Source organism: Mycolicibacterium vinylchloridicum, from assembly GCF_013404075.1.
Classification (GTDB): Bacteria; Actinomycetota; Actinomycetes; order Mycobacteriales; family Mycobacteriaceae; genus Mycobacterium; species Mycobacterium vinylchloridicum.
In genome coordinates, this window is sequence record NZ_JACBJQ010000006.1 from 112,333 (window position 1) to 169,486 (window position 57,154).

At 66.1% G+C, this 57,154-nt stretch carries 53 protein-coding genes, 2 tRNA genes and 1 pseudogene (2 of these 56 running past the window's edge); 19 read left to right on the plus strand and 37 right to left on the minus strand.

Annotation, left to right across the window (positions count from 1 at the left end):
- A tRNA-Pro gene (locus HPC46_RS07640) sits at positions 1–6 on the minus strand (it extends 68 nt beyond the left edge of the window).
- A 134-nt stretch (positions 7–140) separates the two neighbouring features.
- Here HPC46_RS07640 and HPC46_RS07645 point away from each other — a divergent pair.
- The 3 genes from HPC46_RS07645 (at position 141) to HPC46_RS07655 (ending at position 3,161) form a co-directional block, all read left to right on the plus strand.
- Positions 141–211: transfer RNA gene (locus tag HPC46_RS07645), tRNA-Gly, on the plus strand.
- 134 nt (positions 212–345) lie between these two features.
- On the plus strand, positions 346–1,776 hold the full coding sequence (locus HPC46_RS07650; protein ID WP_179468425.1) for a hypothetical protein: 1,431 nt from the start codon (positions 346–348) through the stop codon (positions 1,774–1,776).
- Positions 1,777–1,997: 221 nt separating this feature from the next.
- On the plus strand, positions 1,998–3,161 hold the full coding sequence (locus HPC46_RS07655) for a TIR domain-containing protein (protein WP_179468427.1): 1,164 nt from the start codon (positions 1,998–2,000) through the stop codon (positions 3,159–3,161).
- A 207-nt stretch (positions 3,162–3,368) separates the two neighbouring features.
- On the opposite strand, the gene HPC46_RS07660 is transcribed toward HPC46_RS07655, so the two are convergent.
- Genes HPC46_RS07660 through HPC46_RS07670 form a run of 3 tightly spaced genes read right to left on the minus strand, consistent with a single transcriptional unit; the run spans position 3,369 to position 4,901 of the window.
- Positions 3,369–3,557 (minus strand): hypothetical protein, encoded by a 189-nt coding sequence (locus HPC46_RS07660; protein ID WP_179468429.1) that lies wholly within the window; start codon positions 3,555–3,557, stop codon positions 3,369–3,371.
- 14 nt (positions 3,558–3,571) lie between these two features.
- Complete coding sequence (locus HPC46_RS07665) at positions 3,572–4,177, minus strand: hypothetical protein (protein ID WP_179468431.1); 606 nt, start codon at positions 4,175–4,177, stop codon at positions 3,572–3,574.
- A gap of 19 nt (positions 4,178–4,196) precedes the next feature.
- Positions 4,197–4,901 (minus strand): hypothetical protein, encoded by a 705-nt coding sequence (locus HPC46_RS07670; protein ID WP_179468433.1) that lies wholly within the window; start codon positions 4,899–4,901, stop codon positions 4,197–4,199.
- An 85-nt stretch (positions 4,902–4,986) separates the two neighbouring features.
- On the opposite strand from HPC46_RS07670, the gene HPC46_RS07675 reads away from it, so the two are divergent.
- Positions 4,987–5,637, plus strand: a complete 651-nt coding sequence (locus HPC46_RS07675) for a hypothetical protein (protein WP_179468435.1) — start codon at positions 4,987–4,989, stop codon at positions 5,635–5,637.
- Here the strand turns inward: HPC46_RS07675 and HPC46_RS07680 are convergent.
- From HPC46_RS07680 to HPC46_RS07695, 4 genes are all read right to left on the minus strand, one after another.
- On the minus strand, positions 5,626–6,138 hold the full coding sequence (locus HPC46_RS07680) for an MBOE_33420 family protein (RefSeq protein ID WP_179468437.1): 513 nt from the start codon (positions 6,136–6,138) through the stop codon (positions 5,626–5,628). The genes HPC46_RS07675 and HPC46_RS07680 overlap by 12 nt on opposite strands.
- A 39-nt stretch (positions 6,139–6,177) precedes the next feature.
- A complete protein-coding gene (locus tag HPC46_RS07685; protein ID WP_179468439.1) occupies positions 6,178–7,488 on the minus strand; it encodes a hypothetical protein in 1,311 nt (436 codons plus the stop codon).
- A 110-nt stretch (positions 7,489–7,598) separates the two neighbouring features.
- Positions 7,599–7,946 carry a hypothetical protein gene (locus HPC46_RS07690; RefSeq protein WP_179468441.1) on the minus strand — a complete coding sequence of 116 codons (348 nt, stop codon included), beginning with the start codon at positions 7,944–7,946 and terminating at the stop codon, positions 7,599–7,601.
- Positions 7,946–9,409 carry a hypothetical protein gene (locus HPC46_RS07695; protein ID WP_179468443.1) on the minus strand — a complete coding sequence of 488 codons (1,464 nt, stop codon included), beginning with the start codon at positions 9,407–9,409 and terminating at the stop codon, positions 7,946–7,948. The genes HPC46_RS07690 and HPC46_RS07695 overlap by 1 nt, the downstream gene beginning before the upstream one ends.
- 85 nt (positions 9,410–9,494) lie before the next feature.
- On the opposite strand from HPC46_RS07695, the gene HPC46_RS07700 reads away from it, so the two are divergent.
- Both HPC46_RS07700 and HPC46_RS07705 read left to right on the plus strand, forming a co-directional pair.
- Positions 9,495–10,865, plus strand: a complete 1,371-nt coding sequence (locus HPC46_RS07700) for a flavin monoamine oxidase family protein (protein WP_179468445.1) — start codon at positions 9,495–9,497, stop codon at positions 10,863–10,865.
- A 38-nt stretch (positions 10,866–10,903) separates the two neighbouring features.
- Entirely contained in the window at positions 10,904–11,734 is an 831-nt protein-coding gene (locus HPC46_RS07705; RefSeq protein ID WP_179468447.1) for a hypothetical protein, read from the plus strand.
- Between the two features lie 3 nt (positions 11,735–11,737).
- Here the strand turns inward: HPC46_RS07705 and HPC46_RS07710 are convergent, their stop codons facing one another.
- Genes HPC46_RS07710 through HPC46_RS07725 form a run of 4 tightly spaced genes read right to left on the minus strand, consistent with a single transcriptional unit; the run spans position 11,738 to position 16,923 of the window.
- Entirely contained in the window at positions 11,738–12,475 is a 738-nt protein-coding gene (locus tag HPC46_RS07710; RefSeq protein WP_179468449.1) for a hypothetical protein, read from the minus strand.
- Positions 12,472–13,656 (minus strand): zinc ribbon domain-containing protein, encoded by a 1,185-nt coding sequence (locus tag HPC46_RS07715; protein ID WP_179468451.1) that lies wholly within the window; start codon positions 13,654–13,656, stop codon positions 12,472–12,474. Before HPC46_RS07715 ends, HPC46_RS07710 begins: the two co-directional genes overlap by 4 nt.
- Complete coding sequence (locus HPC46_RS07720; RefSeq protein WP_179468453.1) at positions 13,653–15,236, minus strand: S53 family peptidase; 1,584 nt, start codon at positions 15,234–15,236, stop codon at positions 13,653–13,655. The genes HPC46_RS07715 and HPC46_RS07720 overlap by 4 nt, the downstream gene beginning before the upstream one ends.
- Positions 15,237–15,294: 58 nt before the next feature.
- Positions 15,295–16,923 (minus strand): metallophosphoesterase, encoded by a 1,629-nt coding sequence (locus HPC46_RS07725; RefSeq protein ID WP_179468568.1) that lies wholly within the window; start codon positions 16,921–16,923, stop codon positions 15,295–15,297.
- 232 nt (positions 16,924–17,155) lie between these two features.
- On the opposite strand from HPC46_RS07725, the gene HPC46_RS07730 reads away from it, so the two are divergent.
- Both HPC46_RS07730 and HPC46_RS07735 read left to right on the plus strand, forming a co-directional pair.
- Complete coding sequence (locus tag HPC46_RS07730) at positions 17,156–18,337, plus strand: serine hydrolase domain-containing protein (RefSeq protein ID WP_179468456.1); 1,182 nt, start codon at positions 17,156–17,158, stop codon at positions 18,335–18,337.
- A gap of 54 nt (positions 18,338–18,391) precedes the next feature.
- Positions 18,392–19,201, plus strand: a complete 810-nt coding sequence (locus HPC46_RS07735) for a DUF1542 domain-containing protein (protein WP_179468458.1) — start codon at positions 18,392–18,394, stop codon at positions 19,199–19,201.
- Between the two features lie 34 nt (positions 19,202–19,235).
- On the opposite strand, the gene HPC46_RS07740 is transcribed toward HPC46_RS07735, so the two are convergent.
- From HPC46_RS07740 to HPC46_RS07750, 3 genes are all read right to left on the minus strand, one after another.
- Positions 19,236–20,927, minus strand: a complete 1,692-nt coding sequence (locus tag HPC46_RS07740; protein WP_179468460.1) for a cation:proton antiporter — start codon at positions 20,925–20,927, stop codon at positions 19,236–19,238.
- 228 nt (positions 20,928–21,155) lie between these two features.
- Positions 21,156–21,548, minus strand: a complete 393-nt coding sequence (locus HPC46_RS07745) for a VOC family protein (RefSeq protein WP_179468462.1) — start codon at positions 21,546–21,548, stop codon at positions 21,156–21,158.
- A gap of 97 nt (positions 21,549–21,645) precedes the next feature.
- Positions 21,646–22,290, minus strand: coding sequence for a TetR/AcrR family transcriptional regulator (locus HPC46_RS07750; RefSeq protein ID WP_179468464.1), 645 nt, complete (start codon positions 22,288–22,290; stop codon positions 21,646–21,648).
- A gap of 170 nt (positions 22,291–22,460) precedes the next feature.
- Here HPC46_RS07750 and HPC46_RS07755 point away from each other — a divergent pair, with 170 nt between their 5' ends.
- Positions 22,461–23,126, plus strand: coding sequence for a nitroreductase family protein (locus tag HPC46_RS07755; RefSeq protein ID WP_179468466.1), 666 nt, complete (start codon positions 22,461–22,463; stop codon positions 23,124–23,126).
- A gap of 163 nt (positions 23,127–23,289) precedes the next feature.
- On the opposite strand, the gene HPC46_RS07760 is transcribed toward HPC46_RS07755, so the two are convergent.
- From HPC46_RS07760 to HPC46_RS07785, 6 genes are read right to left on the minus strand one after another with little or no spacing between them, the layout of a single operon-like run.
- Positions 23,290–24,081: an Fpg/Nei family DNA glycosylase gene (locus HPC46_RS07760; protein WP_179468467.1), complete on the minus strand. Its 792-nt coding sequence runs from the start codon at positions 24,079–24,081 to the stop codon at positions 23,290–23,292.
- A 3-nt stretch (positions 24,082–24,084) separates the two neighbouring features.
- On the minus strand, positions 24,085–24,564 hold the full coding sequence (locus HPC46_RS07765) for a ribose-5-phosphate isomerase (protein ID WP_179468468.1): 480 nt from the start codon (positions 24,562–24,564) through the stop codon (positions 24,085–24,087).
- Positions 24,565–24,590: 26 nt separating this feature from the next.
- Positions 24,591–25,544: an isopenicillin N synthase family dioxygenase gene (locus tag HPC46_RS07770; RefSeq protein ID WP_179468469.1), complete on the minus strand. Its 954-nt coding sequence runs from the start codon at positions 25,542–25,544 to the stop codon at positions 24,591–24,593.
- The gene (locus tag HPC46_RS07775; protein ID WP_179468470.1) at positions 25,541–25,990 is read right to left on the minus strand and encodes a nucleoside deaminase; all 450 of its coding nucleotides are present in this window, start codon (positions 25,988–25,990) and stop codon (positions 25,541–25,543) included. The genes HPC46_RS07770 and HPC46_RS07775 overlap by 4 nt, the downstream gene beginning before the upstream one ends.
- Positions 25,987–27,396 (minus strand): purine-cytosine permease family protein, encoded by a 1,410-nt coding sequence (locus tag HPC46_RS07780; RefSeq protein ID WP_179468471.1) that lies wholly within the window; start codon positions 27,394–27,396, stop codon positions 25,987–25,989. The genes HPC46_RS07775 and HPC46_RS07780 overlap by 4 nt, the downstream gene beginning before the upstream one ends.
- Positions 27,397–27,445: 49 nt before the next feature.
- Complete coding sequence (locus HPC46_RS07785) at positions 27,446–28,054, minus strand: mycothiol-dependent nitroreductase Rv2466c family protein (protein ID WP_218893836.1); 609 nt, start codon at positions 28,052–28,054, stop codon at positions 27,446–27,448.
- A 199-nt stretch (positions 28,055–28,253) separates the two neighbouring features.
- On the opposite strand from HPC46_RS07785, the gene HPC46_RS07790 reads away from it, so the two are divergent.
- The 3 genes and pseudogenes from HPC46_RS07790 to HPC46_RS35490 all read left to right on the plus strand — a co-directional run.
- A complete protein-coding gene (locus tag HPC46_RS07790) occupies positions 28,254–28,589 on the plus strand; it encodes a DUF732 domain-containing protein (RefSeq protein ID WP_252990732.1) in 336 nt (111 codons plus the stop codon).
- A 25-nt stretch (positions 28,590–28,614) separates the two neighbouring features.
- Complete coding sequence (gene pepN, locus HPC46_RS07795; RefSeq protein WP_179468473.1) at positions 28,615–31,185, plus strand: aminopeptidase N; 2,571 nt, start codon at positions 28,615–28,617, stop codon at positions 31,183–31,185.
- A 23-nt stretch (positions 31,186–31,208) separates the two neighbouring features.
- Positions 31,209–31,535 (plus strand): annotated as a pseudogene (locus HPC46_RS35490) (HNH endonuclease); the annotation flags it as partial.
- Between the two features lie 5 nt (positions 31,536–31,540).
- Here HPC46_RS35490 and HPC46_RS07805 read toward each other — a convergent pair.
- Genes HPC46_RS07805 through HPC46_RS07815 form a run of 3 tightly spaced genes read right to left on the minus strand, consistent with a single transcriptional unit; the run spans position 31,541 to position 32,895 of the window.
- A complete protein-coding gene (locus HPC46_RS07805; protein ID WP_179468475.1) occupies positions 31,541–32,017 on the minus strand; it encodes a DUF5130 domain-containing protein in 477 nt (158 codons plus the stop codon).
- On the minus strand, positions 32,004–32,243 hold the full coding sequence (gene ctaJ / locus HPC46_RS07810; RefSeq protein WP_179468477.1) for an aa3-type cytochrome oxidase subunit CtaJ: 240 nt from the start codon (positions 32,241–32,243) through the stop codon (positions 32,004–32,006). Before ctaJ ends, HPC46_RS07805 begins: the two co-directional genes overlap by 14 nt.
- A 19-nt stretch (positions 32,244–32,262) precedes the next feature.
- The gene (locus tag HPC46_RS07815) at positions 32,263–32,895 is read right to left on the minus strand and encodes an HNH endonuclease (RefSeq protein ID WP_179468479.1); all 633 of its coding nucleotides are present in this window, start codon (positions 32,893–32,895) and stop codon (positions 32,263–32,265) included.
- Positions 32,896–33,025: 130 nt separating this feature from the next.
- Here HPC46_RS07815 and HPC46_RS07820 point away from each other — a divergent pair, with 130 nt between their 5' ends.
- On the plus strand, positions 33,026–33,436 hold the full coding sequence (locus HPC46_RS07820; protein WP_179468572.1) for a globin: 411 nt from the start codon (positions 33,026–33,028) through the stop codon (positions 33,434–33,436).
- A gap of 9 nt (positions 33,437–33,445) precedes the next feature.
- On the plus strand, positions 33,446–35,008 hold the full coding sequence (locus HPC46_RS07825; protein ID WP_179468481.1) for a glycoside hydrolase family 13 protein: 1,563 nt from the start codon (positions 33,446–33,448) through the stop codon (positions 35,006–35,008).
- Here HPC46_RS07825 and HPC46_RS07830 read toward each other — a convergent pair.
- From HPC46_RS07830 to HPC46_RS07880, 11 genes are all read right to left on the minus strand, one after another.
- Positions 35,005–35,679: a DUF1345 domain-containing protein gene (locus HPC46_RS07830; protein WP_005145241.1), complete on the minus strand. Its 675-nt coding sequence runs from the start codon at positions 35,677–35,679 to the stop codon at positions 35,005–35,007. The genes HPC46_RS07825 and HPC46_RS07830 overlap by 4 nt on opposite strands.
- Before the next feature lie 8 nt (positions 35,680–35,687).
- Positions 35,688–36,329, minus strand: coding sequence for a DUF8010 domain-containing protein (locus tag HPC46_RS07835; RefSeq protein WP_179468483.1), 642 nt, complete (start codon positions 36,327–36,329; stop codon positions 35,688–35,690).
- Positions 36,326–36,739, minus strand: coding sequence for an acyl-CoA thioesterase (locus HPC46_RS07840; protein ID WP_179468485.1), 414 nt, complete (start codon positions 36,737–36,739; stop codon positions 36,326–36,328). Before HPC46_RS07840 ends, HPC46_RS07835 begins: the two co-directional genes overlap by 4 nt.
- A complete protein-coding gene (locus HPC46_RS07845) occupies positions 36,732–41,549 on the minus strand; it encodes an NAD-glutamate dehydrogenase (protein WP_179468487.1) in 4,818 nt (1,605 codons plus the stop codon). Before HPC46_RS07845 ends, HPC46_RS07840 begins: the two co-directional genes overlap by 8 nt.
- A gap of 51 nt (positions 41,550–41,600) precedes the next feature.
- Positions 41,601–43,274 (minus strand): energy-dependent translational throttle protein EttA, encoded by a 1,674-nt coding sequence (gene ettA, locus HPC46_RS07850; protein WP_179468489.1) that lies wholly within the window; start codon positions 43,272–43,274, stop codon positions 41,601–41,603.
- Positions 43,275–43,389: 115 nt separating this feature from the next.
- Positions 43,390–43,839 (minus strand): single-stranded DNA-binding protein, encoded by a 450-nt coding sequence (locus tag HPC46_RS07855; protein WP_179468491.1) that lies wholly within the window; start codon positions 43,837–43,839, stop codon positions 43,390–43,392.
- 211 nt (positions 43,840–44,050) lie between these two features.
- Positions 44,051–46,048: a bifunctional copper resistance protein CopD/cytochrome c oxidase assembly protein gene (locus HPC46_RS07860; RefSeq protein WP_179468493.1), complete on the minus strand. Its 1,998-nt coding sequence runs from the start codon at positions 46,046–46,048 to the stop codon at positions 44,051–44,053.
- A 15-nt stretch (positions 46,049–46,063) separates the two neighbouring features.
- Positions 46,064–48,400, minus strand: a complete 2,337-nt coding sequence (locus tag HPC46_RS07865; protein ID WP_179468495.1) for a glycerol-3-phosphate 1-O-acyltransferase — start codon at positions 48,398–48,400, stop codon at positions 46,064–46,066.
- Complete coding sequence (locus tag HPC46_RS07870) at positions 48,397–49,992, minus strand: HAD-IB family hydrolase/lysophospholipid acyltransferase family protein (protein WP_233716291.1); 1,596 nt, start codon at positions 49,990–49,992, stop codon at positions 48,397–48,399. Before HPC46_RS07870 ends, HPC46_RS07865 begins: the two co-directional genes overlap by 4 nt.
- Positions 49,992–51,476 (minus strand): wax ester/triacylglycerol synthase family O-acyltransferase, encoded by a 1,485-nt coding sequence (locus HPC46_RS07875; RefSeq protein WP_179468497.1) that lies wholly within the window; start codon positions 51,474–51,476, stop codon positions 49,992–49,994. The genes HPC46_RS07870 and HPC46_RS07875 overlap by 1 nt, the downstream gene beginning before the upstream one ends.
- Positions 51,477–51,681: 205 nt before the next feature.
- Entirely contained in the window at positions 51,682–51,942 is a 261-nt protein-coding gene (locus tag HPC46_RS07880) for a hypothetical protein (RefSeq protein ID WP_179468499.1), read from the minus strand.
- A 108-nt stretch (positions 51,943–52,050) separates the two neighbouring features.
- On the opposite strand from HPC46_RS07880, the gene HPC46_RS07885 reads away from it, so the two are divergent.
- The gene (locus HPC46_RS07885) at positions 52,051–52,275 is read left to right on the plus strand and encodes a hypothetical protein (RefSeq protein WP_179468576.1); all 225 of its coding nucleotides are present in this window, start codon (positions 52,051–52,053) and stop codon (positions 52,273–52,275) included.
- Positions 52,272–52,574 (plus strand): hypothetical protein, encoded by a 303-nt coding sequence (locus HPC46_RS07890; protein ID WP_179468501.1) that lies wholly within the window; start codon positions 52,272–52,274, stop codon positions 52,572–52,574. Before HPC46_RS07885 ends, HPC46_RS07890 begins: the two co-directional genes overlap by 4 nt.
- Positions 52,575–52,580: 6 nt before the next feature.
- Here HPC46_RS07890 and HPC46_RS07895 read toward each other — a convergent pair whose 3' ends face one another.
- Complete coding sequence (locus HPC46_RS07895) at positions 52,581–53,186, minus strand: TetR/AcrR family transcriptional regulator (RefSeq protein WP_179468503.1); 606 nt, start codon at positions 53,184–53,186, stop codon at positions 52,581–52,583.
- A 128-nt stretch (positions 53,187–53,314) separates the two neighbouring features.
- Between HPC46_RS07895 and HPC46_RS07900 the strand changes: the two genes are divergently transcribed.
- A complete protein-coding gene (locus HPC46_RS07900) occupies positions 53,315–54,556 on the plus strand; it encodes a cytochrome P450 (protein ID WP_407665478.1) in 1,242 nt (413 codons plus the stop codon).
- A gap of 112 nt (positions 54,557–54,668) precedes the next feature.
- Entirely contained in the window at positions 54,669–55,313 is a 645-nt protein-coding gene (locus HPC46_RS07905) for an SDR family oxidoreductase (RefSeq protein WP_179468505.1), read from the plus strand.
- A 4-nt stretch (positions 55,314–55,317) separates the two neighbouring features.
- Here HPC46_RS07905 and HPC46_RS07910 read toward each other — a convergent pair whose 3' ends face one another.
- The gene (locus HPC46_RS07910) at positions 55,318–56,526 is read right to left on the minus strand and encodes an alpha/beta hydrolase (RefSeq protein WP_179468507.1); all 1,209 of its coding nucleotides are present in this window, start codon (positions 56,524–56,526) and stop codon (positions 55,318–55,320) included.
- A 271-nt stretch (positions 56,527–56,797) separates the two neighbouring features.
- On the opposite strand from HPC46_RS07910, the gene HPC46_RS07915 reads away from it, so the two are divergent.
- A protein-coding gene (locus HPC46_RS07915; protein ID WP_179468509.1) for a hypothetical protein crosses the window boundary here: on the plus strand, positions 56,798–57,154 show its 5' portion. The gene runs 12 nt beyond the window's last position; the window shows 357 of its 369 coding nt (coding positions 1–357); the start codon lies at positions 56,798–56,800; the stop codon falls past the right edge of the window.

Here is a 57,154-nt window from a genome sequence, read left to right on the forward strand (position 1 = left end):
ACCCCGGTGCTGTCTTTCTCGCGCCCGAATCCTACGGGCAGGAGCCTGTTCAGCGGCAATCGACCCTCGACGATGCGCTTTCAGGTGGGCCGATTCGGATTTGCTGACGTCGGCCGGTACATTTGGGCTCGCGTAAACACGCGGGCGTAGCTCAATGGTAGAGCCCTAGTCTTCCAAACTAGCTACGCGGGTTCGATTCCCGTCGCCCGCTCTCATGAACCGGCTGCTAGAGCGGTTTTCGCAGGTCTACCCGCTATTCGGGCGGTTCAGCCTGTATCCACTTTGTACCAACCAGACCGCGAGTCTGCGTCCTGTTCGCACGTGTGGCTCGATACTCTGCGACGCATGCCGACCAGCGCGCTCGACACCATCCGCGTACCGGACCGCTTCGAGGCGCTATCAGGCGAAGAGCAGTCCACACTTCGGAGTGTCATCGTCCCGGTCGAGTCGTCGCTGTGTGAAGTCGACGATCGGTTCGCAGAAATGTTCTCTGCCGGCCGAGGCGGTTTGTTGGTCCTCAAGGGCGTTTCGGGGGCGGGAAAATCAACGTTCGCCAAGACGGTGCCAATCTTTCGCGAGAGCGTCGTCGTTGAGTCGATCACCAGTAACGCGGACGTCCCAGCCGCGCTTGCGGCCTTGCCGCAGACCGACGGCAATCGAATACTCGTCATAGAAGGCCGGGAAGCGCTCGGGCAGGTAGCTCGCGAGGCTATCGAGGCGATTCTGCACGCCATCAATGGGTTTGTTCGGTCACCAGCGGGAGCCAAGACGCTCGTAGTGTGGCCAATTAATACCGATGAATTGGTCACGATTGTGCTGGATATCGCCTCCAAAATTGGTGCCGAATCGCTGCTAGGAATTGACCAGCAGGCATTTACATTTTCAGGCCCCGCGAAAACCGACTACGTAGGAATTGCGGAGAAAACCATTAGTGCCCTCAATGCTGGCGCGAGCCTCCATACCCTCGGCATAACTGAAGAAAGAGCCAGCCAGATCGCTTCGGAAAGTTCCACTATCGGGAATTTCATGGGCCGCATCCGATCTGAATTGCACAAAAACGTACAAGAAGTAAAGAAACTGCTACCAAAAGAGTCCCTACACGTCTGGATCGTGGTAGTTGCTCCGAACTCAGATACTGCCGTGAATGCCATTACTCGGGGCAGGTTCTCAGCGGCTGACATTGACCGAATGATGACCTCCACGGGTGCAAATATTGTCGCCGATCTGCAGAAATTTCCCGAGAGGCTCGGGCTGCTCGGCACGATCCTCGACGCACGGGTCGTCCATCTAGACGTTTGGACGGCGCTAGCCGCAGCCCGCCAGTTCGCAACGCCGAAGCTGCGCGAGTTGATGAAAGCGCAAGGCATGTCAACGAGCAGCGATCCGCAGGCTGTGGAACGGATGAAGAACAGCACGCTGGGCAGGCTACTTGCCGACAACACCCTAACCACTGGCCGCCGCGGACAGAAGGCGGGCGATAACACGTTAAAGGCATTTAACGGCCTGACCGAGATTGCAACAGCGGCAGACATCGAAGTAAACCGAACCATCGCAGAAGCCCTCAAGAAGGCTGGCATTATTGAGTCCTACGAACTCGAAGAGCCTTTTGGTAACGAGCAATCGACTTACCGCAGCGACATCTTGGCAAAACGCAACAATGGGATGGCGGTGCGCATCGAACTGATGTGGAGGAAGTCCGCCAGTCCAGCCGATGTCTCGAATTACGTCCTTCGGAAGCTGGAAATATATGGCAAGTCGGCGGGATTACTCAACTAGCCCCGCAACGACACCATGTTCGGCCCGTAGTCCGGCCTCGGCTTCCATCGCACCAGCCCCACCCATCACTCGCGCCCCAATGGGCCATCATTTTTGCAGACGGAGCCCGGCAAGCTGGGATGCTCCTCGGCGAGTCACCTTGCCTCGAACATGTGTTCTCCTACGCTAGACCGCGTTGGTTCCGTCGACCGGAAGGAGCCCGTGCACATAGGAGTATCGACATGACCGAAGAGGTGGCCGGCGCTCAGTCAGAGACCAAGTCGGTTGAATACAAGTACGACATCGCCGTGTCGTTCGCGGGCGAGCAACGTTTATACGTTGAGGAAGTCGTTCGTGCGCTGAACCTTCCTAAGGATCGCGTGTTTTATGACGCCGACTACCGAGCCGAGATGTGGGGCGAGGAGCTGACTGAGGTCTTCACACTGCTCTATCGCGACGAAGCCCGATACGTCGTCATGTTTATCTCCCGCGAATACGCCGAGAAGGAGTGGTGCATTCTCGAGCGGCGCGCGGCCTTGCGTCGCAGGATGACGACCAAAGGCGCTTACATCCTCCCGATCCGCCTTGACGGCACCAAGCTTGACGAGGTCGAAGGGCTGCTCGGGAGCATTGGCGACCTCGACGGACTCCGCGAGGGCGTTGCGGGGGTAACCGATTGCCTCCGCCAGAAACTGGCACTTGCCCTTTCAGAAGCGAAGGGCGGCAACAAAGATGGAGACGACGAGCAGAAGTTCGGGCAGATCGTTCATGATGCCGCCGGGTTGACGGCGCTGGCGGATGAGCGCCCCCATTCCTGGCAGTGGGCCCTCTTCGGATCGGTTCTGATTCAACGCCGGGAGGCTCTGGGGGTCGAACTGAAAGACCATGCCCTCGGCTTCGCGCCGCAAAGTGGCGAACGGATCACAGACCTTCCGGATCTGGTCCAGCTGGTCAAGAACTCGATGAACGATGTTCAGCAGAACAGTTTCAAGTTAGTCAAACTGGTCGAAACCCCGGCGTTCCGGGCTGCACTCGGAGAACCAAATGATGTGGCGGACGATCCAGAATCCATCCTCCACGTCGCACATCGGGTGATGGACCACTACGAAAGATTCCTGCACCTAGCGCGCCGCGTGCGCGGAGTAGCGTCGCCGTCTGATTACGTCGACACCCTCGACAGCTGCGCCCGTCTCAGCGATCTGCCGATGAAGGGCATGAACCAGTTCATCGACCAGTACGCGAGGGTGGTCGCAGAGATGCCTCAACGCTTGATTGACGCGGGCGGCGAGAACATCATCGAACAGATCGCACTCCCGCTAAACATGGACAATGATCTCCTCGAAACTGTGCTGGGCCAGCTTCAGGCGCTCATCGACGAAGCGAACAACGAAGACGAAGACTACTAACCCGCGACGGCACCAGTTCGGCCCGTAGTCCGCTTCGGGCCCCATCGCGCCCAGAGCTGTCATCGCGTCGATCCCGACGCCGCGTCGAGCTATCGAAAGTTCTTCAGCGCTCGCATGCTGCTGGGTGCTCGAGTCGGGCACACCATCGCGAACTGCACAGGTGCATGTGAGCGAGCATGCTGGGCGATGTCGCAGAGTCGGGCCTGTTCAAGCCGATGTGAGTTCGTAATCGCGATACAAACTCGTCACGGGCTCGTCGGCACCGTCGATCGTGAGGTCGACATGAATGCGATTACCGCTGACATGCGTCACGACGCCAGGAACCCACCGGCCGCCGAACTTCACCTTGATCCGGACGCCGGGCACGAGTGTGCGGTTGTCTCGTGTTGTTGCCATATCGTCGGGCCTTCCTAGTTCCACGCGGTATCACCAGTCAGGTATGTCAAGTATGCAGCGACGACTCTGTCGAAGCCAGACGCTGCAGTGTTGAGCGACCGCCGCCACTCACGAAACGTCGCTAGGGTTAGCGGCTGCGTAGCCCTGATCTGCTGCAGCTTCACGGCATCACTGTGGGCTATCGCGTTGCGTACATCGTTCAATCTGTCTAGGACCGAGTTCCATTTCGGGCCTCGTGTTGGGTAGCGCGCGTAGATATCCGGCCAAAGCGTCATGCCGAGAATCGCGAAATCGTTTCCGAGATTGCCCGGGGAGGCGTTACCGCTGTCCAACTTTCGAATTCGGACCAACGATGACTTCAGAACCGGCACGAGGTTCGGATTTTGGTTCGTCAGCGTCCGCGACAGGCTGTCCGAAATCTGAAGCGCTGCATCGTCGTGCAGGTCGCGGCAGAAGCCTTGAAATTCGGCAGCGAGGCGTACGAACAGGGCGAGGTTGAGGTGTTCGGTCGCGGTCTGTCGGCCGCGCTTCTTTTCCGTCACTTTTTCGTGAATTGCTTCCAGGCTGTCGAGAACGGAACACCGTTCGCTCCTCCACCGGGCGAGCGCATCGGACGACATGGCGTTGACAATAACCGCCCTACGTGGGCGGCTTTTGCTGGTCAACCCACCGCCGTCCGGCCGTGGCCGCCCGGGACAGCGCACCGCACTCGCCGAGGTACGAGGCCACGGCACCGACAGCCGGCAGCATTGCGATGTACCGGAACGGGGCCCGCGGGTGCGGCCGCTTCGCGAGCTCGTCGCCGATGGCGTCGAATACCCCGACCAGCTTCCACAGCGCCGAGGCGATCCCCCGCGGTGTGAATGCGATGCTCACGGGCGGATGCCCGTCGACGACGCCGGCCGACAGATCCCGCCCGCACAACACCGAGGCCAGTAGCTGGACCTGAAGCCGATGATCGGTGACACCCAATTCCCGGGCGACCGCGATCAGCACGCTGGCCTGGCTGGCGAACCCGAGCAGATCCTGGATCGGCAGTCGCCGTCCGATGACGCCCAGCACGCCGGGGAACGCCACCACGACGGTGTTCAGCGCCCCGACCCGCCACACCCACCAGCTGATCCGCTCGTCGACGGTCAGCTCGTCCCACGCGAGTGTGCCCGGGATGTCGGCGGCGTTGAGCGCCCAGGAGACGGCATTCGGCGGGGTCTGTCGCTTGAGCCCGAACAGATCTGTCCCCCACAGCACGTCCAGCAGCGGATTGATCACCGCGACGGCCCGCCCCAGCGCGTCTTCGACATCGGAGTCGGCAAGTGCGACGTCGGGTGTGGGTAGCAGTTTCACCGTCCCATGATGTCCGATTCCGGTTGCGGCCAAACCGCCGAAGTCGTATTGACGACCGCGCAAGTGATGCCATGATCGTTGCGCCATGATGCGCTCAAGGTTGCCGAAGACAGCTGCTCGTCCGTATACCGCCGCCGCCTGCGCCGGCATTCTCACGCTGGGGTTGGTGACGGCGCCACTACCCGCGCCGCCGACGGTCTCGGTCCCCCGTGTCGAAGTGCAAGCGGTGCAGCTCTTCTCCGTCACCACCGCCGACCTCACCCCGGCGCGCAAACCGGCGTCGGCGAACCAGACCGCCAATGACACCGCGCCCCCGGATTTTCTCGCATTCGCAGCGGAGATCCTCGCGTACCTGAACAGTCTCGGCCTCGGGGCCGGCCCCGGCCTTGCCGCGATCGGCCTCAGCGGCCTCGTGGTCGCGTTCGCCGCGACCGCGTACGCCTGGAACGGCTTCGCCGACACCGTCAATCCGGGGCTGAGGTTCCTGCGCATCCCGCGAGTGCCGAAATTCCCGGTCTGCTTCGCGGGCCAGCAGTGCGCCGCCAGCGCCGCGTCGGTGCGGGCGCGGGTGGCCAAGCCGGCCAGCGGCCTCGTCACGCCGACCGGCCGTGGTGTGGCGAGCTCGAAGCGGGTCGCCGCCGGCAAGAGCAACCCCGTGGCGGCAAAGGTCCGTGCCATCAAGAAGTCGACCCCATCCGCGGCACCTGGCGCAGGTAAGGGCAGATCAGCGCGCTGACGGCGGATCGATCGGGGTCAGCGCGATCGGCACCACATGGGTGCCGGGGCCTTCACCTGGGCAGCCGGCGCCCCCGACGACGAGGGTCCGCTCTCCGAAGAAGCTGCCGTCCGGGTTCGGCATCCAGAAGTCCGAACGAGAGGCCTGCACAACGCTGTTGGGGTCGTTGCGATCGCAGAAGTACGGATACTGACCGCTGGTCTCCCAGCGGTCACCGGTCCACCGGTAGTCGTAGGACATGGGTGCGGCCGGGTTGCGGGCATGGTCGTCGGAGTTGTCCATGGTTGCCACGCAGCCGTTCACATCGCAATGCGTGGTGAACGGGACCGGAAACGTGATCGGGTTCATCGGCGTGGGCATGCCGTTGAAGGTCTGCTTCGAGAAGTCGATGGACAGGTTGTAGTAGCCGTACAGCGGCGGCGGTTCGGCGCGATCCGCGCGCGCGACCGGAGCCATCGCCAGCGCGAGGGCGGCTATTGCGCCGATGAGGCTGATTCTCATCCCTACATCATTGGCACAGGATTGGCGCGTGACCGGGTTTTAGGCAGCTCCGCTGCCGGCCTTGCCGTTGTGACTGCCCGGCGTGCTGCCGACGCCGACCCCTCCCAGGCCTGCCGTTCCCGGATGGGCACCCGGGCCACCCCGCCCGGCATTGCCGCCGTCGCCGCCGATACCGGTGCCCGGGATCGACTGGGCGTTGCCACCGTCGCCGCCGGCCCCGCCTGGCCGGAAGAGCCCGTGGCTGTTGCCGCCGTTGCCACCCTTGCCGCCAGTGGCCGTACTCGTCACGACATTGCTGCCTGCGGCCCCGCCGGTCCCGCCCGTGCCGCCGGTGCCGATGATGCGCCCACCCTCGCCACCGTTCCCGCCGTCGCCGCCGAAGGCATTGCCCTTGCTGGAACCGCTTCCGCCGGTGCCACCGGATCCGCCGCTGCCCACGAGTCCGCCCTGTCCGCCCGCACCGCCGGCACCCGCCCGCGCGGTACCGGTCCCGGCGTTCGCGGTTCCGCCTTGGCCGCCGTCGCCACCGCGGCCGAATACCCCGGAGTTGCCGCCCTGCCCGCCGACGCCACCGACAGCGCCGCCGGTGTCGAGGTTCTGGCCGGTGCCGCCGGTGCCGCCCGTGCCGCCGTTGCCGATCAACAGACCGCCACGACCGCCATCGCCGCCTTGCCGTCCGAATGCGGCGATATTCGTTGTTGCGATGAAGTCGCCGCCCCTGCCGCCGGCGCCACCGTTGCCGATCAGCCCGGCATCACCACCGTCTCCGGCGGAGCCGTTGTTGATGTTCGCGACCCCGTCGCCACCACGACCGCCGTTGCCGATCAGCATTCCCCCGCGGCCACCGTTCTGGCCGGGTCCGCCGTCGAAGCCGTTGCCGATCAACAGGCCTGCGTCGGGATGCGCCGCGGTGCCGTTGCTGATGTAGACGGCGACGGCCGCGCGAATCTGCGCCACGACGGCGTCCGGCGTCGGAAGGGCCAGTTGTGTGGCGGCTTGCCGATGGCCGGTCGCGAGGACGGCCTTGCGGTGATGCATGGTCGCCGAGAGGTTCGCTTCCACCCTGGTGACGCGAGGCAGTCTCGCCGGCCTGGCAGGCATCACCGGGTAGCGAGGGGTGATGACCTGTGGTGTCAATGCCTCGATGGCTGTGGGGATTTCAAGCTTGGCGGCGACGAGTCTGTTCGGAGCCGCAAGCCCGTCCGCGTGGTTGGGCAATGCCGCCAGGACGTAACGGTTGACCTGTGCAGGCGGTGCGACCGACGGTGGATCGCTCGGGAAATACATTGCCGCCGTGGTTAGTACGGTCATCGCCGTGACAACGACGACTTTCGTCGTGGCAAGCGTCATCGCCGCGTCCCTTCGGTGGAGCCACCTTTCCTGGCGGACTCACCTCGGTTCACGACAGGCACACCCCGGATGGTTCACAGCAGGAAAGTGATCTACGTCACATCGCCGCTCTAGCCACCGATTCCGTTGTCGAGACCGAGGTGGGTGAGGAAATACCAAGGGACGCCCAACCACTGGACCGCCGCGACCACCGCTAGCGCGACCACGCAGACGATAAGGCCGATGGCGCGGCTCCTCAGGGTGATCGGCCAGACGGCGAGGAGCAGGAAGAGCAGGACGAAGCCCCACTCCCCCCACGCCAGCACCCGTTTGGGCACATCGGCCGCCTTGTCGTAGGCAGTCAGATGCGAGTCGGGGAAGCCGGCGAAGTAGAGATCGTTCCACGCGATGACGGCAAGCAGCATTGCAGCGACCGCGCAGATCGCGCAGCCGGTTCGCACGACGATCGCCCGCACCATCACATACTGCGCTGCCAGGACCGGTACACGACCCGGTCCACTGCGGCGGGATCCGGCACGGGTGCGTTCACCGACACGTCCAGTCCCGAATGATCTTCCAATGCAAGCGCTTCACGGAGATGGAATGCCACATCGCCCTCGGCGGCGCGATCGGGGTACTTGAAGTACTTGGTCTGCGGCACTCCCGGCCGCAGCCGCTCGGGCAGATTGCCGCTCACCGCGATCTCACGGACTCCCGGCCCGAACAACGGGCGCAGCACCCCGCCGAACCAATCACCGCGAATGCTGCCGCGACGCACCGGAAACCAGATGTTGGTCCAGCGAGTCACCGCGAACGGCGACTGCGCACCCAGCACACCAGCCGAGCCGTAGTTCGCCGGCCCGGACTCGACCGCGTCGACCGGCGACGCCTCCGATCGCGGTGGGCACCGGACCACCACACCCCTGCGGGTGAGCTTGTCGAACAAATCATGTCGGCGACCGTCGGCCCGGCCCAGGCCCGCGAGAATCGGCGGACGGCCGACGAAGAAGTCAGCCATCGCCATCGGCGTCCCAATCGTGACGAAATCAGTTATGCGCCAGGGGTTTCCCTGCCTCCGCAGATCCTGCCACAACTCGAACTGTGCGGTCTGGAACTCGTCGAGTGCGCCCGCCGAGTTCGGCTCGGCAACCACGCGATCCGCCGCCGCTTCAAGCCCCGCCAATGCACCCAGGCCCTCGGGCCGCTCGGGCGGTACCGCACGCAGCTCGTGGGTCTCGGCCCAGGACGTCGTCAGCGCATCGTAGGCGATGTATCCTCCAATACCGTGCCCCACCACGACAATCCGCGCATAACTGCCTTGCTGCAGCGTGTACAGCAGGTCGACGAGGCCGCCGCGGATCGCCCGGCGGACCACATACGACTCCGGCGCCAGGAGATCGAAATACCGAGCGACGTTGACGAAGCCGGTCGTCAGAAAGCTGCGAATCAACGCCCGCGGCATCGTGCGGAGCACGGCCAGCGCGATGCTCAACACCACCACGCTGGTGACCAGACCGACGATCCACCCAGCCACCCCGGTCTGCAGGAAGTAACCCCCGATGATCATGACGCCCAACAACACCGCGAGCGGGACGATCAGGACCAGCCAGGCCAACCGCCAGATGCCGAACAGCGAATCCGGCACGTGGGCGGGCCGGCGCAGGAACGTCCGCGCCAGAGACGCAATCACACCGGAATAGCGAGGACCGGTCATCAGAAATGACCAGTCGTACTCGTAGAGGTCGACTCCCGCAGACGGCACGACGTAGCGGCGCGCCTCGTAAGAGTCGGTGATCTCGAGAGGTTGGGGGTAGTACTCCCAACGGCCCTCGTGCGGGGCCAACACCGTCTTCGCGAAATCGTCGAAGATGTCCATCGGCCGTCGTTCGATCAGACCGTGCACGAAGACCACGGCGGTACGTACGGTGGCGTCGGTGGTCAATCGTCCTCCCGGGACTGTGCGTCGAGCAGGTTAATACTTTGCCGAAACGCCCACAGTATGCGCACGGCCAAGCGCACCATAAGCCATGGCTGATGTAGAGATCTGTGTGGTCGGCGCAGGCTTTGCCGGGCTGACTGCTGCACTGCGACTCAAACAAGCGGGGCGATCGGTGGCCCTTCTGGAAGCCCGCGACCGTGTCGGCGGGCGCACCTTCACCGTCGAAGGCCCCGAGGGCATTTGGATCGACCGCGGCGGAGCCTGGATCGGACCAGGTCAGGATGCCATCTACGGACTCATGAAAGAGTTCGGCGTCGGCAGCTACAAGCAGTACATCGACGGTGAAGCGATGATGGTCGTCGACGGCAAGCAGTTCCGCTACGAGGGCACGATCCCGCTGACGATGAGCCCGTGGGCAGCACTCAACATGGGTGCGGTCTTCCTGGACTTGACGCGGCTGTGCAAGAACTTTCCCGTCGAGGCGCCCTGGGAAGCCAAGAACGCCGACAAGCTGGACCGCATCTCCTACGCGGAGTGGCTGGACAAGCACACGCTGTCCAAACCGGCACACACGTTGCTGGAAGCGGCAATTGCGGGACTGTACACGTCGGCTGCCTCTGAGGTGTCGATGCTGTTCGTTCTGCGCCAGTTGGCCTCCGGCGGTGGCCCGTCCTTCGTGCTCGGGATCAAAGACGGGTCTCAGGACTCCCGCGTCGTCGGCGGTATGGGTGCGGTGTCGGGCAAGATGGCTGCCGAACTCGGCGACTCGCTTCAGCTCAACCAGCCCGTGCGGCGCATCGTCCAGAGCGACGAAGGCGTCACCGTCGAGGCCGACGGCACGACCGTGCGGGCACAACGGGTGATCGTGGCCGTGCCGATCGCCATCGCCAGCCAGATCCTGTACGAACCGATGCTCCCGGTGGACCGGTCCTTCCTGCATCAGCGCATGCCCAGCGGCGCCGTCGTGAAGATCAACATCGTCTACGACGAGCCGTTCTGGCGCCAGGACGGTTTGACCGGCCAGACGTTTGCGCCGGGTTCGCTCGCGAATCTCACCATCGACGCGTCCACCGACGCGCCCCGCCCCGGGGTGATGTGCGTGATCACCGAAGGCCCGGAGGGCCGCCGGTATTCCAAGATGGACCCCGAGGAGCGCAAGCAAGAAGTCCTGGCGGCTCTAGTCGAGCGATTCGGCCAGAAGGCGGCCAGCCCGATCGCCTACCTCGACCAGGACTGGACCGTCGAAAGGTATTCCGGCGGAGGCATGCTGAGCCATTGCCCGCCCGGCGTACTCACCGAGTTCGGACCCGCGATCACCGAGCCCTGCGGCCGTATCCACTGGGCAGGCACCGAAACATCCGGAGTCATGCACGGCTGGGTCGACGGTGCTGTCCGTTCCGGTGAACGCGCGGCCAAGGAAGTCATGCAATACCAACCCGCGACAGTTTCAGGAGCATGAAAATGAGCTGTTATACAACAGGTTTGAAGTCACGGACCGTGGGTGCGCTGCTGGCCGTGGCAGTGGCCTCGGGCGTGAGCGCCACCTCGGCAATAGGTACGGCACCCGCGGCAAACGCCACGTGCGCATCGTTTTTTGGCCTCGGCAACACAGGTGACTGCAGTAGCGGGTTCGGCAGCATCGCGATCGCGATCGGTTCCAATGCCATCGCCCGCGCAGACGGTGTATTGGGCGCTGCAATCGCGTTGGGCGATTTGAGTTACGCGACCGCAACGCCGGGCAGTGTCTTCACGCTCGCCTCAGCCATGGGCACTCGCGCGCTCGCTCAGGTCAATGGCTTTCTGGGGGCCGCCGTCAGCGCAGGCAACAGGGGCGGCAGCAATGTTGGAATCGGACCGGGCGCGCTTCAGTTCGGCAATGTCGCCATCAACCTCGGCAGCCACGTCAGTGAGCTGACCAACGAGGTTTCCGCGTCAGGATTCGGCAATCTTGCCGTCAACATGGGCGGCAACGTCGTCTTCGTCGAGGTGACCGGCTTACTGAACAACGCCACGAATCTTTTCGGGAGTACCGATATTCAGGTCGCAGGCGGTGCTCTGAGTTGGGCCTTCAACGTCTTGGGCGAGGGTAATCAGGTGACTGCTGGACCCGGCTTCCTCGCTGTCGCGGGCTCCCTCGGCCAAACCGGTGCCACCGTCAAGCAGGCGCCGTTCGGCATCAACATCAACGGTGCGGCCATCCCGCCAGCTGCGGCAGCCGCGCACCAGGCAGCACTGCGGAACAACCGGAAATCTGTTGCACCGAAACCGAATCAGTCGACATCCGCGAAAGCTCCCAAAAGGGGAACCGCAAGAAGCGCTCGGGGTTGACAGCTACCGCGGTGGATCGCCCTTCCACTGAAAGCTGTTGACGTACTTGCCCAAATCCATGGCGAGCTGCAGGTTGGCTCCGGACGGCAGGCTGGGTCCGTCGCCGGGCCGGAACGGGTGATACGGGCCGATCGCGGCCCCGATCAACGTCAAGTCGTTCTTCACCGCGGCCATCACCACGATGCGGGTGCGTCGCGCCACCCCGCTGGTGCCCTGCGGATACACGTCCAGCACGGCGCCGTAGCCGAGCTGATAGCCGACTGTCGCGTTCGGCAACACGTAGGCCACCGTCGCATCGGGCTGCTTCTCGTGCAGCAGGTCGTCGACGACCTGCTCTGCTGTGCGGCCGTTGGCGGGAACTCCGAACAGTTCCATCGCGCCGCCATCGCCCCCAGTGAACACCGCGTTGACGCCGTCAGACTCCTTGGTGATGGTGTAGGCGGACCCTTCGCCCGGATACGCCACCGACCAGGAGCCGTCGGCCGGCGAGAAACGCGGATTGGCTTGTACCGGAATGCCGGTCGGCGGCTTGCCGCAGTCCGGCGGGCAGGCGAACCGAACGGGCGGAGCAGCGGTCAGCAACGAGGCGGCCGTCATCGCACCGGCAACCACAACGAGTCCGGCCGTCAAGAGCAACAGCAGCCGCCGCAGCGGCGTATACCGCACCGGCGTCGCCGTATACGACCCCGACAACACCGAGTAGCCGGGTGCCAGTTCGCGCGACACGGCCGGCGCGCTCATCGCTGCACCAACTCGGTTCCCGGTTGCGGCCGATCCCGGCGGCGGGCCTCTCGCGAGTTGCGCGACGCGGCATGGGCGGCGACACCACATGCTGGGCAGAACGCCACATCGGGAACGACGTGTCCGCATCCCGGGCACAGAATCGGCAGCTCGGGATGCAGCGTGTCCTGGGGCTCGTGCAGCACTGCGACCTGCATACCGACCCGCAACGCCACCACAGCCGCGAATGCGAGCGCCACGTGCACCAAAAACTGGATATCCGAGGCGATCTGGAGCACCTCGACCAGCCCGACGTTGGCGTAGGCAGCAGCGGCAACCACGAGAATCAGCGCGCCCGCCGCCAGGTGCCGGATACGGGACGATCCCGGCCGCCGGTGATACCACAGCCCGATCCCGACCAGACCGCTCACCGCCGCCGCGGTCAACGGCAGCGTCAAACCCCGAACCCCGGCCTCCATCAGCAGATCGGTCACGGACTGATCGCTGAGGGTGATGCCGGCGTCGATCTCCTGAACCAGCCGCACCATCGTCACCGTCACCGCGAACACCGTGGCGCCGAGCACGCCAATGACGAATCCGTACAACGATTCCCGGGTCGGCGGTCGGGTCAGCCGGACCAGCACGGTCGGCACCTGCATGGCCAGCAGCCCACCGAACGGGAGCACCAGTGCGTCACGCACCAACGTGGCGGTGGGCACCTCGGTGCCCAGCCCCAGGCTGTAGGACTCGGCGACGATCGCGGCGGTCAGCAGTGCCCAGCCCACCCCGGTTGCGATACCCAGCACGACGGTCAAAGCCCAAACCCGCCAGGAGAAGTCGGCGATCACACCGGTCTCGGTCAGGTAGATCACGAACAGCAGCAGCGGGGCGAAGGTCGCCACCGCCACCATCGGCACGTACCAGTGCAGTACGCAGAACGTGATCAGAGCCGCCCCGACCAGCAGCAGTCCGACCCGGAAGGTGGCGTGCGACCGCCGGGGCAGGTGCGGGAACAACGAGCTGACCAGTGCGGGTTGCAGCACGTTCTCGGCCGGTGCGGCCACAAAGGCGTTGCCCCGCAGCCAGTCCGGGCCGCTGCCGCGTTCGTGCACCAGCCGTGCGCCGCACCGCCCGCAGAATCTGCCTGCCGGTACGTCGTGTCCGCACAGCCGGCACGGCATGGTCTCCAGCGGCGCGGTCATGCCACCCCCCGCTGCACGTCGAGGACGTCACGAGCCAGGTTGTCGACATTGGGGGTGCCCAGCCCGGTCACCATGTCATACCCGGGTCCTGCCACGGCGACGGCATTGGTGCCCAGGACGATGTCGTGGAACGCCGGGCGGGTGGCCCCGGCCGCGATGCGGTACAGCGTCGGATTGAACTCTCCCAGCGCCCGTCCTCCGCTGTCGATCAGGAACTGATTCATCACCGCCGCGATACCGGCCCACAGCGGCGCCGCCTGCGATGTGCCGCCGCCGACGACCAGTTTCTGACGCAGGACGATCACGGCGCCGGTGGCGGTGTCGGCGATGGCCGAGACATCGGGGGTCAGGCGGCGCAATGCGGTGTTGGGCGCCGCACTCTGCCACGGCGGCCGTTCGAACAGATTGGAGATTCCGCCACCGCTCCCCTGGGTCAGTGGCCCGTCGCTCCACCCGTGCTCGGCGAGCCACTGATAGTGCTCGTCGGTGGACAGCGATGTGCCCCCGACCGTCGTCACCTCGGGCAGCGAGGCGACCGCATCGAGTCCGACGTCGGACGGACCTGGTGGCGCCGACCAGTCATGGCCGCGTTTGCATTCCAGGCCGGCGAGGTCACCGCTGGCGTTGAACACGGTGGTGCCGCGGGATACCGCGTCGGCCACCGCTTCGCGGACCGGGGCGAGGTCGGCGGCGGTGATCATCCGGTCACACCCCCACCCGATCGACAGGCTCCACACCGCACCGGGGAACCGCCGGTCGACCTCCTGCATCATTTCGGCGATCTTGACGTAGGTGCCGCCACCCTCCACCGTCGGACGGGCGTTCACCAGGACCTTGTGCGCATCGGGTGCCACCGCGTGCGCGACTTGCAGGTCCATCGACGCCTCGTTGTTGCGCTGCTCGGGCATGCCGCCGACGACATCGGGGGTGAACTTGGGCAGCCCGTAGGTCTGGGCATACATGTCGAGGTCGGGCTGGTCGAAACCGTCGAACGCGAACACCACGATCGTGGTGTCCTTGCCCGTGTATCCGGCGTCGGCCAGCGGCCGCACGTTGTAGATGGTGCGTAGCGCATCCGGCGGCAGGCTGTGGTCGGGCACATCGGTCGGCAGCGGCCGGATCGACGGGCTGCTGGAGTAGTACGGGGTGTAGCTGAGGATACGGCCCAGCCCCGACACCGAATCACTCAGCGCTGCAGGCACCGCCGGCTGTTCGGGTGAAGCGTAGAACTGTTCGCCGGACGGGTTGCGGTAGTCGTACACCGATACCCGCAGAGCCGCGGCAACTCTGGCCGGCGGGCCCTGCAGCACTGCCCATCCGGCGCCCGGCTGCCAGTGCACCGACAGACCGTTGGCCGAAGCCCACCGCTGCAGACGATCCGGGGCCTGATTGCCACGGAGTTCGGCGGTGAGCTGCACAGCCCGTGCGCGGGAATCACCGAGGTTGACCGAGGCCTCCAGCAGTTGCGCGTATGGCCCCGTAATCGATTGCGCCGCAGTGGAATCAGGGTACGACCGCGCACCGCACCCGGCAAGCGCGAGCACGCCCACCGATAACAGGGCCAACACCGTTCGAGTCATGGGTGAACCGAACCATAGTGCACTGACGTGCGGTTTGCATGGACCTGCGCCGAAGACGCTAAGCGCGGACCTGACGGCGGTAAGTCACCTTGTCGAACTCCCTGCCGTATTCGTCGACGGCCGTGACGTCCATCTCGCTCATCAGATTTCCCGGCCGCACGTCGACCCGAATGAAGGCGTAGTTGCGGAACCGGACCCGCGACCACCCGACACCCTCGGTTTGCTTGTGGCCGTCAGCCGTCCAGACATAGCTGTTTCCCACGAAGGTGTCGGGCAACTCATGACCGCGGTAGCTCTCCTGCTCGCCGGGTTGGAAACTGTAGCGACGCCGCCCGCCGGATCCCACCGTGTAGTAGACGGTCCCGTCGGCTTCCGGGTAGACGATCGCGTTGTCCTCCGCGGCGCGGGTGGGCGCCCCGGCCCGGATCGGATCGGTCCGCTCGAAGGCATGGTTGTGACCCTGCAGCACCAGGTCGACCTGGTAGCGGTCGAACAGCGATCCCCAGGCCGCCCGCACGCCGCCGTCGCTGGCGTGGTCGGAGACGGTCGAGTACGCGCAGTGGTGGAAGAACGCGACGATGAAGTCGATGTCGGGGTTTGCCCGATGCGTCGCCAATGTCCTTTCCACCCAGGTATTTTGGGCACCGTGCGAGTAACCTTGGTTCGCGGGGATCTCGTAAGTGACGTCGTTGGCATCCAGGGAGAGCACCGCGACATTGCCGTAGGTGAACGAGTAGACCGACGGGCATCCCGTCGGTCCGTTGCCCGGGAAGTCCAGGCGCTTCAGATGCCCGCCGTAACCGTGCACCGGGTAGGCGGCTTCCATGTCATGGTTGCCGGTGGCGAACATCCACGGCGTCGTCGACGCGCTCGGTTCGATGGAGCCCAGGTACACGTCCCAGACGTAGGGATTGAACTTGTCGAAACCCTTGGGCGGATCGCCTTTTCGGACGAACTGCGGCGGCCTGCCTTCGCCGGTGGGATCGGCATAGGCAATGTCACCGGCCAGCACGTGAAAGTCGGGGCGCGAGGCGATGATCTGGTTCAGCACGTTGGCAGCATGCGGGGCCGTCGGGTCGTTGTCCCGTTTGTAGGAGTTGTCGTCGTACTCACCGGGCGCGAGACCCGGTGGGAACGACGGCGTTTCGTTGGTGCCTTGATCGCCCATCATGGTGAACCGGAACCAGCCCAGGGCATCTCGGGCGCTGGGCATCGCGGTGGTCGCCGACAGCACGTCGCTGACGAAGCCGTCCTCGGTGCGCCAGCGGTAGAAGTGCGGGGTTCGCCCGGGCAGTCCGTCCACTGGAGCGTGGACGTAGAACTGTTCGGCCGCGAGCACTCCCCCGCTGCTGTCCGGGATCTGGGTCACCAGGTTGCGGACCTCGGCCTCGACTGTCGCCCCGAGGCCGGGCGTCGGGCCGTGGTCGACGAAGACCTTGGTTGCACCCGGATTGCGCGACAGCTGGGCGGCCAGCCGTAGCTGGCTCGAGGCGTCCGCGCCGTATCCGACCCGCCGGCCGGCCACCGCCAAGGGCGCGTCTTGGGCGTACGCCCGGTGCCCGAACGGTGTGACGCCCAGGCCGGCCACCGCCGTGGCTGCCGCCGACCCGCGCAGGAAGGTGCGCCTCGACACCCGGTGGCGGCGCAGGTAGGTCTGATGCCATTCGTACTGCTCGGCCATCGTCATCCGACCTGCCAGCGCCGGCGGAATGCCCGTATCGGGAATCTCCACACTCCGATCGTGACGCACCGACCTGCGAAAGCGGGGAATCGGCAGGAAACTCCGCGTGAACAGATTTTCGGTGCGTCAGCGCTAATTACGACCTGGTTGCAATTGCGCTCCAATCGTCCTCACAACTTTGCTGGCTACCGTCACCTCCGTAGATTTTGAGCTGAATTCCCGGCGGCCAGGAGGCGCGTTGAGCGACCACATACCCATCGGCGGCACCTGCGCCGCGGGTTTTGGCGCGGTTCGCGACGCCTTCGGGAAGAACTTCACCGACGGTGACGAAGTCGGCGCCGCGGTCGCGGTGTGGGTCGACGGCGATCTGGTGGTCAACCTTTGGGGCGGCTACGCCGATGCCCGCCGCCGCCGGCAGTGGCGGCAGGACACGCTGGCCAGCATCTTCTCCGGAACCAAAGGCCTGACCAGCACCTGCGTGCACCTGCTGGCCGACCGGGGCGAGATCGACCTGCACGCCTCTGTCGCGCAGTACTGGCCAGAGTTCGCCCAGAACGGGAAAGACGACATCACCGTCGCCTCGGTGCTCGGCCACCGCTCGGGGGTGATCGGCCCGCGCACCCGCATGCATTGGACTGACACCACCGACTGGGATCGGGTGTGTGCTGACCTGGCCGCTTCCGAGCCGTGGTGGCCGCCCGGGACCGCGCAGGGCTATCACATGGTGACGTTCGGCTTCATCCTCGGCGAGGTGGTCCGGCGCGTCACCGGGCGCACCATCGGCCACTACCTGCGGACCGAGATCGCCGAGCCGATGGGTATCGACGTCCACATCGGCCTGCCTGCCGCCGAACACCATCGCTGCGCGGAGATGGTCAACAAGCCGCACATCCGCGACGTCCTGGCCCACGGTCAGGCGCCGGGCCACCCGACCTCCCTCGACGAGCATCCGATGGCAGGTCTGTCGGTGGCGATGGGCTTCGTTCCCGACGACGAGCTCGGCTCCAACGAACTCACGCGCTGGCGCACCAGTGAGTTCCCGGGCACCAACGGCCACGTCTCGGCGCTGGGAATGGCGACCTTCTACAACGGACTGGCGCAGGAGAAGCTACTCAGCCGCGATCATCTGGAATCCGTGCGCGTCTCGCAGGGCGGGTTCGACGCCGATGTCGTACTCGGCGCCCGGGTCGCCGACCACGGGTGGGGTCTGGGCTACATGCTCAACCAACGCGGGGTCGCGGGCCCGAACCTGCGCAGCTTCGGCCACGGCGGATCCGGCGGCTCGTACGGCTTTGTCGACCTCGAACACCGCATCGGCTACGCGTACGTGATGAACTATTTCGACGCCACCAAGTGCAACGCCGACCCCCGCAGCACGGCGTTGAGTGACGCGGTCTACCGCGCTCTCGGTGTGCTCTGACAAGCAAATTCTCGTTCTCCGGGGCGGTGTCACCCGATCGGTAGTGTGGACGCCATGAACGGTGTGCTGGTCGTGCTCATCCTGGTCGTCGTCATTGCGATCGTGCTGGCGGTGTGGAGCTCGTCGCGGGCCTCGGGCAACCGCAATGCAGCCTCTCTGGCCGACGCGAAGGCCGACGCGCGCCGGGTGATCGAACGCCTGGGCGGGCAGGTGCTCAACCTCACCGGCAACAACGAGGCGTCGACCCAGGCACTGGCCGATGCCTCGGAGCGGTTCACCGCCGCCTCGTCACAGATCGACCAGGCCACCACCGCCAAGCAGGCCATGCTGGCCAAGGAAAGTGCGATCGAGGGGCTGTATTACGTACGCGCCGCGCGCACCGCGATGGGCATGGACCCCGGACCGGAACTGGAGACGATGGCCGGCCAGAAGTCGGCCGGTGCGGTCACCGAGGACCGCAAGGTTGCGTTCGAGGGCCGCGAGATCGAGGCCTCCCCCGTCCCCAGCCAACGCACCCCGAACTACTTCCCCGGCGGCCAGGTCGCCGGGCGTCCGGTGCCGGCCGGCTGGTACTCCGAGCCGTGGTGGAAGACGGCGCTGGTCGCCGGCGCCTGGGGTGTGGGCTCGGTGCTGCTGTTCGACGCGTTGTTCTCCGGCATGGGCGGCGTCGACTACGGTGCCTCGGGCTTCGAGAACGGCTACGGCTCAGGGTTCGACCAAGGTTTCGACCAGGGCTACGACCAGGGTCTGGACGCTGGCCAGGACACCGGTTGGGGCGACGGCGGCGGTCTTGGTGACAGCGGCGGCTGGGGCGGCGGCGATTTCGGCGGTGGCGATTTCGGCGGCGGGTTCGGCGACTTCTAGAAATCCGGCGGGCTGGAGCGAAGCGACCCGGGAATTAGAGTCTGCTCTCCAGCCGCGAGGTCACGCCGGCCTCCTGCAGGTCGAGGCGCTCCAGCATCGCCCGCACCGCGTCGTCGTCGATGTTTCCGGCATCGCGTTCACTGATCAGCGCGGCCCGCTGGGCGGCCAGCACATCGCGATAGAGCCCGGAGAACACCTCGGCGCGTCGGGTATGCGCCTCCGGGTCGGGCATCTCGTCGGCATCCTGCGAATGCCGGGCGATGGTGTTGCGGATTTCGGCCAGCACCCTGGGATCGAGCCCTTCGGGTGGGTTGGCCCGAAAATCGGCGAGGACCTCGTCGGCGGCGTCGTGAACCACCCGCTCGGCCTTGCGCGTCTCATCGCGCTCGTAGCTCTGATCGTCCTGCTGCCCCGACAGTTCCAGGCGGCGGATCAACGGCGGCAGCGTCCATCCCTGCAGCAGTAGTGTCCCGACCGCGACCGAGAACGCGATCGCCTGGATAGTGGCCCGCTCGGGAAACGGCTCACCGTTGGCCATCGTCAACGGAATACCGGCCGCGGCCGCCAGCGTCACCACCCCGCGCATACCCGTCCACGACACCACCACGCTCTCGCGCCAACTCAGTGACCGGTGGTCGATCATGGAGCGCCACTTACCATCTGGCTTGTCCCGCTTCTTGGTGCCCAGCGCGCCGCGTCCGCCGCCGGCCGGGACGGGCACCGACAGCGTGCGGTCGACGTGGCGCAGCAGGACACCACGGCCGAACATCAAGAACACCGACAGCGGCCGGATCGCCAGCACGATGAACAGCACGATCGCCGACGCGATCGCCACCTCGGCCAGCGACTCGTGCTGCTCACGGAGATCTTCGAGCACGAATCGCAGATGCAACCCGATGTAGGCGAACACGAACGCCTCCAGCAGTACATCCAGCGCGTGCCAGACATACCGTTCCTGCAGCCGGGTCTGGTAGCCGGCGCCCAGCGTTCCACTGCCGACCACGAACCCCGCGACCACCACGGCCAGCACCCCTGAGGCGTGCAGTTCCTCGGCGGCGATGAACGCGGCGAAGGGCACCACCAGGCCCTGGATGGTTTCCAGACCGGGATTGTTCAGCCGCTTGCGGATCCACAACGTCACATAGCCCAGCGCGGCACCGACAGCGGGACCGACCATCGCGCTGTAACCGAACAGCAGCACCGGGTTCTCGATGAACGTGTGGGTCCCTGCCACCTGAGCCACGGCGACCAAGAACAGCGCCAGGGCGGCCGCGTCGTTGATCAGGCTTTCCCCGGTCAGGATGGCCATCACTCGTTTGGGCAGGCCGAGCTTGCGACCCACCGCGACGGCGGTGACAGCGTCGGGAGGTGCCACGATGGCGCCCAGCACCAGAGCCGTGGCGAAGGTCAACGGCACCACCACCAGCCAGGCCGAGACCGCCGCGACGGCGAAGGCTGTCACGAGCACCAGAGCCACTCCGAGGCCGAGGATCGGTTTGATGTTGCGGACGAACGTTGGGAACGAGAAATCCAACGCCGCCGAGTACAGCAGCGGCGGCAACACAACGGTCAGCAGGATGTGCGAATCCAGCTCGGGCGCTTCGAATCCGGGCAGAAATGATGCCGCGATTCCGACAACGACGATGATCAGCGCGGGTTCCAGACCCCGCTGATGCGCAATCGCGGTGACCACTATCGCGCCGACGACGACGAGAATCAGTTCCACCCGAAGATTGTCCCGTCCGTGCGATGACTTCGCGTGGTGTGGTGGCAAGCGGGCCCGTGGGCAAGGCGGCCCCAGTGACGGACGGCACCCGATCTTCTTATTGAAATCGACATCTTGTCTGCCACGCCACCGGTGGGGTGAAGAGTTCGCTACCGCGATGACGACAACGGTCTCCGACCGCTTGAACCGGGCCACCGGGCCACACGCGGCTATGGCCGGACGCTTGCCTCAGGTCGCGTTGCGGGCCGGCGGATTCCCGAAGACGCGGTTCATCATCTCGGTGTTCCACTGGAGGTACTCGACGACGACGCCGTCGGGATGGCGGATGTAACTTCCTTCGCCGGTTGGTGCGGGAAAGCGGTCCGTGTGCCCGCCGGCGTCGGCGAGGACTTTCTCGGTGTCATCGATGTCGTCGACGATGACGGGCCCGATGGTGTCGCGGTAGCGGTCGGTAGCCTCGGCGGTTCCCGCGACGAGCAGGAAATCACCAACCGCGGCTAATTCGGCCTCCTCGAACTGGACCCGCATGTCGGCGGGCTGCCCGACGAGGCGTTCGTAGAGGGGCAGCGATTCGTCTAGGTCAGCGACGAACATCCGGGCGTAGGTCTTCAAGATCTTCACGGGTGCACTTCCTGGATCTGGATAGCTAGGTGAGCTTTTGACCTGCGGTTGCTGGACATTGGCGCGCGGTCCGGCGGGATCGTCTGGGTGCTAGACATCAGACAGGTATTCCTGTCGTGCCAGGTGGGTGAGGTGAGTTGGGCGTGTTGACGGGTGGCCGTCCGTCCAGTGTGCTGATAGCGATGTCCACTGACCGAGTCAGGGACGCCAGGTCGGAGTCGATCTTGGATGACACCAGCAGGCCGGTCAGGCAGGCCACCAGGAATACCGCCAGGCTGCGGGGGTCGAACGCCGGGGTGATCTCGCCGCGCGCAACCGCTTCGGCCAAGGCCCGCTCCAAGGCATCCCGATTCGCGGAGGTCACCTCGAGCGCGGTCTGACGAGTCTGCGCATCGCCTGGCAGGCGTTCACAGGCGGCGTTGACAAGCATGCACCCGCGCCGCACCGAGTCCTCGGCGGCCACCACGAGCCGCCCCAGTAGAGCGTTGCGGATGGTGGTGCGCACGTCGCCGCCCTCATCGAGGGTCTGGAGCATGGCCGAGGCCATGGAGTCGAGGTAGTGCGCCAGCGCAGCCCGATACACGCCGTCCTTGCTGCCGAACGCGGCATACAGCGACCCACGGCCCACGCCGAGCGCCTCGGTCAGGTCTTGCATCGAGGTCGCTTCGTAGCCCTGCTCCCAGAACAGGTTCATTGCCTTCTCAACCGCCCGGTCGGTGTCGAACTGTCGCACTCCTGCCATGCCTGCTACGTTAGTGATGTTGGAACGAACGGTCAAACATGTACGTGCGCGGTACGGACGTAGATGCTCCCGACCGTTGCGAGAGTCAACACACGATCGATCAGTTGTTGAACTGAGCGGAGAAACTTGATGGCTCGGTTACGAAACGTCTGCTCGCGAGCGACGTCGTCATGACGGCGCCCGATCCGTCGCTGCCTCGAGTGGGTCTGTCGGCCGACGAGGTGCTGACCACCACCCGGGCCGTGCGCAAACGACTCGACCTGCAGCGCCCTGTCCCGCGGGCGTTGATCGCGGAGTGCGTCGAGATCGCTCGGCAGGCACCCAGCGGTCGCAATCGCCAGCAGTGGGATTTGATCTTCGTCGACGACCCGGTTACCCGGCGCGCGGTCAGCGAGGTCTGGCGTCGCGGGCTGCGCGCCGAGTTCGACGGCGGTTCGACAACCCGGATGCCGTTCGACTCGGATCAGTGGGCCGGCATCGCTGCCAGCCTGCGCCATCTCGACGCCCATCTGCACGACGTGCCCGTCTTGGTCATCCCGTGCCTGCGCGTCGAGGACCGTACGGTATTGAATTCCATTCGAGGACAGGCTGGCAACTGGGGATCGGTCATCCCCGCATTTTGGAGCTTCATGCTGGCTGCCCGCGAACGCGGACTCGGAACTGCTTGGACCACCTGTCATCTCAGCTACGAACGCGAGATGGCCGCTGTGCTCGATCTGCCCTTCGACACCGTGGTCCAAGCCGCGCTCAGCCCGCTGGCCTATACCATCGGCACCAACTTCCGCGCCGCCCCCCGCGCCGCTCGCGGCGACTTCATGCACTGGAACAAGTGGTGAGCGTGAGCCACTTACGACCACGAAGGCGGTGAGCAAGTTAGGAGTCTTCGCTCCTACCGGGCGACCAGTTATGCCGATAGCTGCCGCATGTCTCAGCCGCAGCTGACCTGAGGCCAGCCTTGACCCAAATGAGCGACGTGCGTTGACCGATTCTGGGGCGCGACTACACCTGACAGGTGGGACACCAGAAGACGTTGCGGCCCTCCATCTCGGCGGTCCGTACCGGGGTGCCGCACACCCGGCAGGCCTCCCCGGCGCGCCGGTAGACGTAGGTCCGCGGCCGGTTCGGTGCGTAGGACGGCGCTCCGTGATCGTGCTCGGGTGCCACCACCACGATCTTGCCCCGCCGCACACCGACCTTCATCAACGCGACCAGGTCGGTCCAGGCTTCGGCGAACTCATCGGCACCGACGTCGCGGCCCAGCCGGTACGGGTCGATGTGGTGGCGAAACAACAATTCGCTGCGGTAGACATTACCCACGCCGGCAATCACGCTCTGATCCATCAGTAACGCGCCGATAGGCTTGCGGGACTTGGAGATTCGCGCCCAGGGCAGCGAGGGGTCAGCATCCCGTCGCAGCGGGTCAGGTCCGAGCCGGGCCACAATCGCGGACACCTGCGCCTCGTCGACCACTTCACAGGCCGTCGGGCCACGCAGGTCAGTGCCGAATTCGGCGCCGACGACCCGCATCCGCACCTGGCCGACGGGCAGCGGCATCGGCACCGGCGCCTCGGTGAAGGTGCCGTACAACCCCAGGTGGATGTGCACGATCGGGCCGCCGTCGTAGTGGTGGAACAGGTGCTTGCCCCACACCGACGCGCGGGTGAACACCCGCCCGTTGAGGATCGCGGCGTCGGTGAACCGGCCCTGCGGGCTCGACACGGCCGCCGGGGCGCCGGCGAAGCGACGCTGATGCAGCCGGGCGAGCCGGTGAAGGGTGTGGCCTTCCGGCACGGGTCAGGCGGGGGCGCCGGGCACCGGTGGCGGCACGTGGGTGCGCTCGTACTCGTCGAGGATGTCGATACGCCGTTGGTGGCGTTCGGCTTTCGACCACGGGGTGGACAGGAAGGCGTCGACGAACTTCAGCGCGTCCTCGACCGGATGCATCCGGCCGCCGATGCTGACAACTTGAGCGTTGTTGTGCTCGCGCGCCAGCGACGCGGTCTCGACACTCCAGGCCAGCGCACAGCGGATACCGGGCACCTTGTTGGCGGCGATCTGCTCGCCGTTGCCCGATCCGCCGATCACGATGCCCAGGCTGTCGGGGTCGGCCAGCGTCTTGGTCGCCGCGGAGATGCAGAACGCCGGGTAGTCGTCCTCGGCGTCATAGGTGTACGCGCCGCAATCGATCGGCTCGTGACCACCGGATTTCAGGTGCTCGATGATGGCCTGCTTGAGTTCGTATCCGGCATGGTCTGAGCCGAGGTAGACACGCATGGCCGATACTCTACTTCGGCGTCGCCTCAGCCCACCGTGATGGCGTCCAGCCGTTCCTTGATGAACGCCGACGACGTCACCGGCGCCAGCCCGGCCACCCGCCCGATCGGCGGTGCCAGCGGCGTGATCAGCGCATCGTGATTGGCCTCGTAGAAGTAGATCAGCGAGACCAGATCCTCCTCCGGAGCGTGCGGCTGCGGCGGCAACACCCGGTGCCGCCCGGACGGCCAGCGCCGTCCGCTCCAGTACTCGAGGAGGTCGCCGATGTTGATGGTCAGCGCCGCGGGATCGTACGGTGCGTCTTCCCAGCCGCCGGCTTCGGAAAAGACTTGCAGCCCACCGGCTCCGGGCTCGCGATCCAGAATGGTCACGGTGCCGAAGTCGGTGTGCGGCCCGATCCGGAACTGTCCGGGTTCAGGCTCCCCGACGACGCTGACCGGCGGATAGTGGTTGATGTTCATCGTCCAGGTCGGCCGGTCGGCCAGGGTGGCGAACGGGTTGTCGGGCAGCCCGAGCGCATGGGCCATCAGCGCCAGCAGGTCGTCGGCCAGCCGGTGCATGGCCTCGGTGTATTCGTGCACCAGCGCCTGCATCTCGGCCACCTCGTCCGGCCAGACGTTGGGCGCGAACCAGACCCGGTCGACCTCGGGATCGCCGACGGCAGTCTCGGCACCCAGGCTGTAGCTCTCCTTCAGGTCGGGCGGTGTCTCGGTGCCCTCCGCGTAGGCGTTCGCCTCCGCACCGGGCGCGATCCAGCCGTGGCCGCCGACCGGCACCGAGTACCGCCGCTTGACGTCATCAGGCAAGTTGAAGAACTCGCGCGACGCGGCCCGCACCCCGGCAGCCAGCTCGGGCGCGATGCGGTGTCCGGTGACGAGGATGAAGCCCGCTTGCTGCAACCCTCCGTCGAGCTCGGCTGCGACGGCGTCGGCTTGGGCTCCCCCGGCATACCAGCGGGAAATATCGACGGAGGCGATCACGTCTCGGCCACTCCGATGTCCTCGTTCCACAGTTCGGGATTCTCGGCGATGAATTCTGTCATCATCGCCACGCAGCGCTCGTCGTCCAGCAAGGTGACGTCGACGCCGAATTCGGCCAGCCAGTCGTGGCCACCGACGAAGGTTCGGCTCTCCCCGATCAGTACCGCGCCGATGTTGAACTGCCGCACCAGCCCACTGCAGTACCAGCAGGGCGAGAGCGTGGTCACCATGATCGTCGAGCGGTAGTCCCGCTGACGGCCCGCAGCCCGGAAGGCGTCGGTCTCGGCGTGCAGTGACGGGTCACCCTGCTGGACACGGCGGTTGTGCCCGCTGCCCAACAGCACGCCGTCGGTGCTGAACAGAGCGGCACCGATCGGAATCCCGCCTTCCGATAAGCCTTTTCGAGCCTCAGCGTAGGCAACGTCGAGCATCTCGAGAGGCGTCATACCTTGGCGCGCTCGGCGGCGATCTTCGATCGGCACAGCACAAGATAACTCGCGCCCGCGATCAGGAAGCCCACGAAGAACGTGACGTCGCCGAGCTGCGGCACCTCCCTGGCGATGTAGCCGACGAACTTGACCTGGTTGGAGAACAGCAGCACCGACGCCACCAGACCGATCGCGAAGGACGCGAATCCGGGCCAGTTGGTGTAGCTGCGGTCGTAGAGGAACCCGGCGATCGATTGGCCCTGCCGCAGGTATTGATCGGCGAACACCACACCGAGCCACGGCCCGATCCAGTAGGCGATGATCAGCAGGAAGGCCTCGTAGCTGGCGGCCGCGTCGGGCAGGGCCCAGAGGGCGATCAAGAATCCCGCGACACCGAAGAACACGGTGACCAGGGCGCGCGCGATGTGGTGCGGAAGCTTGACACCGATGGTGACGAAAGCCATTGCCCCCGAATAGATATTGATCGCGTTGGCTGCTATGGCCCCGACCGCGATGGCGAGCAGCGTGGCCTTGGCCAGCGGCGAGGCCAACTCGCTGGTGAACGCCTCGGTGGGGTTGTCGGACAACGCCGGGCCGATGGTCACCGATGCGGCGCCGACCACCTCGAGAACAACGCACGACAGGAACAACCCCAACGAGGCGAACAGCCCGGTGCGCGTGGTCGATACGGTGGCCGGCAGGTAGCGGGTGTAGTCGGCGGCATACGGAGTCCAGCCCGCCGCATAGCCGAAGGCGGTGCCCACGGTCAGCAGGAAACCGCCAAGGCCGCCGACACCACCGTCAAGGGCGGGTGCGTCGAAGTGCGATTTGGTCAGGATCACCACGGAGGCAACGGCGAAGATCACCGCCAGCACCGGGAAGGCCCAGCGCTCGAACGCCTGGACCAGGTTGTGGCCGAAGAACGCGAACCCGGTCTGGACGAGCACGATGATGACCAAGCCCACCCACGGCGCGATGTGGAACAGGGTGGCCAACGCGTAGGCGCCGCTGACGCTGTTGGTGGCGAACCACCCGACACCGGCCGTCACCGACATGAGGACCGCCGGCACCGCATTGCCCTTGAACCCGAATGCCATTCGGCCCAGCACCATTTGCGGCACACCGTGCAGCGGGCCGCGCGCGGACAGGAAGTAGTGTGCGATCGCGCCCAGGCCGGTGCCGATGACGATGCCGGCGACGGCCTGCCAGAACGTCATTCCGTAGACGGCCACCGCGAGCACGCCGACGAAGATCGTCGCGAACTCGAGGTTGGGCGACGTCCACGTCCAGAACAGCTGACGCGGCTGCCCGTGCCGGTCCTCGTGGGAGATGAATTCGTTGCCACCGGGTTCGACGGCCACCAGCTTGTCGCGGTAGGTGCCGTCGGTCTGCACGCTCGGCTCTGCCGGGTCGGCCAATGTCATGGACTAAAGGTTGTACCAACAGAGCCGGCGCGCAACCGGAGGAGAAAATCTAATCGAACTGCGGCGCTTCGGTCCGGGTTCGCTTGAGCTCCCAGAAGTGCGGGTACGACGCGAAAATCACTGATGCGTCCCACAACTTGCCGGCTTCCTCGCCGCGTGGGATGCGGGAGAGCACCGGGCCGAAGAAGGCCACGCCGTTGATGTGGATGGTCGGGGTCCCGACGTCCTCGCCGACGGCATCCATGCCTTCGTGGTGACTCTTGCGCAGGGCGTCGTCGTACTTGTCAGTGGTGGCCGCCTCGGCGAGTCCGGCGGGCAGCCCCACCTCGGCCAGCGACTCCTTGATGACGACGTCGAAGTCATTGTTGCCCTGGTCGTGGATGCGGGTGCCCATCGCGGTGTAGAGCGGCGAGAGTACCTCGCGGCCATGCGCCTGCTCAGCGGCGACGGCGACCCGGACCGGGCCCCAGGCCTTCTTCATCATCTCGAGGTACTCCTCGGGAAGGTCGCGGCCCTCGTTGAGGACGGCCAGGCTCATCACCCGGAAGTCGACGTCGATATCGCGCACCTTCTCGACCTCGAGGATCCAACGCGAGGTGATCCAACACCAGGGGCACAGCGGGTCGAACCAGAAACCGGCGACAGACTTCTCGGACATGGGGCTCCTCCCAGCGATGGACGCAGACCTTCAACTCAACTCACGTCGTGAGATCACTGTTCCCGCTTGCCGGTGCCAACTACACAAAGCTGGGCATGGCGGCACGGGAAATGCATAGGTGGCAATTCTTGACCCAACCGTGGTGCATTTGTGACCGCTGTGCACCAGTGTTCCATGAGTGATTGGTGTGATCCGAGTAGTGACCGCCGCCGCGTTCGTCGCAGGCGCAACCGCAATGGCAGCTCCGGCCCATGCCGACCCTGTCGACGACGCCTTTATCGCCGCCCTCAACCAGGCCGGCATCCACTACGACAACGCCGACGCCGCCACGCAGCTGGCGAAGTCGGTCTGCCCGCAGTTGGTCGGGCCGGGCAAGTCGTTCGGGATGGCTGTGGCCAAGGTGCAGGGCGGTGGCGTCCCGCCCCAGATGGCGGCCTTCTTCGCCGGCATGGCGGTGAAGCTCTACTGCCCGGCGATGATGAAGTCGGTCACCAACGGAACCTTCTTCGACTGGATCCAGGCCCCGCACATGTAGCTGGGCGTGCCGCTAGGTTATTGATGTGGCACTTCCCAACCTCACCCGTGACGAGGCCATCGAGCGCGCTGCTCTGGTCACCGTCGACAACTATCGGATCGTTCTCGACCTCACGACCGGCGAGACGACGTTCCGGTCCACCACGACCGTCGAATTCGAGGCGCTCCCCGGCGCCGACACCGTCATCGACCTGGCCGCCGAGACCGTGCACAGCGCGGTTCTCAACGGCGTCGACATCGACGTGTCCGGGTATGACGAGTCCACCGGCATTGCGCTGCAGGGGCTGGCCAAAACCAACGTTCTGGTGGTCGACGCCGACTGCCGCTACTCCAACACCGGCGAGGGCCTGCACCGCTTCGTCGACCCGGTCGACAGCGAGGTCTATCTGTACTCGCAATTCGAAACCGCCGACGCCAAGCGGATGTTCGCGTGCTTCGACCAGCCCGACCTCAAGGCCACGTTCGACGTGACCGTGACCGCGCCGTCGCACTGGCAGGTGATCTCCAACGGCGCGACCAGTGGACGGGACACGGCCGAAAAAGGCACAGTGCACACCTTCGCCACCACCCCGAAGATGAGCACCTACCTGGTGGCACTGATCGCCGGACCGTACGCGCGCTGGGACGACGTCTACACCGACGAGCACGGCGAGATCCCGCTGGGCCTGTTCTGCCGCTCGTCGCTGGCCGAGTACATGGACGCCGAGCGGCTGTTCACCGAGACCAAGCAGGGCTTCGGCTTTTATCACCAGAACTTCGGTGTGCCGTATGCGTTCGGCAAGTACGACCAGCTGTTCGTGCCCGAATTCAACGCCGGCGCAATGGAAAACGCCGGCGCGGTGACGTTCCTGGAGGACTACGTCTTCCGGTCCAAGGTCACCCGGTACAGCTACGAGCGCCGGGCCGAGACCGTGCTGCACGAGATGGCGCACATGTGGTTCGGCGACCTGGTGACGATGACGTGGTGGGACGACCTGTGGCTCAACGAGTCGTTCGCCACGTTCGCCTCGGTGCTGTGCCAAGCCGAGGCCACCGAGTACGACCAGGCATGGACCACGTTCGCCAACGTGGAGAAGTCGTGGGCCTACCGCCAGGACCAGCTGCCGTCGACCCACCCGGTGGCCGCGGACATCCCCGACCTGCACGCCGTCGAGGTGAACTTCGACGGCATCACCTACGCCAAGGGCGCCAGCGTGCTCAAGCAGCTCGTCGCCTACGTCGGGCTGGAGCACTTCCTGGCCGGCCTGCGTGACTACTTCGCCGCACACGCCTTCGACAACGCGACATTCGACGACCTGCTGGGTGCGTTGGAGAAGGCGTCGGGCCGCGACCTGAGCGACTGGGGTCGGCAGTGGCTCAAGACCACCGGGTTGAACACGCTGCGCGCCGACTTCGACGTCGACGCCGACGGCAAATTCACCCGCTTCGCGATCGCGCAGGGCGGCGCCGCACCTGGGGCCGGCGAGACCCGGGTGCACCGGCTCGCGGTCGGTATCTACGACGACGACCCGACGACGGGCAAGTTGGTGCGGGTTCATCGCGAGGAACTGGACGTAGCCGGAGCTTCGACTGAAGTGCCTGCGCTGCAAGGAGTTTCGCGTGGAAAGCTGATCCTGGTCAACGATGACGACCTGACCTACTGCTCGCTGCGGTTGGACCCGGACTCACTACAAACGGCCCTGAGCCGGATCGCCGATATCGAGGAGCCGCTCCCGCGCACGCTGGTGTGGTCGGCGGCGTGGGAGATGACCCGCGATGCCGAGCTGCCCGCCCGCGACTTCGTCGCGCTGGTGATGAGCGGGGTCCAGGCCGAGACCGAGGTCGGTGTGGCGCAGCGGCTGCTTCTGCAGGCGCAGACCGCGCTGAACTCCTACGCCGACCCGGCGTGGGCGTGCGCCAACGGCTGGCCCGCGTTCGCCGACCGGCTGCTCGATCTGGCGCGTGAGTCGTCCCCGGGTTCGGATCACCAGCTGGCGTTCATCAACGCGCTGTGCACGTCGGTGCTGCAGCTACACCACGTCGCGGTGCTGGCGACGCTGCTGGACAACGAGCCCGCCGAGGTGAACCTCCCGGGCCTGGTCATCGACACCGATCTGCGCTGGCGGATCGTCACCGCGCTGGCCGCCTCCGGTGACCTCGACGGTGACGGACCCGAGACACCGTTCCTCGACGCCGAGGCGCAGAACGATCCGACGGCTGCCGGTCGCCGTCACGCCGCCGCCGCCGCGGCGGCTCGCCCCCAGCTCGCGGTCAAAGAAGCCGCGTGGCAACAGGTGATCGAGGACGACACCCTGGCCAACATCACCGCGCGCTCGATCATCGGCGGGTTCGTCCAGCCCGGGCAGAGCGCCCTGCTGCAGCCGTTCACCGAGCGCTACTTCGCCGCGATCCCCGGAGTATGGGAGCGTCGGTCCAGCGAGGTCGCGCAGACGGTGGTGATCGGCCTGTACCCGTCCTGGGACATCAGCGAAGAGGCGTTGGCCGCCGCGGACACTTTCCTGTCCGGGGAACTGCCGTCGGCGCTGCGCAGGCTGGTCCTCGAAGGCCGGGCCGGTACCGAACGCGCACTGAAAGCGCGCGCCTTCGACGCCGGCTGACCTCGCGCTGCCATCATCAGGCGATGGCGGCCAAGAACACCAGGCGAGCCCGCGCAGCGCGCAGGCGGATCAGGCGCGTCAGGGCCGTCGTCAACGACCTGACCGAGGAACAGTGGACGGCGCTCAAAGACGCCTGGAACGGCTGCGCCTATTGCGGCGTCAAGGGCAAGCCGCTGCAACGGGACTGCGTCATGGCGATCTCCCGGGGCGGCAGGTACACCATCGACAACGTCGTGCCCGCGTGCGCGGCGTGCAACGCCAGCAAGTGCAATGACGAAGTCACCGGCTGGATGCGCCGCAAACGCCTCGACGAACGCGCCTTCCTGGAGCGCTACGTCGCGATCAAAAGCCAGAACTACGGCCTGGAGATGCCGGCCGACATCACCCGCACCGCGCTGACCAGCCCGTCGATGAGGTTGCCCTCTTTGAAGGCCGACGCGGCCGCTGACACCCCCAGCGGGGCCGCCGACTCCGCACCACGGCTGCGCACATCCGCGCCGTAGACGACCTCGATCGCCTTCTGGTCGGGCGACACGGCCAGCAGCACCGCGTTGTTCGGTGTCGGCACGTCGGCCAGGATCTCGCGCGCCCGGGCTGCGGTGTCGCTGCCCAGATCGCCGATGTACACCGCGAAGCGGGCCTTGGACTGCCGGCTGCCGTACTTCAGCGCATCGTCGAGTTCGACCAGCTGGCTGATCGGGAACGGGTAGTGCACTGACAGCTCACCCGGCTCGGTGACACCCGAAACCCGGCCGCTGGAGGTCAGCGCATAGCCGTACGGCAGGTTGGCCGGATCGACGGTCGCGACCGTCCCGTGGTCACCACTTGCCACTTGCTCCACCTCCCACGTTCACATCGCCGGCGCTGTGGCCGTGATGGCCACCGCCGGGAACTACCTCGTCGACGGCCGCCCAGAGGATCGGCGCGTGCGTCCAAGGATCGGACATGTTGTAGGTCTTAGCGTGCTTGCTCTTGCCGGGGATGAACAGCAAGGCCAGCACAGCTGCGAGCCCAAACGGGATGCCCACGAATAGACCGTGGATGACGGCAGCATTCACGAGGCAAACCGTAGCAGTCTCACGCCGCACCCTCACCCAGGTAGCGCACCCAGGCCGGGTCGAGTTCCTTGATGGTGCACAACAGCCGCCAGTGCTGCCCCTTCGGCGGCGTCGGCACCAGTCGCAGCGTCCAGCCGAGCTCGCTCAGCAGCTTGTCAGCCTTGCGGTGGTTGCACCCTGCGCACGCGGCGACGCAGTTTTCCCACGAGTGCTCACCGCCGCGGCTGCGCGGTATGACGTGGTCGACGGTGTCGGCCTTGGAGCCGCAGTACGCGCATCGGAACCGGTCGCGATGCATCAGCGCGGCCCTGGTCATCGGGATCCGCGCCCGGTAGGGCACCCGAACGAAGCTGCGCAGCCGGATCACCGACGGGACCACGATTGCCCGGGTGGCGGAGTGGATGACCGGGCCGGCGGGGTCGTCGTGAACCACGTCGGCCTTACCGCACAGCAGCATGATCACCGCCCGGCGCATGGGGAGCGCCGTCAGCGGTTCGTAGGTCGAATTCAGTAACAGCACCCGGCGACGTCCCCACACTGATCCGTCGGCCGGGCCGGGTATGTGAGGGTCTGAGTGCAGGCTTGAACTCGGCAGAGACCCGACTGGGCCCGCCGCGGCACGGTGGCCGCGGTTCCGTTTGCGCTGCGACATACGTCCTCCGGCAACCAGTCCACCACGGATCCGCCGCAATCGCACGACTATTTGTTCGGTGTTCGCAGGTCAAATCCGTGAACATCGGGTGACGTGGGTCGCGCCCGACGCCGACGTACACAATGGTGGGGTGACGGAAACTCAGGCCGACGGGGATGGGCACACGTTCTACGACGCGGTGGGCGGAGCAGAGACGTTCCGCAAGATCGTGTCCCGCTTCTACGAGCTGGTTCGAGAGGATGAAGTGCTGCTTCCGCTCTACCCGCCGGACGAACTCGACGACGCCGAGGACCGGCTACGCATGTTCCTCGAGCAGTACTGGGGCGGTCCGCGAACCTATTCCGATCAGCGCGGCCACCCCCGGCTGCGGATGCGTCATGCCCCGTTCCGGATCGGCTTCATCGAACGTGACGCCTGGCTGCGCTGTATGCACACCGCGGTCGCCTCGATCGACTCGGCGACGCTCGACGACGAGCATCGCCGCGAACTGCTGGCCTATCTCGAGATGGCCGCGCAATCGATGGTCAACTCCGCCTTCTAAAGGACGCCCGTGACCCAGCCTGCTGCCGCCCCGTGGTGGGCGAATGCGATTTTCTACCAGGTCTATCCCCGCTCGTTCGCCGACAGCAACGGTGACGGTGTCGGCGACCTCGACGGGGTGACCGACCATCTCGACCACTTGAGCCGGCTCGGTATCGACGCGATCTGGCTCAACCCGGTCATGGTGTCGCCGATGGCCGATCACGGCTACGACGTGGCCGACCCGCGCGATGTCGATCCGCTGTTCGGTGGTCTGGCCGCACTCGAGCGGCTGATCGCCGAGGCGCACGCCCGCGGCATCCGGGTCACGATGGATCTGGTGCCCAACCACACCAGCTCCCAGCACGCCTGGTTCCAGGCGGCCCTGGCCGCCCCGCCGGGAAGCATTGAGCGAGAACGCTATATCTTCCGGGATGGTGTCGGCACCGACGGCTCCACTCCGCCCAACAACTGGGTATCGGTGTTCGGCGGGCCGGCCTGGACCCGGGTCGACGACGGCCAGTGGTACCTGCATCTGTTCGACGCCGAACAGCCGGACCTCAACTGGGACAACCCCGAAACGTTCGAGGACCTGGAGAAGACACTGCGGTTCTGGCTCGACCGCGGGGTGGACGGCTTCCGCATCGATGTCGCGCATGGGATGGCCAAGCCGCCCGGCCTGCCCGATATGACCAACCCCGACATCGAGATGCTCACCCTCGATGACGACGATCCCCGGTTCAACCACGACGGTGTGCACGAGATCCACCGCGGAATCCGTTCGGTGCTCGACGATTACCCGCATGCGGTGACGATCGGCGAGATCTGGGTTTTCGAGAACGAAGACTTCGCCAAATACCTGCGCCCCGACGAACTGCACATGGGGTTCAACTTCCGGTTGGTCCGGGCCGAATTCGACGCCGCCGACATTCACGAGGCGATCGAGAACGCGCTTGCGGCGGCTTCCCTCGCCGACGCCAGCCCGACCTGGACGCTGTCCAATCACGATGTCGAGCGGGAGGTCACCCGGTACGGCGACGGACCTCGGGGGCTGGCCCGCGCCCGGTCCATGGCGATGGTGATGCTCGCGCTGCCGGGCGCGATGTTCCTCTACAACGGCGAGGAACTGGGCCTGCCCAATGTCGACCTACCGGACGACGTGCTGCAGGACCCGGTCTGGGAGCGCTCCGGGCACACCGAACGCGGCCGCGACGGCTGCCGGGTTCCACTGCCGTGGTCGGGTGACGCTCCGCCGTTCGGCTTCTCGTCGAAGCCCGGCACCTGGCTGCCCATGCCCGCGGACTGGGCGTCGCTGACCGTCGAGCGCCAGCTGGCGGATCCGGATTCGACGCTGGCGTTCTTCGGCACGATTCTGCGGTTGCGGCGCAGCCATTTTCACTTCACCGATTACGACGTGGAATGGCTGCAGTTACGCGACGACGCGTGCGCGTTCCTGTCCGGTGGCGTGCTGTGCGTGCTGAACACCGGTTCTGTTGCGTTGCCGCTTCCGGCAGGCGAACTGCTCGTGGCCAGCGCGCCGTTGGTCGGTGGCGAGCTGGCGGCGGATTCGGCGGCCTGGTTGGTGCCCGGTTAGATCCCCGCGGCGATCACGTTGACCACCGAAGCGACGATGATCGCACCGAACACGAACGACAGCAGTCCATGACCCAGGGCGGTGGCCCGCATCCGCGTTGACGTCAGATTGGTGTCAGATATCGCGAAGCTCATCCCCACCGCGAAGGCGACGTAGAAGAAGTCCTTGTAACAGGGCCGGTCTTCGTCGCCGTCCGGACTGTTGAAATCGATGCCCCCGGGCTGTCGGGGATCGAAATAGTGTTTGGCGTAGATGAGGGCGAACAACGTGTGGATGGTCAGCCAGGCCAGCACCACACTGCCGACGGCCATCCAGGCCGCACCGGAATCGTCTTGGACACCCTTGGCGACTTCCTGGCTACGGGCGAGTAGAACCCCCACTCCGACCAGGCTGGCGACCGCGGTGCCGAGCACCAAGGTGACGACCACGACCGGTAACGGCTGCTCCTGCTCGGCATGCCCTTGGGTCTCGGCTGAATCGAACCGCCACAGCGCCAACCACGTCCACGTCGTGAAAACCATTCCCAGCGCCGTGCACCCGCCCAGCAGGGACAGCACTCCGTTGTCGCGCCACAGTACCGCCGTTACGACGGCGCCGAGGGTCACACCGACGGCGACTCGGGCGGCCGGGCTTCTCCAGAACGGCAGCTTGCCATGCAGCGTCTCAGACATCGCGGCTCCTAACGCAGTACCAGCGCGGGGTCCCCGCGTCGTCGGTACACCGATCCGAACCGGGCGTCGATCCGCAGCCACGTCGGCGACAGTCGCACCCGGACGATCTCGTCTTCGCCTGGCCGTTCGGGCACAAATCCCATGGCGGTCAGGGCGAAGACGCAGCGCATCGGCACACCGACGGCGGTATCACCCGAACTCACCTGCAACACATCTTGATCCAGCAGAGAGGCGGGCGGGCCGTGTGCGCTGCTGTGCTCTTTGGCCAGCCCGGCACCACGCTCGGCCAGGTCGCTGAGGATCGCGGCGGGCACGTCGTCGACGTGGCTGAAACCGGTGTCCGGCGGGAGCCCACCCCGCCAGGCGGAATCCATCGGAAAGCCGGGGTCGATGTAGCCCGAAGGGTCGGCCTCGCGCAATCCGCGAGCCAATTCATCAGCCCCGCAAGACAAGTCGGCCGGGTTGAGCTGGCCGGTCACGACTCGGACGGCGAGCACGTCCAATCCGGTGGCCACCCATGCGGTCACCAGGCCGTCGGAACGGGCCCGCAGCCGGATCACCGCGGCTTCATCGAGGCGCAGCGCATGCTCGACGAACGCCGCAAGGTCGCTGCGCACGACAGCCTCCGGGATGACCAGGGTGCGCGTCATCGCTGCCAGCGCTGCAGGTACTCCCGGTGCTTGGGCGAAAGCCGAACCAGCCGCTGCTCTTCGATGTGCACGGCGGCCAGCTGCGTCTCGGCGATCACCGACGGCCGTGAATCCGGCTCGGCGGTCAGCGAGCGCACCTCGTAGCCGATGGTGAAGTCCACGGCACGCAGCCGCTTGGTCCACATCGTGACCTGCAGCGGTGAATCATTAAGCCGCAGTTGGCCTTTGTAGAGCACCTGCACCTCGTGGATGAGCAACCCGATGGTGGCGATGTCCTCGGCGAAGGGCTCGGCCAGGAAATCCACCCGCGCCTCCTCCAGGATGGTCACCATGGTCGCGTGGTTGATGTGCTTGTACATGTCGATATCCGACCAGCGCACGTGCACGCCGGTGGTGAATCCGTTAACCACTTGATCCTGTTCCGCTCGTTCTCGTCATGCTGCGGATCTGGCGCGCCGCCACCGAGAGCGTGGCCAGATCGCGTTCGTCGTCTGCGTAGATCTCTGCCAGCGTGCGACGGGCCCGTTCGACCCGCGATCCGTTGGTGTGCTCCCACTCGGCGATTTTCTCTTCGCCGGTCTCCTCCGGCTCCCCGACCGCCAGCACGTCGAAGCACAGCGCCCGCAGCGATCCGTAGATGTCGTCGCGGATCGCCAAGCGGGCCAGCGAATGCCAGCGGTCGTCCCGAGGCAGGCCGGACACCGCGGTCAGCAGGCCGTCGGTGCTCAGATGATCCATCAGCGCAAAGTAAGTGTCGGCCACCTCGGCGGCATCGCGATCGACGATGTCCGCGATGTCGATCACATCGAGCAGGCTGTACTGATACAGCCCGCTGGCCACCTCGTAGGCCAGATCTTCCGCGGCACCGTGCGCGGCGAACTCGCCCGCTTCTTTGTTGACGATCGCCTTGTCGTCGCCCCGCAACCACTGCGGCATCCTGGGTGTCAGCTCGGCCAGTTTCGCTGCGAACCGGTTGATCTCGGCGCCGACCGCCAGCGGCTGCGGACGGTAGTTCAGCAGCCACCGGGCCGCCCGGTCGAGCAGGCGGCGCAGGTCCAAGGTCATCCGGTCGGAGACGTTGACCGGCAGCTGATTGGTGCGGCCACCCTCGAGGATCCGCTGCCATATCTTGCCGATCCCGAAGATCGCGTCGGTAGCCACGAACGTTCGCACCGCGTCGACGTAACCCACACCGGTGTCCTCTGCGACGCGGTAGGCGAACGTGATCCCGCCGATGTCAACGACGTCGTTGACCAGCATCGTGGTGATGATCTCCCGACGCAGCTGATGGCTGCGGATCTCGGCGCCGAAGCCGTCGCGCAGCTGGCTCGGAAAATACCGCGGCAACCGCGACGCGAAAACTTCCTGATCGGGCAGGTCGCTGGCCAGCACCTCATCCTTCAGCGCAAGCTTGACGTGCGCCATCAGGGTCGCCAATTCCGGTGAGCTGAGGCCGATTCCGACTTCCTGACGCCGATGGATCTCCTTGTTCGACGGCAGCGCCTCGAGCTCGCGGTTGAGCCCGCGCCGTTCCTCGAGCTCGGCGATCTGGCGGGCATGCACGTTGAGCAGCGACGCGGCGTTGGCCCGGCTGGTACCCATCAGGTCGTTCTGGTCGATGTTGTCGGTCAGCACCAGCCGCGACACCTCGTCGGTCATCGAGGCGAGCAGATCGGTGCGTTCGTCCGCGCTGACTTTTCCCGCGGTGACCAGCGAGTCGACCAGGATCTTGATGTTGACCTCGTGGTCGGAGCAATCGACACCTGCCGAGTTGTCCATGGCGTCGGTGTTGATCCGCCCGCCGCACAAGTCGAACTCGATGCGACCCAGTGATGTCACGCCGAGGTTGCCGCCCTCACCGATCACCTTGGCCCGCACCTGGTTTCCATTCACCCGCACGGTGTCATTGGCGCGGTCGCCAACTTCGGCGTCCGATTCGGACTCGGCCTTGATGTAGGTGCCGATACCGCCGTTGAACCACAAGTCCACCGGGGCCTGCATGATCGCCTTCATCAGGGCCGGCGGGGTCATCTCGTCGGCATCGCCCTGCAGGCCGAGCGCACCACGCATCTGCGGGGTGATCCGAATCGACTTCTGCTGGCGGCTGAACACACCACCGCCCTCGCTGATCAACGAAGGGTCGTAGTCCTCCCAGCTCGAACGGGGCAGGTCGAACAGCCGCTTGCGCTCGGTCCAGGAGCGCTGCGCATCCGGGTTGGGATCGATAAAGATATGCCGGTGATCGAACGCCGCGACCAGCCGGATGTGGTGTGAGAGCAGCATTCCGTTGCCGAACACGTCCCCACTCATATCGCCGACGCCGGCGACGGTGAAGTCCTCGCTCTGGGTGTCCACCCCCATCTCCCGGAAGTGCCGCTTGACGGACTCCCAGGCTCCCTTGGCGGTGATGCCCATCGCCTTGTGGTCGTAACCCACCGAGCCGCCGGAGGCGAACGCATCGCCCAACCAGAAGCCATAGGAATTGGCGACGTCGTTGGCGATGTCGGAGAACGTGGCCGTGCCCTTGTCGGCGGCGACCACCAGGTAGGCGTCGTCACCGTCGCGACGGACCACGCCGGGCGGGGTGACCACCTCGCCGGTCGCCCGGTCGACATTGTCGGTGACGTCGAGCAGCCCGGCGATGAACAACCGGTAGCACGCAATTCCCTCCTGGCGGAACGCATCCCGGTCGGCAGCCTCGTCGCCGAGCGGTGCCGGCGGCTTCTTGACGACGAACCCGCCCTTGGCACCGACGGGCACGATGACGGCGTTCTTGACCGCTTGGGCCTTGACCAGACCGAGGATCTCGGTGCGGAAGTCCTCCCGGCGATCCGACCAGCGCAGCCCACCACGGGCAACGAAGCCGAATCGCAGGTGCACACCTTCGACCCGCGGTGAGTACACGAAGATCTCGAATTTCGGTCTCGGCAGCGGCAACTCGTCGATGTGCTGCGGATTGAGCTTGAGCGACAAGACATTCTGGGCGTGTGCCGAGTCACCGCTGGTGACGAAGTAGTTGGTGCGGAGCGTGGCCTGGACCATCGAGGCGAACGCCCGCAACACCCGGTCGGTGTCCAGACTCACCAGCGCATCGATATCGGCGGCGACGGCGTCCGCCGCGGCCAGGGCGTCGAGACCCTTGGCCGCCGAGTCCGGATCGAACATCGCCTCGAACAACGCGACCAGGGAACGCGCGGTTCTGGGGTTCCCGTTCAGCACCGACTCGATGTGCGACTGGCTGTACGGGAAAGCCGCCTGCCGCAGGTACTTTGCGTAGGCCCGCAGCACTGCCACCTGCTGCCAGGTGAGCCCGGCTCGCAGTACCAGTTCGTTGAACCGGTCGATCTCGGCGCGTCCCTGCCAGATGGCGGTGACGGCGTCGGCGAACCGCTGCCCGTTGGCATCCAGCTCTTCCGCGGTGGTGGCGTCGGGCATCGACGCGTCCGGCCGGATCTTGAACTGGTAGATCCAGACTGTCAGCCCGTCTGGGCGCACGACAGTGAACGGGCGCTCCTCGAGCACCAGCACCCCCATGCACTGCAGCATCGGCAGCAGGTGACTCAGCGAAGCCGTGGACCCGCCCAGATACCAGGTGAGGAAGGCTTCGTTGGGTTCGTCGCCCGCCTCGAATTGCAGCTTGACCGAATCAGGTTCCAGCGCTTCGATGATGCCGATGTCGGTGATCGCCTCGGTGGAGGTGACGGCCTTCTTGAACTCCTCGGGCAACGCATCCGCGTAGTGCTCGGCGACCGCGAGGTCGATCTTGCCCTCCCGCGCTGACCCGAGCAGCCGGTCACCCCAGGTCCGTAGCGCCTCGGTCAGCAGCCCCTGCACGCGGGTGCGGTTGGCGTCGCTGTCGTCGATTGACTGGCGAGTGGACCCGTCCGGCAGCCGGACCGTGAAATGCACTACCGCCCAGGGCGATTCACTGACCCTGGCGGTGTAATCGATACTCTCCCCGCCGAACTCGCGCACCAGGATGTCCTGCATGTGCAGCCGCACCTCGGTGGTGTAGCGGTCGCGGGGCAGGTAGACCAGACAGGACACGAAGTGACCGAGCTGGGCGGCCCGCAGGAACAGCAGTGCGCGGCGGCGCGAGCCGAGGTCGACGACGGTGCTCGCCATGTCGAGCAGCTGGGCAGCGGTCAGCGCGAACAGCTCGGAGCGCGGGATGGTCTGGACGATGTCGAGCATCAGCTGACCGGGGTGGCTGGGGTCATTGTGCGACAGTTCCAGAACGTCGCGAACCCGCCGCGAAATCAGCGGGATGTCAAGGACATTGGCGCTCATCGCCGTCGCCGTGAAAAGCCCCACGAACCGGTGCTCGACGTCGCCGGCGGGCGCGTGCTCGCGGATCACCACGATGTAGGGGTATGCCCCGTAGCGTAGGAAGCTGGGCATGGTGGCCTGCGCGAGCACGAGTAGATCACCCGGTTTGGTCAGCTCCGGCAGCACCTCGGTACGCAGCCGCGCCACCCCGAGGCGACTGGACTCCACGACGGCGGCAGTCCCTTCGCCGACGGTGCAGTCCTGGCAGCCCAGCAACACGAAGTTGCCCACCGACAACCAGCGCAACAGGTCGGCGACATCCTCGCGGTCAGCGCCGGCGAACCGGGTTCCGGAGTCGTTGTCGAGCTCGCGGGCCAGGTCGTGCAGCGCGGCACTGAGCGCCACCGAGTCCAGGGCCACCTGGCGAGCGTCGGCCACCACCATCGGCAGCATCCGCTCGGCCTCGGCCACCGCCTTGCGGTTGACCGACGGCGAGAGCTGAACGTGGATCCAGGATTCCTCGAAGCCCTCCGAATCCGAGGCAGCATCGTCGGTGAGCGGTCGCACGTCGAGCAGCTCGCCGCTTGCGCTGCGCCGCACCCGGAACACCGGGTTCATCAGCGCCACGTAGGCGACGCCGAGCCGGTGCAGTAGCACCGTGACCGAGTCCAGCAGCAACGTGGCCTGGTCGGTGACGATCTGCAGCGCGGGCCCGAAGCCGCCGGGGTCGTCGCTGGGATAGATCGCGACGAGCGTCTCTCCGACGACCCGGCTGTGCGCCAGCCGCTCCTGCGCGGCGATCAGGCCCGGCGGTACCGCCCGATCGGCGGCCGCCGTCACCAGCGGACCGGTGTCGGTGGCGTCCGCGTCGGGCGCTCCCCCATGTGGACCGCGATACGTGGCGAGGTAGGCCTCGCCTATCGACTCGGTAGTTCTGGGGTCAACCGTCATACCTGCCGCTCCTGATCAGCATGCGAACCGACGCTGGTCCGCAGCGCCACATTAGTCGCGTGTGAGCCTGCGGTGGGTAACCCTGTGCGGACGGGCCGCGTCGGCGCCCAGTCGTTCGAGCTTGTTCTCCTCGTAGGCGCCGAAGTTTCCTTCAAACCAGAACCACTTGGCTTCGTTGTCGTCGTCGCCCTCCCACGCCAGGATGTGCGTGCAGGTGCGGTCGAGGAACCAGCGGTCGTGGCTGATCACCACCGCACAACCGGGGAAATTCTCCAAGGCGTTCTCCAGTGAGGAGAGCGTCTCGACATCGAGGTCGTTGGTGGGCTCGTCGAGCAGGATCAGGTTGCCGCCCTCTTTAAGGGTGAGCGCCAGGTTGAGCCGGTTGCGCTCGCCACCGGAGAGCACTCCGGCCGGCTTCTGCTGGTCGGGGCCCTTGAACCCGAACGCCGACACGTAGGCCCGCGACGGGATCTCGTTCTGGCCGACCTCGATGAAGTCGAGACCGTCCGAAACCACCTGCCAGACAGTCTTTTTCGGGTCGATGCCGCCGCGACCCTGGTCGACGTAACTGAGCTTGACGGTGTCGCCGACCCGGACGTTGCCACTGTCGGGCTGCTCGAGGCCGACGATCGTCTTGAACAGCGTCGTCTTACCGACACCGTTGGGGCCGATGACGCCGACGATGCCGTTGCGGGGCAAGGTGAACGACAGGTCTTTGATCAGGGTGCGGCCCTCGAAGCCCTTGTCGAGGTGTTCGACCTCGACGACGACGTTGCCCAGCCGCGGCGGAGCCGGGATCTGGATCTCCTCGAAGTCGAGCTTGCGGGTCTTCTCCGCTTCGGCGACCATCTCCTCGTAGCGGCCGAGCCGGGCCTTGTTCTTGGCCTGCCGGGCCTTGGCACCGGAGCGCACCCAGGCGAGTTCTTCCTTGAGCCGCTTCTGCAGCTTCTGGTCCTTCTTCCCCTGCACCTCGAGGCGCTCGGCCTTCTTCTCCAGATACGTGGAGTAGTTGCCCTCGTAGGGGTACGCGCGGCCGCGGTCGAGCTCCAGAATCCACTCGGCGACGTTGTCCAGGAAGTACCGGTCGTGGGTCACCGCGAGGATCGCGCCCTTGTACTCGGCGAGGTGCTGTTCGAGCCATTGCACGCTCTCGGCGTCGAGGTGGTTGGTCGGCTCGTCGAGCAGCAGCAGATCCGGCTTGGACAGCAGCAGCTTGCACAGCGCCACGCGACGTTTTTCACCGCCGGAGAGGTGGGTCACCGGCTCGTCGGGCGGCGGGCAGCGCAGCGCGTCCATCGCCTGCTCCAGCTGGGAGTCGATATCCCAGGCGTCTTCGGCGTCGAGCTCCTCCTGGAGCTTGCCCATCTCGTCCATGAGCTCGTCGGTGTAGTCGGTGGCCATCAGCTCGGCGACCTCGTTGTACCGGTTGAGCTTGGCCTTGACGGCGACGCCATCCTCGACGTTCTCGCGGACCGTTTTCGTCTCGTCGAGCACCGGCTCCTGCATGAGGATGCCGACGGTGGCCCCCGGCGCCAGCAGGGCGTCGCCGTTGTTGGCCTGGTCGATACCGGCCATGATCTTGAGGACGCTCGATTTACCGGCGCCGTTCGGGCCGACGACACCGATCTTGGCTCCGGGCAGGAAGGCCAGCGTGACGTCGTCGAGGATGACCTTGTCGCCGTGCGCTTTGCGGACCTTCCGCATGGTGTAGATGTATTCCGCCATTGCCGCGGTAATGCCTTCCGTGTGGTCTCCGAATTGCTCGCCGACCATCCTAGGCGCGCGCGGCGGAGCCCTTGCGGCCGCGCTGGCCGGGCCAGCGCGGCCACCGGAGCCCGTCTCACGCCGACAGCGGTAGACCCGTCGTCTCGTCGGACTCGTCGGCAATGACGGAGTCCTCGGCAGTCGGCCCGTCAGCTGCGGGTTCGGCCGGCCTGGGCTGCTGTTCGTAGCGGATGATCGCGCGCGACAGGTCGGGGCCGACCGCGGTGGCCCGCATCTCCAGCGACGAGCGCCGCACGCCCTCCTTGTCGTCGTACTCGCTGGTGAAGACGTCGCCGACGACGATGACGGGCGCGCCCTTGAAGAGGCCGGCGCCGACACCGGTGACCAGCTTGCCCCAGCAGTTGACGGTGATGAACAGCGAGTTGCCCGGTTCCCAGGTGCCGTCTCCGGTGCGGCGACGGGAATTGCTGGCAACCCGGAAGCTGATCAGCTCCTGGTCGCCGACGATTCGGCGGCGGGGGTCGGTCACGACGCGGCCGACGACGGTCAGATGAGTTTCGAACATGGCTGGGGTCCTTTCGTTGCGCATGGGTTGTGCGCCTCCAGTGGGCGCTCAGACCCCGACGGTTGCGCCGCCTTCGTGTCGAGCCCTGTCGTGGACTGTGGATGAAGCCGGAACTGGGGATGGACCCGTTCTCGGGTGACTGGTCACGAATGTAACGGCAGGGAAGCAGATCAGCGATTTCGCCGCCGTGGCGTTACGTTCGGTGACGTCCTCAGCGTTCCGTCTCGCGGCGGGCCAAGTGGGCCAGCATCCTGTTGTAGGCCGCCAGGTCGGCGTCGTCGTCGCGTTCGGCGGCACGATCGAGCCGCTTGGCGGTGCGCCGGTCGCTACGAGTCCACTGGATCAGCAACGCGATCATCACCACTACGAGCGGGATTTCGCCTGCCGCCCAAGCGATTCCGCCGCCGAGATGCTGATCGTCGAGAAGGTCGGTATGCCAACTCAGCTGCAGCGACCGGTAGAAGCTCTCTCCCAGCACCCGCTGCTGGCCCATCATCACCACGCCGAAGAACGCGTGCAGCGGCAGCGAGGCGAACACCATCGCGATCTTGGCCACCGCCGGCAGTGGCCGCGGTGTGGGATCGACGCCGATGACGACCCAGTAGAACAAGTAGCCGCTCATCAGGAAGTGCAGGTTCATCAGCACGTGGGCACCATGATTGCTCACCGCGGCGTCGAAGATGCCGCCGAAGTACAGCGCGTAGAACCCGGCGACGAACATGATCGTCGCGACCACCGGATGGGTGAAGAACCGCGACCACCTGCTGTGCAGGGCGTCGAGCAGCCACTCCCGCGGTCCGGGCGGATTGCCCTTGCCTGCGGTCGGCAGCGCCCGCAGTGCCAGGGTGACCGGTGCGCCCAGCACCAGCAGGACGGGCACCAGCATCGACAGCAGCATGTGGGCGGCCATGTGCATGCTGAACATCGCGGGCATGTAGGCGCCCACGCCCGACGACGTGGTGAACAGCAGCACCGCACAGCCCAGCAGCCAGGCGATCGTGCGGCCCGCCGGCCAGGCGTCGCCGCGGCGGCGCAGCCGGATCACGCCGGCCAGATAGACCGCGGCGAACACGATCGCGGCGGTACCGAAGGCCAGGTCGAAACGCCAGTCCAGCAGGACCCGCGCGACCGTCGGCGGGCCGGCGAAGTCGTAGCCGATCGCCACCTCGGCAGGCGACGGATTGGCCGACAGCGGCGCAGGCGGCGGGGTGCGACCCAAGCCGACCGCGATACCGAAGGTCAGCCCGAACACCAGCGCCTCGACAAAGGCCAGCCGGATCAGCGTGCCGCGCGCCTGCGGGTCGGCCTGCAGCGCGGCCACCGGGCCACGGCGCTGCCGCCAGCCGATGGCGCCCAAGGTGCACAGCGCGACGATCTTGGCCACCACCAGCCAGCCGTATTCGCTGGTGAACAGGTCCGACAACCGCATCCGAACCAGCGCGTTGATGACTCCGGACATCGCCATCGCGATGAAGCACCACAACGCCACCGCCGAAAAGCGCCGCACCGCCAGGTCGGCGTGCTCGCCGCCGCGGATCGCGTGGGCCAGCAGGGCCAGCAGACCACCTGCCCACAGCGCGCCGGCCAGCAGGTGAATCAGCAGGCTGTTGGTGGCGATGTCGTGCGCGCCGCCCGCCGACGAGTGCCCCGTCAGGCCCAGCGGAACCAATGCGATCAGCGACCCGGCCAGCAAGAACGGCATCCACGACCAGCGCAGCACCGCCCGGCCCGCGACCGCCACCAGCAGCGCGAGGAAGGCCGTCCAGCGCCACGCACCGGCAGTGTCCACCAGGCTGGCCACCGACCACAGCTCGACGGGGTTGAGGTGATCGCGCAGCGGCTGACCGGAGACGTCGGAAACGGTCAGCGGGATCAGCAGTACTGCACACACCGCCCACAAACCTGACGCCGCGACACCCGTCTTCAGCGCCCGGTAGCCCGCCACGTCGAGCACCCCACTGTCCTGGGGCGGGGTGAAGAACGTCGCGAACAGGAATGCGCCGACGGCCACCACCGCCGCGATTTCGCCGGTGGCCCGCACGAACGGCAGGCCCAACGTGGTGACAGGTCCGGCATCCGGGAGCCCGGTCGCCGTCAGCGCATCGGCAAGCGACAGCGCGCCGATACCCGCGGCGGTGATGCCGGCGAGCACCGCGACCATCCACAGCACCGGCCATACCGCGGTGTGGCGGTCGGCGGGCGCGGTCATGGACTCAGCGTATGGTCAGCCGCCCTGCGCACGTAATTTCAGCTCGCGGGCATAGAACTGCTCGCTGGACAGCACGCTGATGCGGTCCATATCGGCCAGGATGGCGCGCAGCTCGTGCAGGAAGGCCCGCCGGCGCTCCGGCAGATCCGGGCCGGCTTGCAGCAGTTGCTGGTCGGCGGCCACCTGGCGCGCGGTCGCGAACAACAGCGCCGACACCGACTCGTTGCTGCGGATCCGGCCCTGCGCCGCGTACTGAGCACCCACACCCAACGCCCGCTTGGTCAGTTCCTTCTCTTCGATATCGGCCGGCGCATCACACAGCACGTCTGCGACGATCTGGTAAGCCTCGAAGAACGGCCGCAGCATCGCGTGCGACATCAGCGGCTGCTTACGGCGCAGCAGGTCGTCCACGGCGTCGCCGCCGGCGGCGACCTGGACCTCCCAATCGTCCTGCCACGACATCTCTTCGGCGAGGTGCTCGCGGAACGCTGCCGAATCGGCGAAGTAGAAGTCGAACTTCAGCAGATCGCGCAACCGCATCGCCTGCTCCCAGAACACCGCCACCCGGTCACCGTCGGGCGCCCGGCCGGCGTGGGCAAGCGCCAGCTCGGCGATCGCGGTCTCCAGAAACGCGTGGATGAGCGAGTTGCGGTAGAAGGCCGCCTCGTGTTCGTGCTCCGGGGCGATCCGCCACACCGGCTCGTGGCCGCCGTCCACCCTGGTGACCGGATGACCGTTGGACATGGCGTCGACGGCTGCCCGCACACCTTCCGGGGTGCGCAGCCGCAGCGCGCTGTTGGTGACCGGATTCTGCTTGCGCTCAAGGTAATCCAGCGAATCCTGCAGTGTGTGATGCAGCTGGCCCAGTGTCAGCGCACGGCCGCGGGTCGTGAGCAGCAGCGCCGATATCAGGCCGGTGGCGTTGATCGGCGTCACCCGCAGGATCCGCCAGGCCACCTCGAACGCCATCTTCTGCATGGCCAGACGTTTGGCGGCCTCATCCGAAGCGATCTCGCCGCCGGGCTCACCGAGATACTGCCGCATCGAAACCGCTTCGGGGAAGCGGACATAGATCTTGCCGTAGTTGCGCTCCCCCTGCGCCTTGATGAAGTTGAACAGCCACTCCGCGCTCTCCGGGGTCTTCTCCCCGCCACGGGCGTAGTTGGCGTACTCGGTGGTCTCGTGCAGCTGATCGAAGCTGATCGACACCGGCTGCAGCAGGATGTCCTCGCTGCGGCCGTCCAGATACGCGTCGGCGACGTAAGCCAGCAGACCGAGCTTGGGCGGCAACATCTTTCCGGTTCGAGAGCGAGTGCCCTCGATCGACCAACTGAGGTTGAAGCGTTTCTGCACGATGAAGCCGACGAACTGGCGCAGCACGTACTTGTACAGCGGGTCGTCGAGCTTGCGGCGCAGGAAGATGACGCCGGAGCGGCGCATCAACGGACCCATGAACCCGAAGGACAGGTTGATCCCGGCAAACGTGTGAGCCGGGGGCAGCTTGTTCTCCTGCATCGCCACCGGGACGATCACGCCGTCGAGGTAGGACCGGTGCGACCACAGCAAGACCGCCGGGTGGTCTTCCAGACCGCGCCGCATCGCTTCGATTTCCATGGTGTCGTAGTCGATTCGAGGATCGAAACCACGGCTGAAGATCGCGCGCCCGAGGTTCGGGATCAGATCGACCGAGAACCTGCTCCACCCGGTGGCCAGCTCGTTGAGCATCTCCTCGGCCTTGGCCGGGGTGGCGCCGGGGATCTGCTCGAGACCCTCCATGAAACGCGTGGACGCCATCAGCTCATCGGTGATGAGTCGGGGCGATTTGTATTCCGGTCCGAGCAGCCGCAATTCCATCCGCTCGACCGCCAGCGCCGCGCGGCGCAGCACGAAGCGCGCGAAGTCGCGCGGGCTGTCGCCGACGGTGTGCTCCTGCCACTGCTGGCGCAGTTCGGACACCTTCGCGGGTTCGCCGGCGACGATGCGGGCGCGGGAGGGATCCTTGCGAAGGATATTGCGTTGCAGGAGTTCCGGCGGGCGGTACGTGTCGCGCCCGGACAGCAGGCCGACGATCTTGACCCGGGTGGGCAGGCCGCCGGGCACCCAGAAGACCCGTACCGGGACGACCAACCGGTCTTCTCCGCCGGCGAGCTCCTCGACGAGCTGGGCCACCACCCCGGGTGGCGGGTCACCGGCGGGCAGCCGCAGAACCTCGACCCTGGTGTCGGGGTGCGCGCGACGTTGGGCGTGCAGCCAGTCGTTGAGCAGCTCGAACTCGGCCTTCGAGGACACCGCCGCGAGCACCAGCGCGTCGTCGGTGGTGCTGAAGTCGGCCAAGTGATCACTTCGGGTCATTTGCGGCCCTTGGCATTCGGCGACTTCTTGGCCGACGGGGCGGCCTTCTTCGCGGGAGCCTTCTTGGCCGCCGCCTTTTTGGCGGGCGGCTTCTTGACGGCCTTCTTCGCGGGCGCTTTCTTATATATCGGGTGCACCGGCACCTCGCCGACCGGCCAGTTCTTCAGCGTGTCCAGATACAGCTGACGAACCTCTTCGATGCGTTCCGGGAGATCTTCCAGCGTCCAGTCCTTCACCGAAAGGGGTGGATACACAACGATATCCACCTCCCCCGGGTTCATGGTTGACGAATCCCGGGAGGCGATGACCTCCGCGTTGCGAACCACGATGGGCACCAACGGAACACCGGCGGCCATGGCCAGCCGGAACGGTCCCTTCTTGAACGGGCCGACGGTTCGGGTGTCCAGCCTGGTGCCTTCGGGCGCGATCATGATCGACAGGCCCTTTCTCACCAGTTCCTCTACCTCGTGCATGGTTTCGAGGGCGGCCTTGGGGTCGTCGCGGTCGATGAACACGGTGTCGGTCAGCTTGCCCAGCGTGCCGACCACGGGGTCGTCCTTCAGTTCTTTCTTGCCGACTCCGGTCCAGTTGTCCCGGAGCAGCGACGCCACGATCACCGGGTCGGCGTTGTTGCGGTGGTTGAAGATGAACACCGCCGGGCGTTGCTTCTTGAGGTTCTCTTGGCCAAGGACGTTGAGCCGCACACCGTTTACGGCCAGCAGCATGTTCGGGAATGCGGTGGTGAAGAAGTTCAGTCCGCGCCGCCTGCTTCGGGTCAGCGCCCCCCACCAGATCGCGCCGGTCGCGGCGGGCACCAGGGCGCCGACACCGAGCAGGGTGCGAACCTGTCCCATCAGTCCGCCGCCACCGCGGCTGGAGAACTGCAGGATCGGCCAGCCGCGCCGACGGGCCACCGCGGCCATCTTGCCTTCGGGGTTGGTCGGGCGCGGGTTGCCGACCAGATACATCAGCGCGACGTCCTCGTCGCCGTCGGCGTAGAAGTAGGAGTGCTTGAGGTCAATGTCGTTGTCGGCGGCGAACTTCTGCACGGCATTGGCCTTGCCCGGCCCCCACAGGATGGGCCGGACCACCTCACCGGTCAGCACGTCGTTCTCGTCGACCTCGAACCGGTTGGTCAGGGTGTTCTGGATTCCCAGGAACTTGGCCACCGGCTCGACCTGAAGGGTCAGCGCCGACGAGCTGAGCACCACCGTGTGCCCGCGCTCCATGTGCGCGTGTACCAGCTCACGCATCTCGGGGTAGATCCGCTTCTCGATCTTCTGCACGAACATCCGATCACCGATCTCGTGCAGATCACTCAACGCCCGCCCGCGCAGGGCTTGCGACGCCTTGGTGATCAGCTCCTCGAACTCCAGCCGGCCGAGCTGATGGTTGAGACCGGCGGCGATCATCGTGATCAACTCCCCGATGCCCATGTCGCGGCTGCGGAAGCGTTCCTGGGTGAGGATGACGGCGGTGAATCCAGCCACCAGGGTGCCGTCCAGATCGAAGAACGCTCCGATCTTCGGACCCTCGGGGCTGGCCATCACCTCGGCAACCGAGCCGGGCAGCCGCATCTCCTTGTCGCTCATCAGAAGGACACCGATCCGTTCGTGGAAGGTTGGGCGGAGTTGTCGACCTTGTCGGGGAACGACGAGGGCACCACTCGCGGTGCCGGATCGCCGGCCAGCGCCAGTACCTCGTCGAATCCCTCACGCAGGCACTGGGCCCACAGATCTTCGTCGGTGATCGAGGCGCGGTCGTACCGGGTGGTGACGGTCGCGAAGCCGCCGCGGGAGACCAGCACCACCATCATCGCCACCCCGGGAAGCGGGCCGATTCCATACTGGCGCAGCACTTTTGCCCCGGCGATGAAGGTCTCGCCGGAGTAGACGGGCACGTTGCTGGCCTGTACGTCGGAGGCGATCACCGACCCGGTCATGGCCTCGAGCACAGCGTCGGGCAGCAGGCCCACCACCGGTGCGACGGCGCCCATCAAGTCGATGGCCGCCTCCTCGCGCCGGGACGTCATCTGCTTGCGGATCTTCTGGATACGCACGCCCGGATCGGCGACGGCGATCGGTGCGGCCAGGTTCACCCCGGCGAAGCGGTTGCCGCCGGCCGGGTCGGCCTCGGCCCGCAGACTCACCGGCACCGCCATCGGCAGGCTGTTGATCGGCACCCCGAGCGTCTCGTGATAGCGCCGGAGCGCCCCGCACAACCCGGCCAGGTAGGCGTCGTTGATCGAACCGCCGGCGGCGTGCGCGGCCGACCGCAGATCGCTCAGCTGCATCTCGATCGCTTCACTGCGCGACGACAGGCTGCGGCGGCGCAGCAGTGGGGACGGTTCGGCGGCGCGGCTGATGACGCGACGCCCGGAGCGGGCGTAGTCGACGGCATCCCACACGGCCGTGCCCGGGTTGCGCACCACGCGGCCGACCACCGACAGTCCGCCCGCGACCGCACCGAACAATCCGCTGACGATATTGCCGGGCAGCTGGTTGAACCCTTCGCGCATCAGATCGTTGGGCGTCAGGTCCTGCGGCACCGGCATCGGCGGTGCCGGCCGGGGCGCGGGTTCGCGTTCCAGGTCGTAGATCTCGGCAAACATCGCGGTCGCGCCGACACCGTCGGTGACCGCGTGGCTCAGGTGCAGCAGGGTGGCGGCCTTGCCGCCCTCCAGGCCTTCGACCAGGGTGGCTGTCCACAGTGGTCGCGAGATGTCCAGCGGCGACTGCAGGCTCACCTCGGCCAGGTCGAGAACCTCACGCAGGGTGCCGGGCTCGGGGACGCGCACCCGGCGGACGTGGAAGTCGAGGTTGAAGTCGGGGTCGACCACCCAGCGCGGCGCGGCCGTCGGCAAGGTCGGGACGACGACCCGCTGGCGCAACCGAAGCACTTTGCGGGAGGCGTTCTCAAACGCCGACCGGAACCGGTTCCAGTCCGGGGTGCGATCGAGGATTTCCAGCGCCATGATCCCCGAGCGGGTCCGTGGGTTGGCCTCACCGCGATGCAGCAGCATGTCGAGGGGGCCGAGTTCGTCCGGCAGACCATTCGCATCGACGGCTCCGCTCATCGACCGCTCCTCCTCGACACTGCCACTCCTCGTGTTTCCCCCCGCAAGCCCGGAAACCACGCTAGTCGGCGCGCGCCGGTAGCGGGTCTCGATTGTGAGACGGCTTGGCACTCAGCGGAAGCGGGGTCAGCGTCACCGATGGAAAAGGTGAACGCCCGTCACGAGGATGTCGAATGGCCCAGGCGATCGACTACGCCGAGCCTGTCTAGGCCACACACAGCGGCGGCAACAGCAACAGCACCGGCCACAGCAGGGCGGCCAGCACGTAAGAGCCCACCTCCGCACCGGCCGGCAGGATCCGGTCGAGCCCGACCTCCAGTTGCTGCACCGCCTCGACGTGGAAGAACGCCCACGTGAGCCCGATGATCAGATGTGGGATCGCCAGCCACATGGCGATCTCGATCAGCGTTTCGATGCTCACCTTGTAGCTCAGCACGCGACGCAATCTGGTGACCAAAACGTCCATCAGGCCCCTCCCCGAATTCTGCCAACCCAGGTTCTCACAAATTGCTGTCCGGGGGTACGGTACTGACTACGATTGGCCTGACTCGGGGCGGGAGGGAACGACGTGGAGTTGCTGACGAAGCTTCGACAGATCCTGAACTACAAGCTGACGATCGCCGAACTGATCGGCATAGGACTGTTGCTCGGCATCCCGTATCTCGCGGTCGGCCTGGTGTGGTCGTCAACCCACACCGAGCATCTGAATCAACTGCACGGCGCCGACCTCGTCGTGTCGTTCCTGGGGTCCATCGCGTCATGGCCCGTGTTGCTGTTCGCCAACGTCTGCATGACGTGACCCCTCGCAGGATCGTCGCGGGTGTCGCCGCGGTGACGCTGCTGACGGTCGGCCTGCTCGCACTGCGCTGGCCGGTGTACCTGCCCGAGTTCGATCCCTGGGGCATACAAGTCAAGTGCGGCAGCGGTTTTGGCGCCGAGCTGGTTCAGGCGACATTCGCCGGCGCGGCCGACCGCTGCCAGCACGCGCTGGCGATCCGGCGGTTGTGGGCGATCCCGATGGCGGCACTGGGCTGGCTGATCGTCATCGTGCTGGTGGTGCCGTTGCTGCGACCGCGAGAGGGCAGCTCACCAGGCTGACGCTCATCAATTGCCGGGCAGCACGAGATTCGCCATCACGAACTGCAGATAGGGCTCGTATAGATCCTGGTCGTCGAGATGGCTTCCCATCAATACGCCCTCAGTGCTGGCCACCAGCAGCCGGGCCAGCGTCTCGGCGGGCATCCGGAGCTCGCCGCCAAGGCGGGCAACGTGATTGATGATGTAGCTGGCGATCCACTGGATCATCCGTTCGCGTTGTGGCGCCAGACGCTCGCGCGCGTCCGGGTTGCGAAGCAGGTACAGCGAGAACTCGTAGTTGAGCGCGGCGTCGGCCCGGCTCGCGGTCGTGACGCTGCGCCAGCGCTTCACAAGTTCGTCGACCAATTGGTCGTTGAGCGCTTCGAACGAGCCGATGACGTCGTCGAAATTGGCGGCCAGACGTTGCAGCCGCCGCTCGACGACGGCCAGGAACAGGTCGTCCTTGGCTCCGAAGTGTGACGCGATGGCTCCGCGCGTGTATCCGGCCGCCTCGGCGATGTCGTCGAGCGCGGCACCCGCGAAGCCGTGATCGGCGAACGCCGTCTCTGCCGAGTCGAGCAGCAGATTGCGGGTGTGTTCCAGCCGCCGCTCACGCGTCCATTTCTGCGCCATGAGTCGATCGTCTCAGATCGCTGTCGCGTCTTGTACGGCTCGCCCCCACCCGCTATATTCGGCACCGGATAATTTATACGCCTTCGCATATAACTTGCTGAGCTGCTACTACCGGTCAGCTGGCAGCAATGTCGAACTCAGGAGGGGAAGAGTTGCCCAAGTCTCGCGAGGAGCACGCAGCGCAGTGGGACCTGCGCCACGAGGACTTCAACGACAACGACTTTCTCTACGACGTGTACGACGTCATGCGCGCGAAGTCCGCGTTCGCCTATACCGACACGCCCTTCCTGACCCCTGACGCCGGCGGGTCGTGGGTCGCGGTGAGCTACAGCGCGTGCGCGGCGATCCTCAAGGACTGGGAGCACTTTTCGAGCAACCCGACGCCGCAGGGCGCCGAGCAACTCCCCGGCGACATCGTCATCACCCTCGATCCCCCGCGTCAGCAAAAGTTCCGTAAAGTGCTCAATCCGTACTTCTCCCCCGGGCGCATGCAACAGCTGCAGCCCGAAATCCGTTCTGAGACAGACAAATTGATCGATGAGTTTATCGAATCGGGAGCGGGCGACCTCGCCGAGGTGGCGTGGCGACAGCCGGGCATCGTCTTCTTCAAATACCTACTGGGAATGCCGGTGGGTGACGTCCCGCTGTGCATCGAACTGACCGACACCGCCCTCAACGGCGCCACCGAGGACGTGCGGAGCGCGGCGTGGGGTGGGCTGTACCAGCACATCACCGACGCGGTCGTCGCACACTCCGAGGCCCCGCCGACCGACGACATGATCGATGTGCTGCTCAACGCGGAGATCGACGGCCAGAAACTGGCGTTCCAAGACGTTGTCGGCAACGCCATGCTGCTGGTGCAGGCCGGACTGGAGACGACCGCAAACGCGATGTCGTTCGCCTTCCACTACCTCGCCACGCATCCCGACGAACGCGACAGACTGATCCGTGAGCCCGAGATCATGCCCTACGCGATCGAGGAGTTCATTCGCTTCGCGGGATCGATCCACGGAATTCCGCGAACCGTCACGCGCGACGTCGAGCTCGAGGGGCACACCTTCCACGCCGGCGAATCCGTGCAGGTGAACTACGCTTCGGCCAACCGGGATGCCGCCGAATTCCCGCAGCCCGAGCGCTGCGCTCTTGACCGACGGCAGAACCGCCACCTCGGATTCGGCGCCGGCGTGCACCGTTGCCTCGGATCCAATCTCGCGCGCCTCGAGTTCCGCATCGGCGTCGAACAGGTCCTGGCCAGAATGCCCGACTTCACGCTGGTCACCGACACCGAAGCGAAGTTCCATGGGAACTCCGTCACACGCGGATACCGCACGGTCCCAGTGACATTCACACCGGGAAACCGCACCTGCTAAGCCGCCAGAGCTGCCGCGGGCTGACGCGACACCTCAGCGTTATCTTATATTTATCTTATTTTTCTTAGAGTTCGTGTACGGTGGGGGCTTGCCGCAACGGAAGGAACCCGCCATGCAGCCACCCGCACGCGTTGTGTTGATCACCGGCGCATCCAGGGGCATCGGAGCCGAAGTAGCACGTCAGCTCGCCGAGCCCGGCACCCACGTCATCGTGAACTACCGGGAGAAAACGCAACAGGCCCAATCGGTCGTCGACGCGATCCGCAGTGCGGGCGGCAGCGCCACAGCCTTGGCCGCCGACATCTCCGACAATGTCGAGGTGGCGGCGATGATGCAGTGCATCACCGCCCAATTCGGCAAGTTGGATGCGTTGATCCTCAACGCGTCGGGCGGACTCGAGATGCGACTCAACCGCGATGCGCAGCGCCGCCTCGCACTGCTGGCCATGCCGCTCATGCCGCCCGGCTCCCGCATCGTGTTCGTCACCAGCCACCAGGCCCACTTCTACCCGAACAAGGCGGTGCCGAAGGGGTATGCCGGCGTCGCCGCGAGCAAGCGAGCGGGCGAAACCGCGCTGTATGCAATGCGTTCCGCGTTCGACCACGCCGGGATCCACCTGACCGTCGCCTCCGGCGACGAAACCAGCATCGTGCCTGCCAAAGAATTCGCGACCGCGATCGTCAACGCCGCGGTCACCGCGAGCCCGTCGACCATCGTCTACATCGGTGGCGCCGACTACTTGATGACGGTGGCCTGAGGAGTCAGCTCGCCGAGCTGACCGCAACTCTCCTGCTGCCTTCGCCCGCGGCGACGTGCCGGCCGTAGACAATGCCCAGGAAGCTCGCGACGGCCTCGGCCGCCAGCTGGCAGCGCAGAGTCGCGATGTGGTCGAAGGCGTGGTGGGCGTTGGGCAGCTCGGCGTAGGAGACCGTGCGGGGACCGGACTTTCGTAATGCGGCAGTGAAAGCCCGCGCCTGTGAACTCGGGATGACGGCATCATTCTCCCCGTGCAACACGAAGAACGGCGGCGCGTCGCGGTGGATCCGATGGATGGGCGACGCGTCCCGGTACAGCGTGGGATCACCGGCGCGGCGGCGCTGCATCACGACGTGCTCGAGCAGCGGCATCATCAGCGGGTGCATGTTGTCGGTGTCGGTCAGGTCGTAGACGCCGTAGTAGGGCACGGCGGCCTGCACGCTGGTGTCGGCGTCCTCGAAGCCCGGCTGCAACGTGGTGTCCTGCGGGGTGAGCGCCGCCAGTGAGGCCAGGTGCCCGCCGGCGGAACCACCGGTGATGGCGATGAAATCGGGGTCGCCCCCGTACTCGGCGATGTTGGCCCGCACCCAGGCAATCGCGCGCTTGACGTCGACGACGTGCGTGGGAAACGCGGCGCGGGGGCTGCGGCTGTAGTTGACCGAGACACAGATCCAGCCCAGCTCGGACATCCGGGTCATCAGCGGATAACCTTGGCCCAGTTTGTCATTGACCGACCACGCACCGCCGGGCACGTGGATGAGGACCGGCGCGCGGTAGCCCTCGGGAAGGTCGGGCCGCCGCCAGATGTCGAGCAGGTTGCTGCGGCCGCCCGGGCCGTAGGAGATGTTCCTGGTCTTTGCGGCGTAGTGGCGCCGGTGCCGCATGGCGTCGAGGACTCCGGCCAGATTGGGCCGGCGGGCCGTGTACTCGTCGAGCGGGTGTCGTACGGCGGCGGTGTAGTTCTTGCCGAAGGTCTCTTGCAGGGCCCCGTCGAGGACGGAGTCGGCTTTTTGGACGGCCAGCGCGGAGGCGATGTTCTCCAGCGGTGACGGCACGACCGAGAGCGCGTGGCCGGCGACGACCTGCGGGGCGAATTCAGCGGACAGCCAGCCGAGGATCCAGCCCGCGGCGGACGGCGTGCCCCGCAGCAGTAGCGAGCCAGTGTGGAACGCCCGCGTGCATTGCGCGGTGACCTGCTCGATCGGGCTACTCATAAGCTGCAGACTCCCTTGTCCTTAGCTCGCCTAACGCCTTTGCCGGGCGTGTGTGCCGGTCGTCACACCATAACTCAACTTTGGTCAAACCTGAGGAATTCTCAGGATCGAATTCTGCGCAGATCCCCATACCCGCAGGCCAGCGTTCAAGATAACCGGCGAACGCGGCCCGGCTGGATCAGCCGCGCCGGGTCAAAGCCCGGCAAAGTGAACAGCCGCGGGCCTCATGTTGTCCGCCAACTTGCCTCCCAGGAAACGTCGGACAAGGGCCATGGATGATGTGGCGATGCTGCTCGAGGATCCCTACGCCGTCGCTTCCGGCGGGCTGACCGCCCGCGCCGAACCGACGTGCATCGCGCATGCACCCGCTCCCCTGGGCCGACGTTTTCCGCGACATCCGCAGACGCAGCCCTTCCATCCCAACGATGCGGCTCAGGCCCGATTGTTCAGCGAGCTGATACAGGCCGAGATCGACGATCTCGAGGACCTGATCATCGTTGCCGAGCGCCGGTGGTCGAGCCGGCTCGACGCCGGCTGGGGTGCCGAGCGGACGCCCGAACCAGTGCTGCGGCTGCGGGACAAATTGAAGGAAGTGCGGCGACTGCAGGCGGCATTGGAGTCCCGGTTC

Bases quoted from the DNA above. Each gene is read 5' to 3' on its own strand.
- HPC46_RS07665 (WP_179468431.1), bottom strand. From the start codon at position 4,177: ATGTCGTCCGATGCGCTCGCCCGGTGGAGGAGCGAACGGTGTTCCGTT.
- HPC46_RS07725 (WP_179468568.1), bottom strand. From the start codon at position 16,923: ATGACGATGGCCGAGCAGTACGAATGGCATCAGACCTACCTGCGCCGC.
- HPC46_RS07750 (WP_179468464.1), bottom strand. From the start codon at position 22,290: ATGGCAGGAGTGCGACAGTTCGACACCGACCGGGCGGTTGAGAAGGCA.
- HPC46_RS07680 (WP_179468437.1), bottom strand. From the start codon at position 6,138: ATGAGAATCAGCCTCATCGGCGCAATAGCCGCCCTCGCGCTGGCGATG.
- HPC46_RS07700 (WP_179468445.1), top strand. From the start codon at position 9,495: ATGGCTGATGTAGAGATCTGTGTGGTCGGCGCAGGCTTTGCCGGGCTG.
- HPC46_RS07710 (WP_179468449.1), bottom strand. From the start codon at position 12,475: ATGAGCGCGCCGGCCGTGTCGCGCGAACTGGCACCCGGCTACTCGGTG.
- HPC46_RS07720 (WP_179468453.1), bottom strand. From the start codon at position 15,236: ATGACTCGAACGGTGTTGGCCCTGTTATCGGTGGGCGTGCTCGCGCTT.
- HPC46_RS07675 (WP_179468435.1), top strand. From the start codon at position 4,987: ATGATGCGCTCAAGGTTGCCGAAGACAGCTGCTCGTCCGTATACCGCC.
- HPC46_RS07660 (WP_179468429.1), bottom strand. From the start codon at position 3,557: ATGGCAACAACACGAGACAACCGCACACTCGTGCCCGGCGTCCGGATC.
- HPC46_RS07765 (WP_179468468.1), bottom strand. From the start codon at position 24,564: ATGCGTGTCTACCTCGGCTCAGACCATGCCGGATACGAACTCAAGCAG.
- HPC46_RS07835 (WP_179468483.1), bottom strand. From the start codon at position 36,329: ATGACGCGCACCCTGGTCATCCCGGAGGCTGTCGTGCGCAGCGACCTT.
- HPC46_RS07755 (WP_179468466.1), top strand. From the start codon at position 22,461: ATGACGGCGCCCGATCCGTCGCTGCCTCGAGTGGGTCTGTCGGCCGAC.
- HPC46_RS07880 (WP_179468499.1), bottom strand. From the start codon at position 51,942: ATGGACGTTTTGGTCACCAGATTGCGTCGCGTGCTGAGCTACAAGGTG.
- HPC46_RS07905 (WP_179468505.1), top strand. From the start codon at position 54,669: ATGCAGCCACCCGCACGCGTTGTGTTGATCACCGGCGCATCCAGGGGC.
- HPC46_RS07735 (WP_179468458.1), top strand. From the start codon at position 18,392: ATGAACGGTGTGCTGGTCGTGCTCATCCTGGTCGTCGTCATTGCGATC.
- HPC46_RS07815 (WP_179468479.1), bottom strand. From the start codon at position 32,895: ATGTCGCAGCGCAAACGGAACCGCGGCCACCGTGCCGCGGCGGGCCCA.
- HPC46_RS07685 (WP_179468439.1), bottom strand. From the start codon at position 7,488: ATGACGCTTGCCACGACGAAAGTCGTCGTTGTCACGGCGATGACCGTA.
- HPC46_RS07830 (WP_005145241.1), bottom strand. From the start codon at position 35,679: ATGTCTGAGACGCTGCATGGCAAGCTGCCGTTCTGGAGAAGCCCGGCC.
- HPC46_RS07870 (WP_233716291.1), bottom strand. From the start codon at position 49,992: ATGAGCGACAAGGAGATGCGGCTGCCCGGCTCGGTTGCCGAGGTGATG.
- HPC46_RS07650 (WP_179468425.1), top strand. From the start codon at position 346: ATGCCGACCAGCGCGCTCGACACCATCCGCGTACCGGACCGCTTCGAG.
- HPC46_RS07775 (WP_179468470.1), bottom strand. From the start codon at position 25,990: ATGACGCCTCTCGAGATGCTCGACGTTGCCTACGCTGAGGCTCGAAAA.
- HPC46_RS07910 (WP_179468507.1), bottom strand. From the start codon at position 56,526: ATGAGTAGCCCGATCGAGCAGGTCACCGCGCAATGCACGCGGGCGTTC.
- HPC46_RS07900 (WP_407665478.1), top strand. From the start codon at position 53,315: ATGTCGAACTCAGGAGGGGAAGAGTTGCCCAAGTCTCGCGAGGAGCAC.
- HPC46_RS07895 (WP_179468503.1), bottom strand. From the start codon at position 53,186: ATGGCGCAGAAATGGACGCGTGAGCGGCGGCTGGAACACACCCGCAAT.
- HPC46_RS07845 (WP_179468487.1), bottom strand. From the start codon at position 41,549: ATGACGGTTGACCCCAGAACTACCGAGTCGATAGGCGAGGCCTACCTC.
- HPC46_RS07855 (WP_179468491.1), bottom strand. From the start codon at position 43,839: ATGTTCGAAACTCATCTGACCGTCGTCGGCCGCGTCGTGACCGACCCC.
- HPC46_RS07655 (WP_179468427.1), top strand. From the start codon at position 1,998: ATGACCGAAGAGGTGGCCGGCGCTCAGTCAGAGACCAAGTCGGTTGAA.
- HPC46_RS07690 (WP_179468441.1), bottom strand. From the start codon at position 7,946: ATGGTGCGGGCGATCGTCGTGCGAACCGGCTGCGCGATCTGCGCGGTC.
- HPC46_RS07865 (WP_179468495.1), bottom strand. From the start codon at position 48,400: ATGACCCGAAGTGATCACTTGGCCGACTTCAGCACCACCGACGACGCG.
- HPC46_RS07785 (WP_218893836.1), bottom strand. From the start codon at position 28,054: ATGTCCGAGAAGTCTGTCGCCGGTTTCTGGTTCGACCCGCTGTGCCCC.
- HPC46_RS07875 (WP_179468497.1), bottom strand. From the start codon at position 51,476: ATGAGCGGAGCCGTCGATGCGAATGGTCTGCCGGACGAACTCGGCCCC.
- ettA (WP_179468489.1), bottom strand. From the start codon at position 43,274: ATGGCGGAATACATCTACACCATGCGGAAGGTCCGCAAAGCGCACGGC.
- HPC46_RS07860 (WP_179468493.1), bottom strand. From the start codon at position 46,048: ATGACCGCGCCCGCCGACCGCCACACCGCGGTATGGCCGGTGCTGTGG.
- HPC46_RS07715 (WP_179468451.1), bottom strand. From the start codon at position 13,656: ATGACCGCGCCGCTGGAGACCATGCCGTGCCGGCTGTGCGGACACGAC.
- HPC46_RS07780 (WP_179468471.1), bottom strand. From the start codon at position 27,396: ATGACATTGGCCGACCCGGCAGAGCCGAGCGTGCAGACCGACGGCACC.